Genomic DNA, 49,922 nt, shown 5'->3' on the forward strand with positions numbered 1-49,922 from the left:
CGCATAATATTTTGCATTAGCATCTGGAGTCAAAGCTGGTTTGTCACCTGTTCTGATTTCCTCAATTCTCTTATTTGCTTTATTAATTAAACCTTGTAGAACGTGATTTTTATTGTCCATTCCTTTATCAATCATAATCTGGATTCTGCTTTTTGCAATTTCCAATGATTCGATCAAAGTATCGTCTTCTGAGATACAAATTGAAGCTTTCGCTTTCATTTCTGCAGTCCAGTCTGTAAAGGTAAATGCTTGGTCGGCAGGAAGCGTTCCGATATGAACCTCAATAATTCTACCTTGGAAAACGTTCTCACCGTCGAATTGCTTCAACATCTGAGCTTGAGTTGCGTGAACTACATCACGGAAATCCATGTGCTTTTTCATTTCGCCTTTGAAAGTCACTTTTACAGATTCAGGAATTGGCATTGAAGCCTCGCCTGTTGCCAAAGCTAAAGCTACCGTTCCAGAGTCAGCTCCGAAAGCCACACCTTTAGACATTCTTGTGTGAGAGTCACCTCCGATGATGATTGCCCATTCGTCTACTGTAATATCGTTAAGAACTTTGTGAATAACGTCTGTCATTGCGTGGTATTTACCTTTCGGGTCACGAGCTGTGATTACACCGAAATCATTCATAAATTTCATTAATTTAGGAATATTAGCCTGCGCTTTTTTATCCCAAACTGATGCGGTGTGACAACCTGACTGATACGCTCCGTCTACAATTGGAGAAATCACCGTTGCTGCCATAGATTCTAGTTCTTGAGCGGTCATCAAACCTGTTGTGTCCTGAGAACCAACGATGTTTACTTCAACTCTCACATCAGAACCAGCGTGTAAAACTTTACCTTCTGGAACGCCTACTGCATTTCTGTTGAAGATTTTTTCAACAGCGGTAAGTCCTTGTCCTTCGATAGAAATTTCTTTAGAAGGTGCAAAAACCGTTGGTGCAGTAATTCCTAAAGTTTTTGCAGCAAATGTTTGGATTTTTTTACCAAAAACGATAGCATAAGAACCACCAGCTCTTATAAATTCTAATTTTTGAGGAGTAAATGATTTTGAAATATCTTTCAATTCAGTTTCTCCGTTATATAATTTCTTTTCTTTGGTATTGATGGTCAAAACAGTTCCTGTAGCAACTGAATATTTTTCTTCTAAAATGATATCACCGTTTTCATTTCTAACAGGGTTTCCGTTTTCGTCCACTTTTTTCACCCAGTTTTGAAGGTCGATTCCGATACCACCAGTTACATCAACTGTAGTTAAGAAAATTGGAGAAATTCCATTAGTTCCAGCTACAATTGGAGCAATGTTTACGAAAGGTACGTAAGGACTTGCTTGTTTCCCGGTCCAAAGTGCAACGTTGTTTACCCCAGACATACGTGAAGAACCAACTCCCATTGTTCCTTTTTCTGCAATCAACATCACGCTTGCATCAGGATGTTGAGCTTGTAAAGCTTTTATTTCTTCCTGTTGAGCAGGAGACATCATACATTTTCCGTGTAATTCACGGTCAGAACGTGAGTGAGCTTGATTCCCAGGAGATAATAAATCAGTTGAAATATCACCTTCTGCAGCGATATAAGTCACAACTTTAATTTCTTCTGGAACTTCTGGAAGTTTAGTAAAAAACTCTGCTTTTGCATAGCTTTCCAAAATATCCTTAGCGATTACATTTCCCGTTTCATAAGCTTCTTTTAAACGCGCTGTATCAGCATCATACAAGAAAACCTGAGTTTTAAGAACTTCAGCTGCTTGTTTTGCAGTAGCTTCATCATTTCCTAAAGCCAAATCAAGAAGAACTTCGATAGAAGGACCTCCTTTCATGTGAGATAGCAATTCAAAAGCGTAAGTAGGAGTGATTTCTGCCACTATAGATTCACCAAGGATTATTTCCTTTAAAAACTTAGCTTTTACACCAGCTGCACTAGTTGTGCCCGGTAAAGTGTTAAAGATGAAAAAGTTAAGAGAATCAGCTCTGTACTCATTTGCTGTATCTTTAATTTGCTCAATAATTGCGCTTAGTAATTCTGCACTGTCAATAGGTTTTGGGTGAAGCCCCTGTGCTTTTCTTTCTTCGATTTCCTGGATGTAATCCTGATAAATATTCATAATTTTTGAAGTCTTTTTAAACTTAATAATTAGATGATTTACTGTTCTTTAGTAGTTGAAATTTTTATAATCATCAATCTTTTTATAATGATGCTCAAAAGTAAGAAAATTTAATTTGCAGAGGATATCTTTTTTTAAAATTTTATAGATGAAGCATATTATTTAAATCAATCTTGTAAAATATAAAGTTTAGAATTACATTTGTTTTATGTACAAGGGTGAAAAAAAATGGATTTTTGTAGTTATAATACTGGTTATAACAGGTTATTATTTTTTTCTAAATCCTTATGAACAAGAGTATTTTTTTATTTCTTGTCCTTTTTATAAGATTACGGGTTACCAGTGTTCAGGTTGCGGATCACAAAGAGCATTTCACGAAATTTTGCATCTGAACTTCGAAGAAGCGTTTCGCCAAAATGCACTTGTATTAATCGCAATTCCATATTTTTCATTGATTTTCTTTACCAGTTTTTTTCAAGAAAAATTTGCTAAGTTGAGACAGTTTCTCATCGGCAAGAAAACAATAATCATTTTGTTCTTCATCGCAATTCTTTTCGGGATTTTTAGAAATTTATAAAAATTTTATACATTTGCACTCAAGAAAAAGGGGTGCTGTAAAAAGCTGAGATTATACCCAAAGAACATAGAACAGGTAATGCTGTTTATGGAAACGTCTTTGATGTATTTTTCACACGTGGCATCCTTTTATTCGATTTGTTTAATTTTTTACAACATCAGAATGAAAGGATTTATTATTTTAGGGCTAGGGATGAGCTCTGTTCTCTCTGCGCAAATAGATACGGCGCAAGTAAAAGAAATTCAAGAGGTTAGCTTTACGAAAAGGCTTCCGGTTTCCAAAGAAATTATTAACGTACAAAAAGATCTAGGAGCTAAAAATCTAGGTCAGGATTTGCCTATTTTGCTCAAAAATCAAATGTCAGTAGTCGCGACTTCGGATGCTGGAAACGGAGTGGGTTACACTGGTTTTAGGATTAGAGGAAGCGCTGGAACAAGTATTAATGTAATGCTGAATGGTGTTCCGTACAATGATTCAGAAAGTCAGGGAACTTTTTTTGTGAATATTCCAGACATGGCAAGTTCGGCGTCGCAGATTGTCATCCAGAGAGGAGTAGGAACTTCTAGCAATGGAACAGCAAGTTTCGGAGCAAGTGTGAATATTTTGACCAAAAATCCAGAGGAAAAACCTTATTTTTTGACCAATCAAAGCGCAGGAAGTTTTAATACATTTAAACATTCATTTGAAGCAGGAACAGGTAAATTTTTGAACAATTTACTTTCAGTTTCGGCAAGGTATTCTATCATTAATTCAGATGGTTACATCGATAGAGCTTTTTCTAAGCTAAATTCTTACAATATCAATGCACTCTTTGAAAAAGGAAATACGAAACTGAGATTTTTAAGTTTCGGAGGGAAAGAAAAAACGTATCAAGCCTGGAATGGAATTGATAAAGCTACCTATGAATCTAACCCAAAATTTAATTATTCTGGAGCGATTTATGATGCTAATTGGGAAAATATTATTGGATTTTATGAAAATGAAACCGATAATTACCGACAAAACCATTATCATTTGCTTTGGGAACAAAAACTGGGTAAAATTTGGAATCTAGAAACTACTTTTCACCTTACTCATGGAGAAGGTTACTATGAAAATTATAAGCAAGATGCTAAATTTTCAAAATATGATTTGCCTAATATCGTAGAAAACGGAAACATAATTACCAGAACAGATTTCATTAGAAAAAAATGGTTAGACAATGATTTTTATGGTGTAGTTTCTAGTCTTTATGGGAATTTTGAAAATGTGAATTTGAATTTCGGAGTGGCTGCAAATCAATACTTTGGAAGGCATTTTGGGAATGTGTCGGGAGTGAAGTATACTAATATTTTCGAGCATGAATATTACAGAAATAATGCTCTGAAAAATGAAGTTTCAGGTTTTGCAAAAGCCATTTATAAAATTGAAAAGCTAGAGTTTTTTGGAGATTTACAACTGAGAAATATTGACTATAAAACGTATGTTTTAGATGAAAATGCAGAAGAAGGAGCAGATTTAAGTCAGAAATGGACGTTTTTTAATCCAAAATTCGGGGTGAATTATCAGATAGAAAACGGGAAATTATTTTTCTCTTATGCTCATGCTCACAGAGAACCTAACCGTGATGATTTATTTGCCAATCCTAATACAAAGCCAGAGAAATTACATGATTTTGAGTTCGGTTTAGAAAAAACTTTTGGTGATGTTTCTTTTACTGCAAACGCTTATTACATGAATTATGTGAATCAGTTGGTTCTGAGTGGAGAAATCAATATGGTAGGAGAATTCATTAAAATTAATTCTGGAAAATCTTACAGATTAGGTTTAGAATTGGGAACTTTGGCTAAAGTTTCAGAAAAACTGAACGTATTAGGAAATATTACTCTGAGCCAAAGTAAAAATGTAGATTTCAAAATTGAAGAAAATTCTACAGTGACTAATTTGGGCAATACCGACATTTCTTTTTCTCCTAATATTATTGCCAATGCTATAATTCAGTATAAGCCTATTAAAAATTTACAGTTAAATCTTAATAATCAATATGTTGGGAAGCAATATTTAGATAACACGGAAACCAAATCACTACAACTGAATGATTATTTCTTGACTGATTTTAATGCACAATATGAGTTTAAAATTGCAAAACAAGACGTGAGTTTACAATTTTTACTAAATAATATTTTTGACAAAAAGTATGTAAATAATGGGTTTGTATATGATGGACCTTACTATTATGCACAAGCTGGCAGAAATTTTATGTTAGGGCTAAATGTTAAGCTGTAAAAAAATCATTTAAAGAATAAGTTTTGAAAAGAATAATTGTTTATATTTGTTATAATAACCAAAATAAGTAAAAATGAAAAAACTTTATTCTTTTTTGGCAACCATTTTTGCGGTGGTCGCTTTATACAGTCAAGCATTATTAACAATAGTACAAACTCCTGCGAACTCTGGAATTTATACTATCACCTATAATGACGCAGCAAATGGATGGGCTTTTTATAATCCAGGAGTGGGAAATCCTATTGGAGTTTATTTGTGGTTAAATGGTGCAGATAATTCTACAGGAAGTTCGTTTAATGACAATTTCAGTAATATAACAACTCAATTAACTTGGGATGGAACAAATTACAGCGGAACTGTAAATCTTAATACCCATAACTTTAACAATATGGGTGGTGTATTACCTCCAGGAACTACTGTAAATGAATTACATTTCTTGTTTACTGAGTTTCCAGTGGGGAAAAACACACACCAAACTACTGATAAACTCGCTTCAACTTATGGGTTTACAAGTACGGTTACAAGTTCACTAGGAACTATAGATATTAATAGTTCAAAGTTTAAATCTTTTGTTTCAGAGGGCAGATTGTACACTCCTAAAAAAGGAAATGTAAACATACAAGTGATGGATTTCTCTGGAAGAGTGATTAAAACTTTTACAGCGAATTCTACAGTTAATGGGATCGAACTTAATCTTCCAAAAAAAGGAGATTACATCCTGAAACTCGAAAATGAAATTGTAAAGTTTAAATATTAAAAATATCCTTCATAAATAATTAAAAGACTGCTGTTTAACGGCAGTCTTTTTTTGTGGATTAATAAAATTAATTTATAAATTTGTAATAAATACATAAAATTACACACTATGAGAAAAATCTATTTTTTATTTTTATTTTTATTTTCTTTTATAGGCTTTAATGCACAAGATGCTGGAATTTTTGAATCCTATGCTATTTTAAAAATTAATAATGGTAGTAATGCTTATTATGATTTGCAAGCAGTTACAGGTAATCCAGATTTAAATGGAGCTAATTTAGGAACTTTTACTAATGGGCAAACCCTAGTTTTTGTAGGAGGAGAAAACAAAACTTGGAAAAACGGAGGTGGAGATGTAACTGGTGGTAGAATTCATTACAGAGTTTACACCGGAACTCCTTCTGGAAGTTTCTCCAATGTAAGTTTCGGATTTTTAGAAAATTTAGGAGGAAACGGTGACCAAAAGTGGGGTGCAACCACTGGAACTACTGATGTTTTAGCAGGTTTGCCAAATGGTGTTTACACTTTAGAAGTTTATACTGAGGCATACACTAATGTAGGGACTAAGTATTCTAATAACGGCGGCGCAAACTACAAAGCAACTTTCACAGTGAGCAATACTTTAGCATCTGCAGAAACTGTTAAGAAATCAAAATCATTCGTTTCAGAAGGGAAATTGTATACCAATAAACAAGGTAATCTAAGCGTACAAGTAGTAGATTACTCTGGAAGGGTGATTAAAAATATTTCGGCAAAAGCTTCTACTAATGGTATAGAGCTTAACCTTCCTAAAAAAGGAAATTATATTCTTAAACTTAATGATGAGGTTATTAAATTCGCCTATTAATCAAAAGAAAAAATGTTTTTATACAAGGTTGCTTTTTAGCAACCTTTTTTTGTAACTCAACTCAACAAAAAATATTAAATTTGTGCCAAATGAATTTAGGATTACATCTATACAATTATTTGCAAGAAAAAGGAAGTGCAGAACTTCCTGGTTTTGGCGTTTTTACCCTCAAGAAAAAATCAGCTACTTTAGATGAGCAATCCTCTAAAATCTTGCCACCAACCTATGAAATTTCTTTCGTAGAAAATAAAAATGTTTTCAATGCAGATTTTGCTAAATATATTGTTGAGAAGACAAGCGAAAATTTATTTGTAGTACAGTCTCTAATCAAAGAAGAAGTAACTTCTTGGATAGAAGCATTACAAGCCGAACAAAAAATTACAATAGACGAAATAGGTGAATTTTCACTAGAAGAAAATGTTATAAAACTTTTAGACCAAAAAAAATACACCAATACGCCTAAATTTTTTGGACTCGAAGAAATCAGTTTAGAGCAAATTCAAAACATTGAAAACTCTGAAGACTTACCAGAATCAGATAATCAATACGTTTTTAATAACTCTATTCTTTGGGTTTTCCTATTCATTTTACCAGTAGGAGCCATCATTTATTTGGCGATTAATTATCAAGACCAAATTTTTGGGAAAAAATCTTTTGATGAAGTTACAGTGAAAACTTCTACCCAAAGAATTCCCGAAAAGCCAAAGGTAAATCCTATTGTACCAAAAGATTCATTACAAACTTCAAAAACAGATTCATTAAGAATTTCTAAATAATTTCTATGGAAAAAAATGCGAAAACTCCTGCAGAAACCAGGACTATTATGACCAATATTGTGCTTCCCAATGAAACCAATGCATTAGGAAATATGTTTGGTGGTGAGCTTCTTTCCAGAATGGACAGAGCTGCTGCAATTGCTGCGCAAAGACATAGTGAATCTACTGTTGTTACCGCTTCTGTAAACCATGTTTCTTTTAAATATCCTATTCCAGAAGGTGGTGTGGTAGTGGTAGAAGCTAAAGTTTCTAGAGCGTTTTCTACTTCTATGGAAATTTATTGCGATGTGTGGTTAGATAACCCAATCACTAAAGAAAAAATTCATACTAACGAAGGAATTTATACTTTCGTAGCGGTAGATAAAAACAACCATCCGGTTCCTATTCCTGAGCTTATTCCACAATCTGATGTAGAAAAAGCAAGATTTGATGCAGCGCTTCGTAGAAAAGAACTTTCTTTGATTCTTTCTGGGAAAATGAAAGCTCAAGATTCTATAGAACTTAAAAAGTTATTTGGTTAGAATATTTATTGTAAAGTCGTTGATTCGTTAAGTTGTAAAACTGTGAAATTACAGTTTTAAAGTTTTTAAGAATTTGGCAATAAGCGATTTTACGTTTTGCAAATCAACAATTTTACCATTTCAAAAAAAAATGAAAATTCTCCTTCTCGATAGCAATCATCCATTAATTACCGAGCAACTTCTAGCAAAAGGTTTTGTTTTGGAAGAAGATTTTACTTCGTCTTATGATGAGGTTTTGCAGAAAATCAATCAATATGATGGAATTATCATCAGAAGCAGAATTCCTCTTGATAAAAATTTTCTAGAAAATGCCCAAAATCTCAAATTCATTGCGAGAGTAGGAGCAGGAATGGAAAACATAGACCTAGAAACCGCCAAAAATCTAGGAATTTCTTTGATTAATTCCCCAGAAGGAAATCGAGATGCAGTAGCAGAACATGTAGTGGCGATGTTATTGATTCTCATGAATCGTCTGTTCATTGCTTCAGAAGAAGTGAAAAACGGAATCTGGAAACGTGAGGAAAACAGAGGTGATGAATTATTAGGAAAAACGTTTGGAATTATTGGCTACGGAAACATGGGAAAAGCTACCGCCAAAAGACTTTCTGGTTTTGGCGTGGAAATTATTTTCTATGATATTTTGCCAAATTTAGAAGATGAATTTGCCAAGCAAGTTTCCTTAGAAGAATTACAAGAACGCGTAGATATTCTTAGTTTGCATATTCCTCTAGATGCTTCAACGGAATATTTAGTTGATGAGGGTTTTATCTCGAAAATGAAGAAAAATTTCTATTTGGTTAATACCGCAAGAGGAAAAAATGTGAAAACTTCTGCATTAGTAGATGCTCTAAAATCTGGTAAAGTAAAAGCCGCAGCATTAGATGTTTTAGAATACGAAAAATCTTCCTTCGAAAACTTGGAAACAAATAATGAGGATTTGCAATTTCTTTTAGAGTCAGACCAAGTAATTGTTACACCACACATTGCAGGTTGGACGCATCAAAGCAAAGAAAAACTGGCGCAATTTATCGTAGATAAAATCGTGCAACAATTCTGTTAAAAAAATCTTAATATTACCGCAATCATAAAACACTGCTTCAAAAAAATGTTAAATTGCCACGCCTAAATAATTAATCAGAAGATGAAGCAGAAAATTGTAGTAATTCTTATCCTTTTATTGACCTTGATTTCTTGTAAAAAAGAATTTAATTTTTTTCAACAAGAGAATGAAAATGGTTTGCCTAATTACGGAAATGTTGATGTAGAAAATGTCTTTACTGCAGAAGATTCTAGACTTCAGAATAAACAAAATGTGGTTAATACCATTCAGCAATACTATGATAAAGTTTGGGAAAAAGGGGATTTGAGCGGAGGTTTTCTCGTGGCAAAAGGTGATAAAATTCTCTTCGAAAGCTATAGAGGTTTTGCCAAAGAAAATAATCAAGTTCCCATCAATAAAGATGTTCCGCTTCATATCGCTTCTATTTCTAAATCGCTTACCGCGATGGCAGTTCTTAAATTGGTAGAAGCCAGAAAAATAAATCTTCACGATAAAGTCACCCATTATTTTCCGAAATTCCCATACAAAGAAGTAGAAGTGATTCACTTGCTGAATCACAGAAGTGGACTACCGAAATACGAATATTTCATAGAGAAATTAGGACTTAAACCTAAAAATAAATATTTCACCAACCAAGAAGTTCTCAATTTACTTATTCAGTACAAACCAGATTTGGCAAGAAATACCAACACTGGCTTTATGTATTGCAATACCAATTATGCGCTTCTTGCACTGATTGTAGAAAAAGTTACTGCACATCCTTTTCCTTTGGCGATGCAGAAAATCGTTTTCAAACCATTAGGAATGGAACATACCTATATTTTTCAGCAAAAAGATTCTCTCAGAGCTACTCAATCTTTTTATTATCAAGGAAACAGATTGTATCCTACAGATAAATTAGATGGGATTTATGGTGACAAAAACTGCTACACCACGCCAAGAGATTTATTTAAGTTTTCAAAAGCGATGTACGCCGAAAATTTCTTGAGAAAAAGTCTTAAAGATTCTATTTTTACACCTTACAGTAATGAAAGAAGAGGCGTAAACAATTATGGAATTGGTTTTAGAATGAAAGTTTTTGACAACGGAGAAAAACTTACGTTTCATAATGGTTGGTGGCATGGAAGCAATACCGCTTTTGTTCATTTACAAAAATCTAAAGTCACGATTATTGCTCTTGGGAACAAGTTTTCTAGAAGAGTGTATTCTGCGCTCACGCTTTCTTCATTGTTTGAAGATTTTCCTTTAGAAAGAGAAAAATTGAATAAACTCATGAACAAGGAAATAGACACTACAAAAGAGAATCACGATGCTGCGGCAGAATCTACCGAATAATTAACGCATATTTCTTAATTTTGCTCAAATTTCATCAATGAAAAAAATAATTTTTCTCCTTCTGCTTAATCTGTTGCTTTTTTCGTGTGCTAGAGTTGGCGCACCAAATGGCGGTACTAGAGATTCTTTGGCTCCTAAATTTTTAGGCTCTAATATAGATACTACTCGATTAAATGTTTCTAGAACGGTAAAGGAATTGAGGCTGGATTTTGATGAATATGTAATGCTGAAAGATTTTAATAAAAATTTCAATGTATCGCCACCGATTAAGAAAATTAAAAAAGTCATTCCTTCTAATCTGGCGAATAAATATGTTTTGATACAGTGGGAAGATACGCTTCAAGCGAATACTACCTATAATTTTAATTTTGGAAATGCCATTGTAGACAATAATGAGTCTAATCCTTTGCCTTATTTTAATTTTGCGTTTTCTACTGGAGATAAAATAGATGACCTTTTCGTGAGCGGAACCGTGAAAGATGCCATGACGCTCATCAAAGAAAATCAAACGGCAAAAGACAATAAAATGGTAGTGGGACTCTATAAAGCAGGCGAAAATCTAGACTACAAACAGAAACCCGATTATATTACCAAAGTAGACGAAGAAAATTATTTTGAACTCAATTTTTTACCAAAAGGGGAATTTGTAATTATAGCTTTTGATGACGAAAATCAAAATTCTGTTTACGATGCAGGAAAAGAAAAAGTTTCTTTTTTGAAAGAAAAAATTACCTTAGACAGCACAAGTGTAAGAGGTCTAAAATTGAAACTTTACCCTTCTAAAAAAGTGGTAAAATACAAAGAAAGTAAAGCCATCAATGGTGGTTTGTTAATGACTTTTGAAGGAAATCCGGAAACGGTAGACGTAAAATCCCTTTCAGAAGAACTGAAAGATTTCAAAGTAACGCATGTAAAACGTTCGGATTCTGTGAATATTTGGTTTGATGCAGAGAAGAGTAATTTGGGTGGAACTGTTTCTAAGCAAGTGAAATTAAGTTATTTTACACCTACGATTAGTGATACCATTTCCGTAAGTTATAAAGCGGTGAAAGATGAATTTAAACTTTCTAATGAAGCAGGGAATTTAATCGCGCCAGAAAATAACTTTGTCATTAATACATCGTTGCCCATAGAAAATCTCAACACTTCTTCTTGGAAACTGGAAAGCGATAGCATTGCACAAGATTTCACTGCGAAAATTTCAGAGAAAAATCCGTTTAAAATTCTGGTGAACTCTAGTTTTAAACCTACGAAAAAATATGTTTTAACGATTCCAAAAGAAACCGTTTCTTCTTATTATAGCAGTAATGATAAATCCTTCCAATTTCAATTTGAGATTGATAAGCCAGAAAATTATGGTTCCTTCACCGCTGTGATTAAAAATAAACCTACGGCTAAATTTTGGGTAGAATTGACCAATGAAAAAGGCGAGATTTTATATTCTCAATTCACCAATGAATCTGAAGTTTCCTTTAAAAATTTGAAACCAGCGACTTATATTGCCAGAATTAGAGTAGATAATAATGGAAATGGATTTTGGGACGAAGCAGATTTTGCGCAAAATATCGCTGCTGAAGACGTTTACATTTTTGAAAAAGAAATTAATGTAAGACCACTCTGGGAAATAAAAGAAGATTGGGAACTTACCAATCATTAAAAAGTAAAATTTTAGAATATTTTGAACTTATATATATATTCAAATGAAAAAAGTACTCATCGGAATCGTTGTTTTTTTAATTTTGATACAACTTATTCCTATCGACAGAACCAATAAACCTGTAGACCCGAAACAGAATTTTGTAGAGGTGCTCAAAACTCCGAAAGATGTAACCGAAATGCTGAAAAATGCGTGTTACGATTGTCATAGTAACGAGGTGAAATATCCTAGTTATGCTTACATTGCTCCTATTTCGTGGTCGATTAAGCATCACGTAAATGAAGGCAAAGAAAATGTGAATTTCTCTGAATGGATGACGTATAACAAGGATCAAAAAGACCACATTTTAGATGAAATCATTGAAACGATAGAGCGTAAAGAAATGCCATTTAAAGGTTATGTTCCGATGCATCCAGAAGCTAATCTTACTGATGCTCAAAGAAAAATATTGATTGATTATTTTAAAGGATTACAAAAATCTGGTCAATACTAAAACTAAAAAAGCTCCGAAAGGAGCTTTTTTTATTGATAATTTTCTAAAAATTTTCTCTGCGAATCGAAAGCGATTTCCTCAAGATTGAGTTCTGAAATTTTCACCCAAATGGTTTCTGAAATTTCGTGAGCTTCTAGTTTTTTGATTTCTATTTTTTCTTCCACTTGATATTCAAAGAATAAGTCCAAAGTATTATAGTCTACTTCTTTGTAATGATAAACATTGGGTAGACTTCCCACGAATTTTAAATTTTTGAGGTCTATTTCTATTCCCAATTCTTCTTTTAATTCTCTAGCACAAGTTTCTTCGGCGCTTTCTTTTGGGTCTGTAAAACCGCCCGCCAAATCTAGTTTCCCGATTTTAGGATTTTGATTTCTCTTGGTCAGTAATAATTCATCATCGCATCTTATTAATACTGCAACTGCGGCTGCGATATTTTGATACATCACAAAATCACATTGTGCACAAGAAAATTTCTTTTCTCCATCAAAAATCAGCGTTTCTTGGCCGCACTTTGGGCAATATTTTAAGTGTTTCATTTGTTTCTTGGGTGGTATTTCAGAATTACATCATGCAATTCTTCGGTTTTTAAATGGGTATAAATTTCTGTGGTGGTAATGCTAGAATGTCCCAACATTTCTTGGATAAACCTTAAATCTACACCGTTTTGCAAAAGATGAGTAGCAAAAGAATGACGGAAAGTGTGGGGAGAAATACTTTTTCTGATTCCCGCCTTTTCTACCAATTCTTTGATGATGATAAATACAATCACTCTAGACATAGAAGAACCTCTGCTGTTTAGGAAGATGTGGTCTTCATATTTTTTGCCTATTTTATTGTTTGCTCTTACATTATTAATGTAGTTCAAAATAAGATTGGCAGTGTAGTTAGCAAGCGGAACGTATCTCACTTTTTTACCTTTACCTTCTACTTTTATAAAGTTTTCTTTGAAATTAACATCAGAAATTTTAAGTTCTATTAATTCAGAAACTCTAAGGCCACAACCATACAATACTTCTATGATGCAGTGATTTCTCACGCCTAAATCAGTGCTTAAATCGATGGCTTTAATGATTTTTTCTACATCTTCGAAGCTCAGCGTATCAGGTAAATATAAGCCTAATTTTGGACCTTCAAGAAGTGTGGAAGGATTATCTTCTCTGATTTCTTCTTCGATAAGATATTTAAAAAAAGATTTAATAGAAGATATTCCTCTTGCTTGAGTTCTTTCGCTAATTTTTTCTTTGGTAAGATGAAGGAGAAATTCTTGTAAGTTTTCAAAAGTTATTTTGTCGGGAGTAGTGTTATCTAGTTTTTCCTCTGAGAAAGCTTTTAGTTTCTTCACATCTCGTATGTATGCATCTAAAGTATTGTCAGAGAAATTCCTCTCGAATTTGAGAAAATGTGAAAAATTCTCAATCGTTTCATTCCAAGTCATTTGTGTTTGTTTTTATTGTGTTTTTAAGTGCAGATGAGCATGCAAATATCATGCTAAACTGTCTTATTTGAGATTTTCCTCAGAGATTTGAAGAACTTCTACTTGAGAATTTTCTAAAAATTTTAATCCTTCTGTGTCTGAGTATTGGTCTATATAAACTAGCCTTTTAATGCCAGATTGTAATATAAGTTTGCTGCATTCTTTACACGGCGAAAGTGTAAGGTAAAGAGTAGCACCTTTTGCAGACTGAGTACTAGAAGCTAATTTTAAAATGGCATTTGCTTCTGCATGAAGCACATACCAATGCGTTTTTCCGCCTTCGTCTTCACAACAATTTTCTGCACCAGAAGGAGTTCCGTTATATCCGTCAGAAATAATCATTCTGTCTTTTACAATGAGTGCGCCTACTTTTTTTCTTTCACAGTAAGAAAGTTTTGCCCATTCTTTAGCCATCTTAAGATAGGCCAAGTCAAATTTATTGTGATTCATTTTAAAATTTTTAAAATTAGCTTCTTACTTTTTTCTGAATTTTTTAAAAATTAGGCTTTCTTTTTTCTAAAAATGCAGAAACGCCTTCTTTTTTATCTTCCATTTCGAATAATTCTCCGAAAGATTTAATTTCTAATTCATAACCTTCAGCAGAATCTGATGCATTCACTGCAGCAATGGCTTTAGATATTCCTTGTGGTGAATTTTTAGAAATAAGGGTTGCTAATTCTTTCGTTTTTGGTAATAATTCTTCTACACTAAAAACTTCGTTTACCAAACCCATTTCTTTTGCTCTACTCGCCGAAATCATTTTAGCAGAGAAAATCACTTCATTCGCAAGTCCTTTTCCTACTAATTTTGGTAATCTTTGCGTGCCTCCATAACCAGGAATAAGACCTAAAGTAACTTCTGGTAAACCTAATTTTGCATTTTCTGAAGCATATCTTATGTGACATGCCATCGCAAGTTCTAAACCACCACCTAATGCAAATCCATTTACAGCGGCAATAACAGGTTTTCTTAGATTTTCTATTTTATTGAATAGCGAATTTTGTCCGTTTCTGGCTAATTCCTCTGCTTTGTCTTGACCGAAATCAGAAAACTCTTTAATGTCTGCTCCGGCTACAAATGATTTTTCGCCACTTCCTGTGATGATGATGACTCTGCAATTAGAATCTTGTTCTAGCTGAGATAAAGCTTCGCTCAATTCACTGATAGTAGATCCATTTAAAGCGTTTAAACTCTGTGGTCTATTAATGGTAATGGTAGAAATTTGACCTTCGTTTTCTAGGAGAATATTTTGGAAATTCATGGTAGAGTAGTATTAAATTTACGATTTTTAGGATAAGTGCAAAATAACTAATTTTTGGCCTAAAATACAAAAAAGCCAAACACTTATATGCTTGACTCTTTTAAGTTTGGTATAAGTTTGTTCTTATTTGGCGTGGTTCATAATTCCATCGTCTAGTTTTACTTGAAGTCCTGCCGCAATTCTCATTCCCATTTCTACATTCGCTCTGAAGAAATGACACAATTGTCTGTTGATGATTTCATCTCTTTTCGGGCCGCCAATTTTTTTCATGTGACCAATAATATTATTCACCAAATTAGTTCTGTCTTCTTGGTTCATCGCTTTGGTGTAGAGTAGACCTGGCTGTGTATAATGGTCGTTATCATTTTCATTTCTATCGAAATGCGCTACACGATTGCTGTCTAGTTCCTCTTCAAATTTTTTGTAAGAAGGATCAGGTTTTATGTCGTCAAAACTATTAGGATGGTAGTTCGGTGCGTCTTCATAGTCTCTAGAATCTGCCATAAATCCGTCTCTTTGATAATTATGAGTTGCAAAAGGACATCTGTTAACTTCTAATTGATGTGCATTTACGCCCACTCTGTATCTGTGAGCATCCGGATAAGAAAATAATCTTCCTTGAAGCATTTTATCTGGCGAAAAACTAATTCCATCGATCAAATTACTTGGCGAAAAAGTAGATTGTTCTACATGTGCAAAATAATTTTTTGGAATTTCATTGAGTTCCATTTCACCGACTTCTATTAATGGAAATTCTGCTTGTGGCCAAACTTTAGTAATGTCAAAAGGATTCCATTTAAATTCTCTAGATTCTTCTTCGGTCATTACTTGTATGTACATGGTCCATTTCGGGAAATCACCATTTTCTATAGCATTGCAAAGATCTTCTTGTGCAAAATCTGGATTTTCTCCAGCCATTTTAGTAGCTTCTGTATCGGTGAAGTTTTTAATCCCTTGTTTGGTTTTTAGATGAAATTTCACCCAAATTCTCTCATTTTTATCATTAACCATCGAAAAAGTATGAGAACCAAAACCGTGCATATGTCTATAACCATAAGGAGTTCCTCTGTCGCTCATCAAAATCAAAACTTGATGTAAACTTTCTGGATTTAAGCTCCAAAAATCCCACATCATGGTATGAGATTTCAAGTTGGTTTTTGGGTGTCTTTTTTGAGTATGAATAAAATCTGGGAATTTTTTAGCGTCTTTGATGAAAAATACGGGGGTGTTATTTCCTACCAAATCCCAATTTCCATCTTCTGTATAAAATTTTAGTGCAAAACCTCTAGGATCTCTTGCTGTATCTGCGCTTCCTTTTTCTCCTCCTACAGTAGAAAATCTAGCAAACATTCTACAAGTGTTTCCTACTTTCGAAAATAATTTGGCTCTGGTGTATTTTGTAATATCGTGAGTTACGGTAAATTTTCCGTAAGCGCCTGTTCCTTTTGCATGAACAATTCTTTCTGGGATTCTTTCTCTTACAAAATGCGCTAGATTTTCTTGTAGAATAAAATCTTGCAACAAAACAGGTCCTCTTGCTCCAACCGTTTGAGAATCTTGATGTTCAAAATACGGTATTCCTGATGAATTGGTTAGCTTCTTACTCATGATGGTTGTTTTTTCTGGATAACAAAGTAACAAATAAAAAATAAATTTTGAGAGGAAAAATTGAGAGCAGTTTTATTTATAAAATCAATTAAAAATTAGAATTCAACGCATGACGTCTATCATGTAGAAATATTATTTTTTCTCGCATATCTTCTCTATATTTGTAATAGAATTTATAAATAAGTACCCTACAAATGAATATTCAACAATTAGAATATCTTATCGCAGTAGATAAATATAAACACTTCGGAAAAGCTGCTCAAGCTTGTTTTATTACCCAACCTACTTTAAGTGCAATGATTCAGAAGTTCGAAGATGAGATGGAAGTAAAAATCTTCGATAGAACTACCCATCCTATTAGAACTACAGATATTGGTGCGCAAATTATTGATCAAGCAAAAGTAGTAGTAGATTCTGTAATGGAATTGAAAAACAAAGCAAGCATTTTAAACAATGTTCTTGCTGGGAGAATTAACTTAGGGATTATTCCTACCGTTTCAAGTTTTATTTTGCCAACAGAAATTTTTGATTTTCTTTCTAAAAACCCAAAAATTGAGTTGAATGTAAAAGAAATGACCACTGAAAACATTATTAAAGCACTGAAATCAGGAGAATTAGATGCAGGGATTATTTCTACGCCTTATTCTGATGCAGAAGAGTTTTTCAGCGACTTTTTGTTCAATGAAGAGTTGATGGTATATTCTGCTGATAAAATTGCGAATGATAATAAAGATGAATTCATCTTGCCAGAAGATGTAGATGTGAATAAAGTTTGGCTTTTAGAAGAAGGAAACTGCTTAAGAACACAATTCGAAAATATCTGCAACCTTAAAGAAAACTCTCTGAAGCCTAAAAATCTTGATTTCATGGCGTCTAACATTAATACTTTGGTGCAAATGGTAGATAAAGTAGGCGGTTTAACTGTGTTGCCTGAATTAGCAGTGTCACAGCTTCAGGAAAATCAAAAAGATAAAATTCACCGTTTCAAAAAGCCTTTCCCAAGTAGAGAAATCAGCATGATTTATTACAAACCTACTTACAAACAAAAAATTCTAGACGAATTGGTGAAATCTATTAAAACTTCCCTAGAACCGAAGTTGAATTATACCCAATTCCCACAAGATTTTGTAAAAATAAAACCACAATAATTTTTGTCAAGAAGCTCTTCAAATTTTTGAGGAGCTTTTTTTCTAAGTATTTTGATATTAATAAAATACTCTGTAATTTTGCCCAACAAATTTTAGAGGAAAAATTTGGACTGATTGCAACCTCAATAAAAAATGCTAAAACAGATTTCTTCTTTTTAGTTCTCATAAGGTTTGCCTTCCATTTTTTTCTGTTTTAATCCTTAAAAAGAAAATAATAATATGCCTTATTTATTTACATCTGAATCTGTTTCAGAAGGACATCCAGACAAAGTAGCAGACCAAATTTCTGATGCGCTTATCGATAATTTTTTAGCTCATGATAGAAATTCTAAGGTCGCTTGTGAAACTTTAGTCACTACAGGACAAGTTGTACTAGCAGGAGAAGTAAAATCAGAAGCTTATCTAGATGTACAGACCATCGCTAGAGAAGTCATCAATGGAATAGGTTATACCAAAGGTGAATATATGTTTAATGGTGATTCTTGTGGTGTAATTTCTGCAATTCATGAGCAATCTTCAGACATTAATCAAGGAGTTGATAGAAAATCTGGAGAATCTTTTGAAGAGAAAGCAAATGCTCAAGGAGCAGGAGACCAAGGAATGATGTTCGGTTATGCAACCAATGAAACCGAAAATTATATGCCACTTGCATTAGATTTAGCGCATTCTATTTTAAGAGAACTTTCAGCAATCAGAAGAGAAGGAACAGAGATTAAATATCTTCGTCCAGATGCGAAGTCTCAGGTAACAATTGAATATTCAGATGATCATAAACCACAAAGAATAGACGCTATTGTAGTTTCTACACAGCATGATGATTTTGCAGAAGATGAAGAAATGTTAGCGAAAATTAGAAAAGACATCATAGAAATTTTAATGCCTAGAGTAATCGCTCAGCAAAAGCCAGAAATCCAAGCATTGTTTAATGACCAAATTAAATACCACATTAACCCAACTGGAAAATTTGTAATTGGTGGACCTCACGGTGATACTGGTTTAACTGGTAGAAAAATCATCGTAGATACATACGGCGGAAAAGGAGCTCACGGTGGTGGTGCTTTCTCTGGGAAAGATCCTTCAAAAGTTGATAGAAGTGCTGCTTATGCAACAAGACACATTGCTAAAAATTTAGTTGCTGCAGGAGTTGCAGATGAAGTTTTGGTTCAGGTTTCTTACGCAATTGGTGTTGCAGAACCTTGTGGTTTGTTTATTAATACTTACGGAACTTCTAAAGTAGGAATCAATGATGGAGAATTAGCGAAAAAAGTTCAAGAATTATTTGATTTAAGACCTTACGCAATTGAGCAAAACTTGAAGTTGAGAAATCCTATTTACCAAGAAACAGCAGCTTATGGACACATGGGAAGAGATTACTATGTAGGAAGCAAGACTTTCAATAAAGGTCAAAAAAATGAAATTACACTCGATAATCTAGAATTCTTTACTTGGGAAAAGCTAGACAGAGTAGAAGATATTAAGAAAGTCTTCAACTTATAATCAATAAACCGTTCAGAAATGAACGGTTTTCTTATTTTTACAAAAATTTTCAGAATGCAATTTCTTAAACATATATTTTTTTTCAGTATTTTCTTCATTGGATTTCGTGCGCAATCGCAGGTTACGGTTCATCCGATGGTTTTTGCAGGTTACGAATATCAAAACTCAAACTTTGGAGAAGTTGGAGCAAAATTCATTTTTCTAAAGAACGATAATGTTCTTTACAGAGTTTCTGGTTCTGCTTTGATGGGAAAAGTAAACGGTGAATTTGCGGTTTTGCCTAAATTTCAAGGAGATATTTTATTGAACTTCGAAAAAAACGTAGATATACAGCATTCTTATTATTTTCTTGCAGGTACAGAAATTACACCTCAATTTGTGGCACCAAAAGCTGGAATTTCCCTTTTCGGAATTATAGATTTTACTTGTGGTTACGCATTTCAGCTAGGAAATAGCCAGTTGAATGATAGAGTAATGGAAGGTCTTAATTTAAATTTCACGGTTAATATTCCGTTAGTTGTTTTCAGTAAATCAAAGAAAAATAAATAAGCAAACAACGATTTTTTTGAAAAATTATTTTGAATATTTAACATTTTTTATAAATTTGTCATACAAAACGTAAATCGAATCGCCTATTGAGCAAACTTTACTTCATTTAATAAACTGTAAAAACCAGAAATAGCTAGCTTTTGTTAGTCTGTTTCATAATAATGAAGTTAAAGTTATGGAAACACATACTGATAGTTTGCTGATTTCGAGATATCAAAAAGGTGATGAAAATGCACTTTCTATTCTTATTTCACGACACCAAAAAGAACTTTTCTCGTTTATTTTCTATAAATTGATGGATGAAGAACTCGCTAATGATGTTTTTCAAGATACTTTTATGAAAATCATTGTTTCCCTAAAAGAAGGAAGATATAATGATGATGGTAAATTTATTCTTTGGGCAAAAAGAATTGCGCACAATCTTATTATAGACCATTATCGCCTTAAATCTAAGCACATAAAAGTTTCTGAAACAACTTATGAAAACGAAGAGTTTTCTATTTTTGATTTGCTTAAAGAAACAGAGGAAAATATCGAAGAAAGATTAATTACGAATCAAATTTATGATGACCTGATGAAAATGCTCGTTTTCTTACCCGAAAACCAACAGGAAGTCATCAAATTAAGATTTTTTGATGGATTAAGTTTCAAAGAAATTGCAGAGCAAACCAATACGAGTATCAATACTACACTGGGTAGAGTTCGTTATGCACTGATTAACATGAGAAAAATTATGGAAGAAAATCAAATAATTTTAACGAGGTAATACAATAAAGGCCAAATAGTTCCGTTCTTGTAAAAAACGAATTTTTTAGCCTATGAAAAATAATTACTCTCTTAAAAATCCTGTTTTGAATCCTAAAAAATCAACAGTAAATTTTTTATTAAATTATTCTAAAAGTATAGCTGTTTTAACTTCAAATGAAAAGAAATTTATCATTTCTAAAAATTAAATAAACCGCTTATTTTACTTAAATTTGTGCCCTATGAAAAACATAAGGCACATTTTTTTTGACCTCGATAATACACTTTGGGATCACCGTAAAAATGCAGTTCTTACCTTAGAAGAATTGTTCCAAAGAAAAGAAATTTCCGAAAAATACAACATCCTTTTTCATGAATTTCATGCTAAATATGATGAAATCAATGAAGATTTATGGGTGAAAATTAGAGACGGAATTATTGATAAGGATTTCTTGAGAAAACATAGATTTTATGATACTTTTTTGCATTTCGGGATAGATGACGAACAATTAGCGCAATATTTCGAGAAACATTTCTTAGACGAAATCATCAATTTCAATGAATTGATTCCGCAAACCATCGAAGTTTTAGAATATTTAAAAAAGAAAGGGTATCAACTTCACGTAGTTTCTAACGGTTTCCATGAAGTGACGAACAGAAAAGTAGAAAAATCTGGACTTAAAAAATATTTTGAAACCGTAACGAGTGCAGAAGATGCTCATGCTATGAAGCCAGACGAAAGAATTTTCGAATATTCCTTGAATTTAGCCAATGCTGAAAAATCAGAATCTATCTTCATAGGAGATGACTGGGTTGCAGATGTAAAAGGAGCTCAGAATTTTGGTTTAGATATTATTTTCTTTGATGCGCTAAAAGAAGATAAATCTGAGGAAGGTCTGAAAACCATTCAAAATTTGGAAGAAATTAAAAACTTTCTATAAAATTCCCGCAGATTCAGCAGATTTAAGGTAAAACTTTATAAAAGCTTTTCTAAAATAAAAATGCTTCAATTTTTTTGAAGCATTTTTTATATAATATTTAAATTTTTTTGTCAGCGTAAACTGCGGGAAATTTTTACATTCCTAAGCTTAATCTTACTCTTTTTAAAGTTTCTGCGGCAATCTTTCTGGTTTTTTCTGCACCTTCTTGCAATTTAGCGTCCAGTTCAGAAAGATTGTTCATGTAATAATCGAATTTTTCTCTTTCTGTTTTGAAATTTTCAAGAATTAAATTGAATAATTCTGTTTTAGCATGACCATAACCGTAATTTCCTGCCAAATATTTAGCACGCATTTCTGCGATTTGAGATTCATTAGCGAGTAAAGAATAAATGGCAAAAACTTTACAAGTGTCAGGATTTTTCGGTTCTTCTAGCGGAGTAGAATCTGTTTCGATAGCCATCACTTGTTTTTTTAATTGCTTTTCTGGAAGAAAAATATTGATGATATTTCCTCTAGATTTAGACATTTTATGTCCATCAATTCCCGGAACGTATTTCGTGTTTTCTTGCAATTCAGCTTGTGGAAGTACGAAAATTTCTCCCATTTGATTGTTAAATCTCGCACCTACATCTCTCGCCATTTCCAAATGCTGTAACTGGTCTTTTCCTACAGGAACGATTTCTGCATCATACAATAAAATATCTGCCGCCATCAACATAGGATACGTAAAAAGTCCAGCGTTTACATCTTCTAAACGGTCTGCTTTATCTTTAAAAGAATGCGCTAATTGTAATCTAGAAAAAGGAAAAAAGCAAGATAAATACCAAGAAAGTTCACAAACTTCAGGAATATCACTTTGTCTGTAGAAATAAGTTTTTTCGGTATCTAAACCGCAAGCTAACCAAGCTGCTGCGATTTCGTAAGTGTTTTGTCTCAGTTCTTCTGCATTTTTAATTTGAGTTAAAGAGTGCATGTTTGCGATAAACAAAAACGATTCGTTTTCAGATTTTTTAGATAATTCTATGGCAGGAATGATGGCTCCCAAAAGATTTCCTAAATGTGGAGTTCCTGTTGCTTGTATTCCGGTTAAAATTCTTGACATATTTTTAGGTTGAGGTAAAGGTTAAGATTAAGAGCTGCAAATTTACGGAAAAGAAAAAACTTCAAGAAATTTCTTGAAGTTTAATATTTTTTATTTAATTAAAATTTTTTCTCCACCAAATTTAGGTTCAATCCCTAATGTAAAATCTACAAAAACTTTAACCCTAGCAAAGTATTCTCTTATTTTGGTTTTGAAACCGAAGTATTTATTCACATCTTTTGCATTAAAACCATAGGCTTCAATTCCGTATTTTCTAGCAAGAAAGATTGCTCTTTCGTTGTGGAATTTCTGTGAAATGATGATGAAAGAATTTTGTCCGAAAATTTCTTTAGCTCTCACTACAGAATCTAAAGTTCTAAAACCTGCGAAATCCAGCACGATTTTATCAGCTGGGATTCCTCTTTTTATCAATTCAGCTTGCATATCTTCTGGTTCGCTGTAATTTTTTGTAGAATTATCTCCGCTAATCAAAATATATTGTATTTTTCCCGATTTATAGAGTTGTTCGGTGGCATCTATTCTGTTGAAAAAATAGAGATTTTTACATCCATTTTTTAAAAATTTGCCAGTTCCGAGCAGTAAACCCACTTTTTCGTTGGGTAGTTTTTGAATATCATAAGTAACTAAATCCTTGGTTTCAGATTCTATTTTATAATTTGCCCAAAAGATAAAAAGGACTGAAATTCCGAAGAAAATCAGACCAAAATATATTATTTTTTTTAATTTTTTCATTCTTTACAATTCAAATCCATTAGGAAATGCTTTCCTCTTGAAAATAAGTAAGAAAATAGCACCAATGGTGATGGCAGAATCGGCTACATTAAAGATATAACTGAAAAATTCAAAATGCTTTCCAAAAAGATTGAAAGAAAACATAGGAAAATGAAACATATCTACCACACAACCTTTCATGAAATGTGAATAGCCTTTCCCGAATTCTGTAAATTGAGAAATCCCGTCATAACCAATCCATCTATCAATCGTTGAGTCATAAACCATTCCAGAATCGAAAATTAATCCATAGAACATTCCGTCAATCAAGTTTCCGATGGCTCCTGCAAAAATCATAGACATCGGGATTAATAAGTAATTAGAAGCGCCTTCTTTGAGCCATTTTCTAAAAAGATAAATCATTCCTCCAATTAAGAAAATTCTGATGATGACAAGTGCATATTTGCCAAGTAAACCACCAAATTGCAAACCATAAGCCATTCCAGGATTTTCTACGAAAGTGAATCTCCACCAATCTTGCCCGAAAACTTCAATGCTTTCATTGAGGTTAAAATGAGTTTTTACGTAAATTTTAGACAGTTGGTCGATTAATAAAACGATAAAAGTAACAAGTACGATTTTTTTCATTATAATCCTGGTTTTGGTTTTTCTTTAAAGTTTTTAGTGGCTTTTACCGCTTTTTTAGCTGAAATTTTCTTTTCTACAAAAGGGTTTGTTTTATTATTTCTGGTGTGAAATTTTTCATATTTAATTCCCATTTCTTTCATTACACTTTTCAGTGCATTGAGTTCCATTTGGTTTTTTAGGTGAACGATAAGTGATTCCATTTTTTTCGAGTATTATGTACTATGTATAAAGTACAAAGTATTTTAAATTTCTGTTTTTTGCAAAATTATTTGTTTCTAACTGTAAAAGTGTTTTTTATACATTGTACTTTTTACTTTTTACAATTATTTCTTAGACAGTTCTTCTAATCTTTTTCGGTCTTTTTCGCTTAAATCTGCAATTCCGTTTTCTCCTATTTTGCTCAAGAGTTGGTCAATTTCTTTTTCTCTTTCGCGTTTAGCAGCGTTATATTTATCGTCTATGGTGTAGTTTTTAGTTTGGTCAGGATTTATTTTTTCTTTGATGTCTTTTCTAAAGAAAAAAATAAAAATGACTGCAATGGCAAGGACTAGAAATAAAAGTTCCATAGTTGATGGTATAAAAATATAAAATGCACAAAGTACAATGAATCTTTTTCAAAACACATTATACATTGCACATTATACGTTGTAAAAAGTACAAATTTATCTTTGCATATTTTTCGCTTCAATGCTTAATGTAGCATGAGGAACCGCCATTAATCTTTCTTTTGGGATTAATTTGCCAGTCACTCTACAAACGCCGTAAGTTTTGTTTTCAATTCTTATTAAGGCGTGTTTTAGGTCACGAATGAATTTTTCTTGTCTTCCAGCCAAAATAGAATTTTGCTCTTTGCTTAGCGTTTCTGCTCCTTCTTCGAAAGCTTTGAAGGTAGGAGAAGTGTCATCTGTACCATTATTTTGGTCATTGATGAAACTTTCGTTAATAAGGGCTAAATCTTTTTCAGCCTTTGCTATTTTGTCTTGTATGATTTTCTTAAATTCTTGTAACTCAGCGTCACTATATCTTACTCTTTCTTCTGCCATCTTTGTTATATTTTTTCAATATTAACATTAAATTTAACTTCGTCAATTTCGATTTCTTCAAAATTTGCGAGTGAAATTACAAATTCTATTTTATCTGACAATACTTCTGTACAAATATATTGTTCATTGTTAGTAAGTTCTTTTCTAAACGGACAGTTTTCTTCTAAACTGATTGAAATTCTGTCTGTTAGGTCGAAATCTTTGTCTTTTCTTAAATTCTGAACTCTATTAATGAATTCTCTTGCAATTCCTTCAGATTTTAATTCATCAGTAACGGTTAAATCAAGCGCTACGGTTGTTTTTCCTTCACTGGCTACTGTCCAACCTGGGATATCTTTTGTAGAAATTTCTACATCTTCTAAACCGATTTCGTAACCTGCGATGGTCATTTTTCCTTCTTTTTCAATGGTGGAAATTTGCTCCGAAGTCATATTAGTAATTTCATCTGCAACCGTTTTCATGTCTTTTCCTAGTCTTTGACCTAAAGATTTGAAATTCGGCTTAATTTGTTTTACAATCAAGTGAGAAGCTTCTTCTGCATTAATTAATTGTAATTCTTTTACATTCACTTCTTGTTTGATGAGTTCTGAAACTGCTAAAATTTGCTCTTCGGTTTTCTTGTCTAGAACAGGAATCATCACTTTTTGAAGTGGTTGACGAACCTTCACGTTTTCTTTCTTTCTCAGAGAGAATACCATAGAAGTGATGGTTTGTGCCAAATGCGTTTTTTCCACCAAATTTTGGTCGATTAAGCTTTCATCAACTTTCGGGAAATCAGTTAAGTGAATAGATTCTGCTGCATCTTTTCCTGTAACCGCGTTCAAATCTTGGTACAACTGATCCATAAAGAACGGAGCAATTGGCGCAGAAATTTTCGCCACGGTTTCCAGACAAGTATATAAAGTTTGGTAAGCAGAAATTTTGTCTTCAGAATAATCTCCTTTCCAGAAACGTCTTCTGCACAATCTTACATACCAATTGCTTAAATTATCATTCACGAAATTATTAATCGCTCTTGCTACTTTCGTTGGTTCGTAATCTTCGTAGAATTCGGTAACATCTTTTACCAAAAGATTCAATTCTGATAAAATCCATCTATCAATTTCAGGACGATTTTCTACTTCTTTTTCTTCATATTTAAATCCGTCAACATTCGCATACAAACTAAAGAAAGAATACGTGTTATAAAGTGTTCCGAAGAATTTTCTACGAACTTCATCAATTCCTTCTAAGTCAAATTTTAAATTTTCCCAAGGATTGGCGTTAGAAATCATATACCAACGCGTCGCATCAGGTCCATATTTTTGTAAAGTTTCAAACGGGTCAATTGCATTTCCGAGACGTTTAGACATTTTTTGTCCGTTTTTGTCAAGTACTAAACCGTTAGACATTACATTTTTATAAGCAATAGAATCAAAAACCGTAGTTCCAATTGCGTGAAGCGTATAAAACCAGCCTCTAGTTTGGTCTACTCCTTCTGCAATAAAATCTGCAGGGAAAGCTTTTCCGCTGTCAATCATTTCCTTGTTTTCAAAAGGATAATGCAATTGTGCGTAAGGCATAGAACCAGAATCAAACCAAACATCAATCAAATCAGATTCACGTTTCATTGGTTTTCCGCTGTCTGAAACCAAAGTGATAGCATCAACTATATTTTTATGTAAATCTATTTTCGCATAATTTTCAGCAGACATATTTCCTACTTCAAAATCTTTGAAAGGACTTTCGGTCATAAAACCTGCATCTATAGATTTTTGAATTTCATTCACCAATTCTTCTACAGAACCGATTACTTTTTGCTCTTTCAAATCTTCGCTTCTCCAAATTGGCAAAGGAATTCCCCAATATCTTGAACGAGAAAGATTCCAGTCGTTTACATTTTCTAACCAGTTGGCAAATCTTCCTTCACCAGTTGATTTTGGCTTCCAATTGATGGTTTCATTCAGTTCTACCAAACGATTTCTCACTGAAGTCATTTTTACAAACCAAGAATCCAAAGGATAATACAAAACAGGTTTGTCAGTTCTCCAACAATGCGGATAACTGTGAACATATTTCTCTACTTTGAAGGCTTTATTTTCGGTTTTTAACAAAATTGCCAATTCTACATCCCAAGATTTTTCAGGAGCAGTTCCTTCGTCGTAATATTCGTTTTTGATGTATTTTCCGCTGAAAAGTTCAGGAACATTTTCGCCTTTTAAAAATCTACCAGTTAAGTCAACCAACGGAACCAAATTATCATTTTCATCTTTTACCAACATTGGCGGGATTCCATTTTCTTGAGCAACTCTATTATCATCAGCCCCGAAAGTTGGCGCAATATGCACAATTCCCGTTCCGTCTTCCGTAGTTACAAAATCCCCGATAATTACTCTAAAAGCTTTTTCAGGATTTTCTGCTGGTAAAAACCAAGGAATCAATTGTTCGTAAGTAGTTCCTGCTAAATCTTCTCCAGTAAATTCTGCTAAAACTTGGTAAGGAATGGTTTTGCTTTCAGCGGTGTAGTTTGCGAAATCCTCATCTGTTCCTTCTACAAATTTTTTACCGAATTGTTTTTCCAATAAAGGACGAGCCAAAATAATATTAATCGGCTCAAAAGTATATTGATTGAAGGTTTTTACCAAAACATATTCTATATCTCTACCAACTGCAAGAGCTGTGTTAGAAGGCAAAGTCCAAGGGGTAGTCGTCCAAGCAAGAATACTTAGATTTGAGATTTGAGATTTGAGATTCGAGATTTTTTCTGATGCTTTTTCAGAAAGATTTTTTACAGAAAACTGCGCGACAACCGTAGTGTCAGAAACATCTCTGTAAGTTCCTGGTTGGTTCAGTTCGTGAGAAGATAAACCTGTTCCTGCTTTTGGAGAATACGGTTGAATGGTGTAACCTTTGTACAATAAATCTTTGTTGTACAATTGTTTTAAAAGCCACCAAACTGTTTCCATATATTTTGGTTCGTAGGTAATGTATGGATTGTCCAAATCTACCCAATAACCAATTTTTTCGGTAAGGTCGTTCCAAACGTCTGTATAACGCATTACAGCATTTCTACACGCTTGGTTGTATTCTTCTACGGTAATTTTTTTACCGATGTCCTCTTTGGTAATTCCGAGTTCTTTTTCTACACCTAGTTCCACTGGTAAACCATGCGTGTCCCAACCAGCTTTACGGAAAACTTGCTTTCCGTTTTGCGTTTGATAACGACAAAAAATATCCTTTAATGCTCTCGCCATTACATGGTGGATTCCCGGCATTCCGTTTGCAGAAGGCGGTCCTTCGTAAAAAACGTATTCAGGTTTTCCCTCGCGTGTTTCTACGGATTTTTTAAAGGTTTGATTGGCTTTCCAAAAATTTGCAACGTTATCTGCTACAGCATTTAGGTTAAGTTGCTTGTATTCTGTGAACTTCTTCATTATATCTCGGTTTCTACTGTTAAAATTTAAGTGTGCGAATATAATGAATTTTCGTGAATTTTTTATTAATTTTTGGTTAAAAATATTGGTTTTAAGTGAGTTAAGACGTACTTTCTTTTCGGAAAAGATTCAACAAATAGAAAAATGTAAAACCAAAACTAATCGCTAACAAAGTGGCGAAAATAAAACTTCCCACTACGTATTGTAACAGGTTATGTTTTACCATTTCTAAATTTAGTTCTTGATGAGAAAAATCGGTTTTTCCTTCCACGAAAAACGAGCCGAAAAACATAGAAATCCCTATAATGAATGGAGCTAAAGGTGCTATGCTGATTTGGGAGAACACAAATGACAAAAACTTATTCAACTTAAAAATGGCAGCTAAAGAAAGTGCTAAAACAGTATGAAATCCCCAAAAAGGAGAAACTCCAATAAAAATTCCTAAGGCTATAGAAAGTGCTTTAGTTTTGTTGTCTCCATCACTTTCCAGAATGTTTTCTTTGAAAAGTCTTTTAATGCCTTTCCTACGAAAATATCGATAGAATACTTTCTGACTTTTAATGGAATTTTGAATGAAGTTTTTCAATAAAATAAGATTTGGATTCTACAAAAATAGCAGAATTTAATACAGTTGTACCTTTTGAAAATGTTAAATAAATGCTATTTATTTTTGATGTGATAATAAGCATTGTACACATAACATCCTACACAGAAATTGAAAAACGCCTCTAGACCTGCGCAAATCAGCAAAATTCCGCTTACGATAATACTGTTGATTTCGAGAAGATTAAAAACCAGTAATGTCAATGAAAAAATAAAACCTACTTGTGCTGCAAATTGTTTCGGGGGAAAATAAATGGGTTTTTGTTCAAAATTAAAAATCAAAACTATTTTTTCTGCTAAAAATCCTAAAAAGCTCCATTTTCCGTATCCAGAACCTCTCAAAGCAAAATCTATCAATAGAAAAATAGGAATCCAAACGAAATGAGTTGTGATGTATAAAGTGGTTAAGATAAATACTAAAAATGCGGTTATTCTGATTTTGTTTTCTGTTGGCATGAATGAAATTTTAAATGATTAAATAAAAAAAAGTCCTCATTTCGAGGACTCAGTGATATATGGAGACATTTGTATTTTAAAACGTTACATAATCTAACCCGTCCTCTTTTGTTTTAAAAGAACAACAGCAATTCATTTTTTGAATTTTTGTAAAAGTAGATAATGTGGTTTTCATATTTTGATAGTGCAAAAATAAATCATTGGCAGAATTTCATCAAATTAAATGCCAAGAAAAATCAACTTCTTATTATAGAAAAAATGAATGAAACGAAGATAAAATACTTTATTTGAAGAAAAGATAACCGTAAGAAAATTGTTAAAAATGATTGTTTAAAAAAAAGTTTCTACTTTTGCAAAAATTTTGTGCATGTCAAAAAATCTAGTAATCGTAGAGTCACCAGCAAAAGCGAAGACCATTCAGAAGTATCTCGGGAAAGATTTCGAAGTGAAATCTAGCTTCGGTCATATCCGAGATTTACCCAAAAAAGGAATGGGAATAGACCTTAAAACCTTCACGCCAGATTACGAAGTTTCTGCGGATAAAAAGAAATTGGTAACTGAACTGAAAGCAGCGGTGAAAAAAGCGGAAATCGTTTGGTTGGCTTCCGATGAAGACCGTGAAGGAGAAGCTATTGCTTGGCATTTAGCACAAGAATTAAAACTCAAAGAAGAAAATACTAAGCGTATTGTTTTCCACGAAATTACCAAAAATGCAATCCTGAAAGCGATTGAAAACCCAAGAAAAATTGACCAGAATCTCGTAAATGCTCAACAAGCAAGAAGGGTTCTCGACAGAATTGTAGGTTTTGAAATGTCGCCAGTACTTTGGAAAAAAGTGAAAACAGGACTTTCGGCAGGTAGAGTACAATCTGTTGCAGTAAGATTGGTCGTAGAAAGAGAACAAGAAATTAGAAATTTCAAACCGACTTCTACTTATAAAGTGGAAGGAACTTTCGTAAATGCAGAAAAGCAAGAAATTGCTGCAAAACTGAAAAAAGATTTTGCTCAAGAAAAAGAAGCGGAAGCATTTTTAGAAAAATCTCAAAATGCTGAATTCAAAGTTTTAAATGTAGAGAAAAAGCCAGGAACGCGTTCTGCTTCTGCACCTTTTACTACTTCTACATTACAGCAGGAAGCGTCTAATAGATTAGGATACAATGTAACTTCTACCATGAGAATTGCACAGCGTCTCTACGAAGAAGGGTACATTACTTATATGAGAACAGACTCTGTAAATTTATCTCAAGATGCGATTAGCGCTGCAAAAGATTTCATCGAAAAAGAATTTGGAGCAGAATATTCTTCGCCAAGAAATTACACTACGAAATCTGCATCTGCTCAAGAAGCGCACGAAGCAATTCGTCCGACTGATTTTGGAGTAAAAACCATTGGTGATGCGCAACTCAATAAATTATATCAACTCATTTATAAGAGAACTTTAGCTTCTCAGATGGCAAATGCAAAAATTGAAAAAACCGTAATTGAAATCGGGAATTCTGCTTTGCCAAGTCATTTCGAAGCACAAGGTGAAGTAATTGTTTTCGATGGTTTCCTGAAAGTCTATGGAATTTCGAAAACTGAAGAAGATGATGAGGAAAACAACGAAAAACTATTGCCAAAAGTAAATGTAGGCGAAGTTTTAACCTATAAAAAAATTACAGCTACCGAAAAATTCACTAAACCAGCAGCGAGATATACAGAAGCTGCTTTGGTAAGAAAATTAGAAGAATTGGGAATTGGTAGACCTTCTACTTATGCACCAACGATTCAGACGATTCAGAATAGAGAATATGTAGATAAAAGAGAAATTCTTCCACAAGAAAGAGAAATTGTAAAACTTTCTCTAGGAAAATCTGGACTGAAAAAAGAAGTTTTGACGGAGAAATTCGGGGGAGATAAAAATAAATTCGTTCCTACAGATATTGGCGAAGTGGTGAATGAATTCTTAATCAATAATTTCAATGAAATTTTAGATTATGGTTTTACTGCAAAAGTAGAGCAAGATTTTGATGATATTGCCAATGGTTCAGAAAAATGGAAAGAAACGCTGAAGCATTTCTATGATAATTTCCACCCGAAAATTGAGGATGTAGAAGAACATGCAGACAGAGCTACTGGCGAAAGATTATTAGGTGTAGATCCTAAATCTGGCAAAAATGTTTACGCTAGAATGGGAAGATATGGTGCGATGATTCAAATTGGGGAAAATGATGATGAAGAGAAACCAACTTACGCTTCACTTTTGCCAACGCAGAATATCAATACCATCAGTTTTGAAGAAGCTTTAGAATTATTTAAAATTCCTTTTGATTTAAATGAATTCCAAGGAAAATCAGTTTCTGTTGGCGTAGGAAGATTCGGGTCTTATGTAAAATGGGGAGATGCTTTTATTTCTATTGGAAGAGGAACAGATCCTTTTTCGGTAACTCAAGAGGTTGCAGAAAATTTTATCAAAGAAAAAATAGAAGCAGATGCGCCAATTGCTACTTATAAAGGTGAACCTGTGACGAAAGGAACAGGAAGATTTGGGCCATTTGTAAAATACAAAGATTTATATGTAAATGTTCCTAAGAAATATGATTTTGACAATCTTACTCAAGGAGATATTGAAGAACTTATTTCTGCCAAATTAGAGAAAGAAGCAAATCGTTATATTCAGCAATGGGAAAAAGAAAAAATTTCTATTGAAAACGGAAGATGGGGTCCTTTCATCAAATTCGGAAAAGGAATGTTCAAAATTCCTAAAAAAGAAGATGGAAGTAAATTTGAAGCAGAAGAATTGAAAACCGTCTCTTTGGATGAAGTAAAAAAATGGATTACTGATCAGGATAAAACAGCTTTTGCTGAAAAGAAAAAACCTGCGGCAAAGAAAACAGTTGCTAAAAAACCTGCAACGAAGAAGAAATAATTTTCAAAAGATTATAAAATGAATAGGAGCGGACTTTAGTCCGCTTTTTTTATTGGAAAATTATTTGGCTTTAGCCGAAACTTAAATTTTTAGTTGCAGAAGTTATTTTGTAAGTTTGTAGGAAAGGTTTTTAAAAGAACCGAATCAGAAAACAGTAAACTCAAAAAATGAACATAGAAGACATTATCATCTCACCAAAAAAAATAGAAACTCAACCTTGGCAATTAGGAAGTGTGATTACGAATGAAATTCCAGAAAACGGGATTTTGTTGGTTTTTTGTAGTGATTACAGAGGCGGAAAAGGAAATGCTGTTGCCAAAAATTTTGATACGGTAAGAGAAGAATTTTACAAACTTTCGAAATTTGATTTTGAAATCCCGATTTGTGATTTGGGAGATCTTATTTCCGGGAAATCACTTCAAGATACGCACTATATTTTGCAGGAAATTCTTTCTTCTTGTTTGTATAAAAATACGGTTCCGATTGTTGTAGGTGGCGGAAATGATTTGTCTATTGCGATGATTCATGCGCTTAATTTTCATCAAAAAAACATCAGATATACTCAGATTAATAATAAAATTGACCTTTCCAATGAAGGCGATGAAATTTCAGAACAAAACTTTTTACAGAAAATTTTCAATTCTAAATTGTTGAGCCTTAAAGATTATCATCATCTTGGGTATCAGAAGCATTTGAACGAAATAGATGCGGTGAAATTGATGAAAAGTGTAGAGTTTGATGTGATTAGATTGGCTGAAATGATGGGAAATACCGATAGAATTGAGCCTTTTTTCCGTAGAGCAGATTTGATTACGCTGAATTGTGATGCGGTGGAAAGTTTTGCAGAACCTTTTTCGGTAAATCCTCAAATTAATGGATTGAATAGAAGGGAAATTTGTGCGGTGATGAAAGAAATTGGTTTAGGCGAAAACCTGAAAATGGCAGGAATTTTCAACTTTAATGCAGATGCAGAAAATATCTTGAATCATCAATTGTTGGCACAAATGCTTTGGTATTTGTTGGAAGGAATAGATATTCAAAAAACACATCCGAAAGAACGTCATTACGATACTTTTTGGGTGTTGATAGATGATCAGGAATTTGCTTTCAAAAGAGACAGTTTTACGGGATTGTGGTATTTTGGAAGTGATGAAAATATTCAAAAATGCGTTCCTTGTTCACAGTATGAGTATGATATGGCAAAGAATGGCATGTTAAGTGAAAGGCTTTTGAGAGTGTGAAATCGTGAAACTGTAAAATCGTAAAGTTGTAAAAATTTTTAAACGGTTTTACAAATCAACAACTTTACGAAGAAAAATATGAAAATATCTGTAATCGTTCCGGTTTACAATGTTGAAAATTATCTGGAGAAATGCTTAAATTCTCTGGTGAATCAGACTTTGCAGGAAATAGAATTTCTAGTTGTTAATGACGGAAGTACGGATAATTCTCAAAAAATTATAGAAGTTTTTCAAAGTAAATTTCCTCAAAAAATAAAAGCTTTTGCAAAGGAAAATGGAGGTTTAAGCGATGCGCGAAATTTTGGAATAGATAGAGCAACGGGAGAATTTATCGCTTTTGTAGATTCAGATGATTATGTTTCGGCAACAATGATGGAAGAAATGTATGATTTGGCAAAAAAGCACGAAGCCGAAATTGTAATTTGTAATCTTCAGAAAGTAGATGAAAACGGAAACGTAACTCAAAAACTCACGCAAATCCCGAATTTGCCTGAAAAAATAGATTTGGAAAAGCATTTTTCAGTGTTTTCTGATATTTCTTATTTTGCGTGCAATAAAATTTTCAAACGAGAACTTTTTGAAGGTAAAAGATTTCAAAAAGGGATGCATTTCGAGGATATTGAACTCATTCCACAAATTTTACTTCAATGTAAAAATTTGGCAAAAACAGACGCTTTTCATTATCAATATTTAGAGAGGAGCAATTCTATCTCAAAATCTCATACAGAAAGAGGTTTGGATATTTTGATGGCCGTGAAAAATGTAGAATTTACATTTGAAAATTCTGAATATTCTCACAAGAAAACAGAACTGAAAAACTTCCAAATTTTAGAAGGTGTTTATACTTTTTTGGCGTATCTCGCTTTTGTAAAAGAGGATGTGGTGTACCAAAAAATGTCTTCGGAATTGAAAAAGTTCATTAAGGAAAGAAATATTTCAACTTTTGAAATCTTGAAATATCAAAGATTTGGAAAAAACTATCTGCTTTCGCTTCCTCTGAAAAAACAAGTGTATTACCTGCTGTATTTCTTCGGACTTGAAAAAGTTATTAGAAAAATGATTTGAAAAACACGCAAAGTCGCAAAATGAGTTTTTGAAATTTTACATTTTTAGTTCGCAAAGATTTTAACTTCGTTAAAATAAAATTTAATCCATTTTTGTGTTTTCCTCAAAATTCATTTGTGAGAGCAGAATTATTCCGATAATGATGGGAATGAAAAGTCTGATTTCCCACAAAATCCCCACCATTAAAATCATCAATAAATAAGGCGAACAAAGAAGCAAGAACGCTGAAATTTTGCTAATGTTTTGTTGTGAACTGCTTATTTTTTGAGTCCATCTGATGAAAATAATGAAGAATAGAATTCCTAAAAGGTTATTGGGTTTGGTGAGATTTTGAACTAAATAAATACCTTCACTAACAGTTGCTTCGTCTGTTTTCATGAAAATTCTCACCGAAATATAAGCCAATAAAAAAGCAAAAACTGGTAATGCAATGATTTTGATGAATTGCTGTAATTTTTCTTTTTTCAATATTTCTTTGTTTAGAAATAAAGCGCCTAAAAAAGCAATATTCAAGCTTGAAGTTTCTCTATTTAAGGTTGAAATAAAAATGAGTGCGGAAATAACGATTAGTTGTTGCGGTTTTCTTTCTTCGAAGTATTTCAGCGTGAAAAATAGGGTAATTGCAAATAAAAATAAAGCGGGACTGTCATAAGGTGTTAAAACGTAGCTGGTAATACTAATCAACAATAAAATAAGGGTGTGAATTATAATTTTGACCACTTCTGAAGTTTTAGCAAATGTTTTCAATGTGAAAATTTCGCTTAATGAAAAGGAAGTAAGCACAAGAAAAAAAGCATTGAAAAGGAAAAAACTGTGGTAAAAAGGAGTTCCGTACTGTAATGCATATTCTTTTAGAGTAGGATTTAGGCTCGTGAAAACGGCATTAAATTGTTCAAAAAACCAAACCAATGCATCTCTGGAGATAAATCTAAAATTGTAAACGTTGCTGTAGTAATAATCTGGCAGTTTTTCTAATGTTGAATAAGGAAAATAAGCAGAATTGAAGCCATAGAACACCATCGTCAAAAGGACTATTGGTAGCAATAAATTTATCAGGAGTTTATCAGAGATTTTCTGCATCAGCAAATTATTTGATAACAAATTTAATTTTTTTCGCTGAATAATGGAATTAATAAAGCAATAGTTTACTTAACGATTAAAAAAATTATATATTTGTATATTGTTGAGATAGCTACAGGAAATGGTTTTTTTACACCCTGCATTTACTTTATTATTTATATTTCTATTTTTTGGTTCTTTATTAGAGCTTTTCCAATTTAAGAAAAAGACACCTGTGTTTACTATAATTGCGGGAGTAGCACTCATTATTCTGGGAGGATTTAGATATTATGTAGGAGCAGATTATCCGGCTTACAAAAATTTATTCGTAGGTTTTTCTATTTACACAGACTATTTAGATGTCTTTAATAAAGCAATCTTTAAAAAATCGGCAGAAGAGATAGAGTGGATTTTTGTGTTGATCAATAAAATCATTTTTGATTTAGGAATGCCATTTTACATTGTGACTTTTGTGATGGCGCTTATTACTATAAGTCTTAAACTTTCTACCATTTATAAATTTTCTCCGCTTCCTGCTTTGTCTACGTTGTTTTATTTTATGCCTGTTTTCTTTTTCGAGGATTCTGGACAGATGAGACAAGGGGTAGGAATTGCCATCTGTGTTTACTCTTTTCGGTATATTGTAGAGCGAAACTTAATGATGTTTTTGCTTTGCATTTATTTAGCATTAGGATTTCATAAGACATCTATCGTTTTTTTACCTGCGTTTTGGCTTGTGAAAATTCCTATGAATAGTCAGAGAATTTTGTGGGCATTGGTGATTTGTTTATTGCTTTCACCATTAGAACCGTATAAACTTTTTGGAGACATGTTCACTTCGCTTCTGCCTCAAGATGTTTCAGGAGGTTATGATGCGTATGTTAATGATAGTCAGTTTGGTGGAGATTTAGAATATGGGATTACAGATATTGTAAAAATTTTCTTTATCATTACTTTACTTATTTTTGAAAAAGAAGGTTCCAAGAAAATTGCATACTTTGAATATATGAGAAACTTAGCGGTTTTTGGTTTGTGTATGTATTATCTTTTTAGAGGTACTAGGATTTTTGCAATTAGATTACCGGGAGTTTATATGTTCTTCTTGACTATGTTTGTGATTCCAAGTTTAATTTATGCAGTAGAAGATAGAGCAAAAAAATTCTTAATATCAGGGTATTTATTGTACCTTTCTTTAATGTATTTCAATTTTGCTAAATCTAATGGAGAAGCAGGGAATTTTACACCAAGTAAATATCAGAATATACTTTGGAAATAAAATTTGAACAAATCAAACAATTGATATGGATAAAATAGATGCATTTTTTCAGACAATAAATTTTCCGAGTTTTTATTTAAAGGTGATACTCTCTTTTATCACTTCGCTTCTGATTACGTATTATTCTATTCCTACCATTATAAAAATTTCTAGAAGAAAAAACTTGATGGACGAACCTGGGCAAAGAAGTTCCCACGAAAGAAAAATTCCCAATTTAGGAGGAATAGCTCTATTTTTTGCCATTTCTGTAAGCGCTTCTATTTATGCATATCAATTGTTTGATTTGTATAAATTTTTGTTTGCTTCATTGGTTATTTTGTTATACATCGGGGTGATGGATGATATAGTAGTGATGAGGGCTTATAAAAAATTAGTAGCGCAATTAGTGGTTTCTGCTATGTTGGTCATAGGTTCAGATGTAAGAATAAGGAATCTTTTTGGAGTTTTTGGCGTTTATGAACTCAATTATTTTTTGAGTGTAGTCTTTAGCATTATTACGTTTATTATTTTGGTGAATGCATTTAATTTGATTGATGGAATAGATGGTTTAGCCGGCAGTTATGGATTGATTTGTTTTGGACTTTTGGGGATTAGTTACTACCGATTAGGAGAATATAATTATCCGTTGGTGATTTTGTCTACTACAATCATGGGAAGTATAATTGGATTTTTATCTTATAATTTATCAGACCGGACCAAGAAAATTTTTATGGGAGATACCGGTTCTATGGTCTTGGGTTTTCTATTGACTTTCACTGCAATTTGTTTTATTGATATTTTTATCGCAAAAAGAGGTCCAGGTGTAGTTTACTATCATTTAAATTCAGCGCCGGTGATTGCTGTTGCGATTTTAATTTTGCCAATAATTGATACTTTAAACGTTATCATTATAAGATTAGCAGAAAAGCGTTCACCTTTCGAAGCAGATAAAAATCACATTCATCATAAATTACTGAGAATGGGATTATCTCATAAAAGAGCTACTTTTTATATTATTTCTTACTATCTTTTCATAGTTTTAGTTGCTTATTTTTTGAGACATATAGAAAATAATTCTCTTTTAATTCTTATAATTGGTTTAGGTTTTTTAGGAGCTTATTTGCCTGATATTTTCATGAGGAAAAAAATTAAGAATTAAGTGTTACTTTTGTTAAAAATAAAAATTAATGATGAAGAAATTTAACCTGCTCATTTTATTCATGTTTATTATCGTTACTTCTTGTATCAATGTACAAGATGTAAGGTATTTACAGCCTAATGAAAATCTTGTACTTAATTCTGAAGGACTTATCTCTTATGATAATATGCCCAAATACAGAGTGACGAGACATGATATTCTGAAACTGAATATCATTACTACTTCAAAGGGAGATGCAGCACAGTTTTACTCTAGTATTCATGCTCAGCAAAGTGGAGTGGCTTCTGGTGGTGGTTCTAATAATTCATCAGGTGGTGGTAATGAATCTAGTTTTTATTTCAATGGATTAAGAATAGATGACAATGGGGAAATTTATATTCTAGGAATTGGAAAAATAAAAGCAGAAGGAAGAACTATAGATGAAATTGCAAATGATATTCAAAATAAAGTAAACGAAAACTTTTTGCCAGAAAAATCAGAAGCAAGATTATTTCTAGAAGGAATTAAATACACTTTTCTATATGATATGCAAGGTAAATCTACTCAGAAAACGGTAAAAGATGCTTCTGTGAGTATTTTAGAAGCCATTGCAGAAAATGGAGGTTTAGACAGAAGTGTAGACAGAAAAAATGTAATCATTTATAGAAAATTTCCCGAAGGGATAAAAAAAGCTCAAATTGATTTAACCAGAGAAGATTTACAAAACTCACCTTACTTTTGGTTGCAAAATGGAGATTTGGTAGTCTTTAATACCAGAGCGAAGAGCTTTTATGGTTTTGGCAAAGAGCCTCTACAAACACTTACTACCGGAGTTTCTATTCTTACTACAGCTCTTTCGATTTATTTATTGATAACTAAAATCTAATTGATGATTCCTGAAAAAAACATAAATGAAAGTAAAAATCCAGAAAAAGAAAAAGTAGGAACTTTTGATTTTTTTAATTTAGAACACTTTCTCAGCAGAATAATTAAAAACTGGTATTGGTTTTTAATTTTAGGATTTTTAGGATACGTTACTGCATATATTTACAATAAATACTATGCACAGAGAGTTTATGCTTCTAGTACTACTGTAAGTATTTCTAATAATTCTTCTAGCTATTTTACTCCTAATCAGTCTATTAACTTTATTTGGGGAAATAGTTCTAATCAAGAAGGTTTATTTCTTAAAAAACTTCTTACTTCTAGATCTCACAATGAATATTTAGCCCAAAAACTAGATTTATTTGTAAACTATAGTACCAAAGGTAGACTAAAAACCACTTATGTAGACAAAGATGATTCGCCAGTATTTTTAGTGATAGATAAAAATCATCCGCAGGTTGTAAATAAAGAAATAACGCTTATTCCTAAATCTTCAGGAAAATATGAAGTGATTTTACCAGAAGAATTTTCTGTGAATAATCTCTATGATTATAATGCCGAGGAATTTAGAAGAACTTTAAATTTTAAAAGAGTTCCTAATAAAATTATTGGCGTAAATGAATGGTATGAAACGCCATTCCTTAAATTCAAATTGGTAAAAAATAATCAACCTCTTGAAATAGATTTAGAGAATATTGTAATTAATCTAAGAACCATCGACCAAACGGTAAATGAAATTAAATCTACGCTTTCCATTGAATTTGACGAAGAACTGAGTACCATGATGATTATTTCTAAAAAAGGATATAATCTTAACAGTACGGTGAATTTTCTCAATAGAAGCGTAGAAGAACTCATCGAAAAAAGAAAAAGAGATAAAAGCATCGTAGAAAAAAATACAGTAGAATTTATCAAGGAAAATTTAGATAAAGCCAAAATAAAACTTGATTCTAGTTCTGCCAGATTAAATACCATTAAAGTACAAGAAAAACTAACCGATGAAAAAGGAGATGTTTCTGGTATTTTGCAAAATATCAATACTTTAGAACAAAAAAGAGCGGAAATTCTTACTAAAGTTAATGCGCTAAATGCTGTAAGAAACTCTGTAGGAAAAAATCTTGATAATATTATCAATTTAAATGCAGCCGGTGTAGAAGATGGTACTTTTAACGCTTCTGTTGCAGAGCTTAAAACACTTTACGCAAAAAGAGCAGAACTTTCTACGATTTACACTCCGCAATCAGAACCTATAAAAGAAATTAATCGATTAATTAATGAGGCGAGAGGAAATTCCTACAAACATCTCAATAGATATTATGGAGTTTATGATGCGGAATTGGCTACGCTTAATAATCAGATTGCAAAATATGAAATGGAATTGGGTTCTCTTCCGTATAAACAACAGAAATTTGTAGATGCACAAAGAGGTTTTACCGTAAATGAAACAACTTATAGTACACTTCTAGAAAAACTTTCTGAAGCAGAACTGAGACTTAAAACCAATACCTCTGATATTACAGTTATTGACAAAGCTAAAAATCTAGGACAAGCACCTATTTCTCCTAATATTGCTTTCATTAGAAATATTCTTTTATTAGGATTTTTATTAATTCCTTTATTGATTCTACTCATTTCTGAGTTGTTAGACAATAAAGTAAGAGTAATTAAGGAAGTAATAAATGCCACCAAAATTCCACTTTTAGGAGTTATAGGTAAAAATAATCACGAGAATAATTTAAGTGTTCTAGAAAAACCAAAATCTTCGGTTTCTGAAGCATTTAGAGGAGTAAGAGCTAATCTTAGATTTTTATACAATGAAGACGGTAAAAGTAAAGTTCTCTTGGTAACTTCTTCTGTTGGTGGTGAGGGAAAAACATACGTTTCTATCAATATTGCTTCTGTTTTAGGGTTAAGTGGTAAGAAAACAATCCTGCTCGGAATGGACCTTAGAAAACCGAAAATTTTTGGAGATTTCAAGGTGGATAATAAAATAGGAATTTCTAATTATCTTACTGGCGAAGTAAAAATGGAACAGATCATCAACAAGACTAGAATTCCAGATTTAGATGTAATCACTTCTGGACCTATTCCGCCAAATCCTTCAGAATTATTGATGAGTGAGAGAAATCACCAATTTATAGAAGAATTGAAGAAAATTTATGATTTTGTTATTATAGATTCTCCACCAGTTGGTTTAGTAGCAGATTCTTTTGAATTGATGAAGTATAGTGATGCTAATGTTTATGTAGTAAGACATGAGTATACCGAAAAATACATGCTTAAAATGGTTACCGAAAAGTATCATAACAATGAAATTAAACATCTAGGACTTATTTATAATGATTTCGAGATGGATAAAGGTTACGGATATGGTTACGGCTATGGCTATGGTTACGGATACGGCTATGGTTACGGATATTTTGATGAAGATGCCAATTATGAAGAGCCTACCTTGATTAAATTACGCAATAAACTAAAGAAAATACTGAAGATTAAATAATATCTCTCCCTCTTTTTTTGAGGGAGTTTTTTTAACATAAAACAATATTTAAAACACATTTGGGTTTTAAATAAAAATATTTAAATAAAATTTATACTTTAAGTGGTAATATTTAACTAAACATTAAGATAAGTCTTAATGTAAAAATGTTTTATATTTGCAGATTATTAAGCCGCTGAAGTTGTAAGTAACCCACAGCAAACATGAAGAGAAAAACATTAGTAATCATCGCCTTATTTTTCATCAATCTTTTTGCCCATGCTCAAAGACACGAAATAGGTATACAATTGGGAACAAGTAATCTTACCGGTGATATTGGTAAGACTAAATACATCAATCCTTTTCCTAATAGTGTAAATAATTTATCTAATGAAGGGATACCTTTTTATGGTGCAATCATGTACAGAATGAATTTTAATCCATACCAATCGGTAAGATTTAGACTTGCTTACAACCATATACAGTTTAATGATAAATATGCTCAAGAATTATACAGAGCAAGTAGAGGTTTATACGGAACCAATTCTGTTTACGAAGCTTCTGCCATTTTTGATTATAACTTTTTACCAGTAAACGAAGAGCAAAAAAGTATGCTCAGTCCATATATTTTTGGAGGAATTTCTGGCTTAATGTTTAACACGACTTTAGAAGGAAATAAATTTGGTTTTGCCATTCCTTTTGGAGCAGGTCTTAAATATAAATTTAACTATAACTGGGCATTGTTCGGAGAATTTATGTTCCGCGCTACCAATAGTGACACACTAGATTATAGTGATGAATACAATCTAGGGAATTTAAATTCTAAAGATTGGATGAATTCTATGTCTCTTGGTCTTTCTTATTCATTCGGAAGACCACCATGTTATTGTCAATAAGTAAATAATGATGCAGGAAATTTTAGAAAAAATTGATAAAAATAATCTTCCAAAACATGTAGCCATCATCATGGATGGAAACGGAAGGTGGGCAAAATCCAGAGGAGAAGAAAGAACTTTTGGACACAAGAATGCCATTTCAGCAGTAAGAAACGCTATTTCAGCTTGTGATAAAGTAGGAATAGAATACCTTACCCTTTATACTTTTTCTACAGAAAACTGGAATCGTCCTAATGATGAGGTAAACACATTAATGAGTTTACTTTCTGAAACATTATTAAAAGAAGCTGCAGAACTTTTTTCTAAAGGAATTAGATTGCATGTCATCGGCGAAGTAGAAAAACTTCCCACTCTAGTAAGAGAGCAACTTCTAAATGTAGTAGAGCTTACTAAAGAAAATTCAAAAGGTAATCTTGTTCTTGCATTAAGCTATGGCTCACAAAGAGAAATTTTAAATGCAGTAAAAGAAATTGCCCAAGAAGTAAAAGAGGGAAAAATTTCTCCAGAAGATATAGACGAAACACTATTCGAAAATCATCTTTATACTAAAGATTTACCTCCAGTAGATTTATTAATCAGAACCAGCGGAGAAGTTAGAATTAGTAATTTCTTACTGTGGCAAATTGCATATGCAGAATTACAATTTTTAGATATATTTTGGCCAGATTTTCAGGAAGAACATCTTTACCAATGTATCATAAACTACCAAAACAAAGAAAGAAGGTTTGGTAAAACCAGTGAACAAATCACTAATTAATTTTTTATAGAATATTATAACCAATGAGATATATTTTAATCCCAATTTTTTTATTTTTTGCGTCTGTAGATCTTTCGGCGCAGGTAACTCCTAACCAAGAAACTGCCGCTGCTCAAAATCAGCCTTCTTCTTATATCTTAAAAGACATTGTAGTAGATGGTGTAAAAAAATACACTCCTGCTCAAATTTTGAGATTTACAGGACTCAGCAAAGGAGAAGTAGTAGATATTCCTGGGCAAAAAATCAGCAGCGCTGTTAAAAAACTTTGGGAAACAGAATCATTCTCGGAAGTAGAAGTTTATGTAGAAGATGTAGAAGGACAAAGCGTAATTCTTAAATTCTACTTACAAGACCTTATGGAATTAGGCGAAGTGAAATTCGTAGGAAAAGGAGTAGGAAAATCTAAAAATGAAAAACTCATTAAAGATAATAATCTAAAACCTGGAACTAAAATTACCAATGACTTAATTTCGTCACTTAAAAATAAAATTCCACAAGAATATGTGAAGAAAGGTTTCGCAGATGCTAAAATCACTATTCAAGATAAAATTAATGCAAATGACCCTAACCTTGTAGACTGGACTATAGAAGTTGCTAAAGGGAAAAGAATTAAAATTGCAAAAATAGAATTCGAAGGAAATGACCAAGTTTCTGATGCGAAACTTAGAAAAAAAGGTTTCAAAGAAACAAAACAGAAAAGATTTGGTATCAAAGGAATTCTAAAACCATCAAAATTCATTAAAGATAAATACGAAGAAGACAAAATAAATCTTATCAGTTATTATAACTCTTTAGGATTTAGAGATGCTAGAATTGTTTCTGACTCAGTTTGGAGAAATGATAAAGGATTTAATATCAATGTAAAACTAAACGAAGGAAAGAAATATTACATCGGTGATGTCAATTTCATTGGAAATACTTCTTATTCTACAGAAGTTTTGCAAAAATTATTAGGCTACAGAAAAGGAGAAATCTATGATGCAGTAGGTTTTAACAAAAAAGTAGGTGAAGATGGTGGCAAAGAAGATGATACAGATATCAAATCACTTTATTTGAATAACGGATATTTATTCTCTACTGTTGTTCCGGTAGAAAAAGCAGTAAGAGGAGATTCTATCGATATAGAAATTAGAATTAAAGAAGGAGAAAAAGCAACTTGGAATAGAGTAACTTGGTCTGGTAACACTACTACTCATGACCATGTAATTCTTCGTTCACTTAGAACAAAACCAGGGAATTTATTCTCTAAATTAGATATCAAAAGAACTTATTTTGATTTAGCTGGGATGCAATTCTTTGACCCACAACAAATTGGTCAAGATATCCAACCAAATCAACAAGATAATACGGTAGATGTTCATTGGACTTTAGTAGAAAAAGGTTCATCACAGGTTCAGTTACAAGCTGGTTACGGTGGTAACTCATTTATCGGAACTTTAGGGTTAACTTTCAATAACTTTTCACTAAGAAATTTCTTGAAACTTAAAGATTTCAAACCAGTTCCACAAGGAGATGGACAGATGCTTTCTGTACAAGCGCAAGCTGGTCAGTATTTCAAAAACTACAGTTTATCATTTACAGAACCTTGGTTATTTGGGAACAGACCTACAGCTCTATCAGTAAGCCTTAACCAATCTATGGTTAATTATAAAGATTATACGGGTTCTAGTCAAAAATTAAATATCTTCTCAGCAAGTGCAGGTTTGAATAGACTTTTAAATTGGCCAGATAACTATTTTTCTCTATATACAGGGATTTCATTCCAGAGTTATAATTTCAAGAATTATCCATTCCAGTTTGGTTCTACTACTGTGAGCAATGGTAATGCAAACAACTTCAGTTTCAATGTTGGATTAAGTAGAAATTCTGCAGGTTATGACCCAATTTTCCCAACTACAGGTTCTAATATTGAAGCGAGTATTAAATTCACGCCGCCATACTCTTTATTCCAAAATAAAGATTATTCATCTATGACTCCACAAGAGAAATACAGATGGATGGAATTCTATAAAATTAAGTTTAAAGCAGATGCTTATAACGAAGTAATTGGGAAATTAGTTCTAAGAAGTACCGCAGAAATGGGATTCTTAGACGGATATAATAAAGATTTAGGAGCGCCACCTTTCGAAAGATTCTATGTAGGAGGTACAGGTTTATTTGGTGGTAGATTTGATGGTAGAGAATTGGTTCCGTTAAGAGGTTACGAAAATGCTTCTACAGAAGGAGGTTCATCTACAGATATTACACCAATTGGTGGTGGAACAATCTACAGCAGATATGCAGCAGAATTAAGATATCCTATTTCTATGAATCAAACTGCAAAGATTTTTGCATTAACTTTTGCTGAAGCAGGAAACACTTGGAACAATTATTCTGCATTTAATCCGTTTCAGTTAAAAAGATCAGTAGGAGTGGGGATTAGAGTTTACATGGGTGCATTTGGTTTAATAGGATTTGATTTCGCTTATGGATTTGATAAAACTATTGGTGGCTCAGAACCTTCAGGATGGCAGACTCACTTCTTGATGAACCAGTCATTATAACACACAATCATCATTAATATGAAAAATTTAAAAGTTTTTTTAATATTTTTAATTTTTTTAACGGCTAATTCTGTTACATTTGCACAAAAAATAGGAGTGGTAGATACCAATTATATATTGAGTAAAATGCCACAGTATACAGAAGCACAATCGAGACTAGAAGAACAAATCAAAGCTTGGGAAACAGAATTGCAAACCCTACAAGCAGAATATGATGCAAAAAAAGCCGCTTTTGAAAATGAAAAAGTGCTTTTAGTAGGAGAGCAATTAAAACAAAGAGAGGCAGAAGTAAAAAACCTCGATAAAAAAATTAAAAAATTTATTGCTGAAAAATTCAGCGGAGAAGGAGAAATTAATAAATTTAGAGCCAATTTAGCAAAACCTTTTCAAGACCAAATTTGGAATGCCATCAAAACAGTTACAGAAAAAAATAGTTTGGGCATAGTTCTTGATAAAAGTAGTAATATGAGTGTTATTTTTCTTGATAAAAGATATGATTACACCGACAAAGTTTTAGACCAATTACTTAAAGGTCCTTCTAAAGAAGATACAAAAAGTAAAGACGCTAAAGCAAAAAATAAAAAATAGTAAAATAATAAACAATTTAAATTTTTAGAAAAACATGAAAAAATTAAGCGTATTATTTGCAGCAGTGATGATGTTTATGTCGTTCGGAGTTGCAAAGGCTCAGAAGATAGCTACAGTAGATGTGGCAGCTATTCTTAACATGATGCCAGAAAAAATAAAGGCTGACGAACAATTAAAAGCTTTCTCTACTGCTAAACAAGCAGAATTAGAAAAACTAGCGACTGCTTTCCAAGCAGATGTTCAGAAATATCAACAAGAAGGAGCTAAATTAACTGCTCAACAAAGAGATGCTAAAGAAGCTGAGTTGGGTAAAACTCAACAAAATCTTCAGCAAATGTCTCAGACTGCTCAAAAAGATTTATTAGACAGACAAGACGCTGCTTATGCACCAATCGAAAAAAGATTAAACGATGCTATTACCAGAGCTGCTAAAGCAAACGGTTGGGATTTCATCTTTGATTCTGCAACTAATGGATTAATCTACAAAGCTGGTCCAGATGCTACAGCTGCTGTAAAAAAAGAATTAGGAATCTAATCTATATCCTAAATATTATAAAACCACCTTACCATAAGGTGGTTTTTTTATTTATTTTTGTACCATCATTCTTTATAAGAAAAATAAAGAACATTAATCTTAAATTATGAAAATGGAAAAAGAAGTTTCTAGTGTTGTAAAAATTAGATTCAGCGATTGTGACCCAATTGGTCATCTTAATAATGTAAAATATTTGGAATACATGCTCAATGCTAGAGAAGATCATGTAGAAGAATTTTATGGCTTCACTTACGAAGATTATTTCAGAAGAACAGGTTGTACTTGGGTAGCGGTTCAGAATGAAATTGCCTATTTAAAAGAAGTAAAAGCAAATACCAAAGTTGTAATCAGCAGTAAAACCATCGAAATGTCTGACAGAGTTTCTAAAGTAGAAATTCTAATGAAAGACGAAAACGAAAAAGAAGTTTTCGCAGTACTTTGGATTACGGTTATTTATTTCAATATGAAAACAAGAAGATCTGAAGCTTTACCAGCAGAAACTAAAGAACTTTTTTCTCAGTATTTGGTAGAAATTCCTCATCAAGAGTTTAAAGACAGAGTTCAATATTTTAGAATTTTAAATAAAGGATAAGATGGAGCTAGAAAAAACACCTCTTTTAGATTGTTTTATTTTAAAACCGAAAATCTGGAACGATAATCGCGGTTATTTTTTCGAAAATTATAATGAAAATATTTTCCAAAAACTTTCTGGCAAAGAAGTAGATTTTGTTCAAGATAATCTTGCATTTTCACATTACGGAGCAATCAGAGGTTTGCACATGCAGCTTCCACCTTATGCACAAGCTAAATTAGTTTATTGTGTACAAGGTAGAATTTTAGATGTTGCAGTAGATGTAAGAAAAAATTCTCCCACTTTTGGACAATCTTTCGCTGTAGAACTCACCGAAGAAAACAGATGGCAATTATTTGTGCCAAAAGGTTTTTTACATGGGTATTCTGTACTTTCAGAAACGGCGCTAGTGGGATATAAATGTGATGACTTTTATAATAAAGAATCAGAATGCGGCATTCATCCATTAGATAAAACCGTAAATATTGATTGGAAAATTCCAGCAGAGCAACAATTAATCTCCGAAAAAGATTTAAACGCGATTTCTTTTTTAGAACTTCCTAAAATTATTTTATAATGAAAAAAATTTTAGTTACTGGAGCAAACGGACAATTAGGACAATGTCTTCAGAAAATTTCTTCTCAATTTGAAGAGTTCGAATTTATTTTTACAGATTCAGAAACATTAGATATTACCAATAAAGAAGAAGTAAATGATTTCTTTTGGCAAAATGCTCCTGATTTTTGTATTAATGCTGCGGCTTATACTGCGGTAGATTTAGCAGAGACAGAGCTAGAAAAAGCTTTTTTGGTGAATGCAGATGGTGCAGAAAACTTGGCAGAAGCTTGTGCAGAAAATAATGCGCAGTTTATTCACGTTTCTACAGACTATGTTTTTGATGGCGAAAATAATTTAGCATATACTGAAGAGGACTTTACTAATCCTTTGGGAGTTTATGGCGCATCTAAATTAGCAGGAGATGAGTTGGCTTTAGAAGTAAATCCCTGTTCGGTTATTCTCAGAACTTCTTGGGTGTATTCAGAATTTGGCAAAAATTTTGTAAAAACCATGTTGAATCTTTTCGCAACCAAAGAAGAATTAAATATTGTAGCAGACCAATTTGGTCAGCCAACCAATGCCAATGATTTAGCCGAAGTTATTATGAAAATTATAAAATCAGAAAAAATTACACCTGGGATTTTTAATTTTTCTAATTTGGGCAGAATTTCTTGGTTTGACTTTGCGGAAAAAATTGCAGAACTTTCAGATGCTAATATTAAATTAAACGCAATTGAGACTTCGCAATATCCTACACCAGCAAAAAGACCTAAAAATAGCGTTCTAGATTTAGACAAAATTTCTAAAACCTATGCTATCCAATTAAAACCTTGGGAAGAAAGTTTGGAAGACTGCGTTCAAATATTACAAAATAATTAAAATGAAAAAAATCTTATACATATATATAGTATTATATAGTAGTTTTTGTTTCTCACAGAATATATTCCTTACAGAAGCCAAAGAAATTCATACCAATAATGATAAATTTCTTTATGCTCTCAAGGAAGAACCCAAAACAGATGCTCAATATTTAGGAAAAATAGAAGTTTCAGGATTTTCTAATGATGATACTGCTGTTTTTTCAGAAATTTATAAAAAAGCAAAATCCATCGGTGGCAATTCCTATTATATGAAGCCCGCCGAAAATATAGAAGGTAATTCTACCTTTAATCCACATCACTATATATTATATATATATTATAAGGAAAAACAAACCATTCCTCAAAAAGAAAATACAGTCTACCTTATTAATCCCGAAAAAGAAATCGAAGTAAGGATCAATAATAAAAAAATAAAGTTGCCACAGAGAAGTTTTCTACAGTTAGATTTATCTCAACAAGAGATTACAGATATTTCTGTGGGTAAATTTTTAGGAGCTAGAATAAAACTCCAAGCTAAAAATAACCAGCCCGAACAATATTTTCAGATTTCAGGGAAGAAAATCTCGGTCAATTCACCAGCTTCACCAGGGATAAATTATAAGACAGGAGACATTATAGCCCTCGAAAAATCCTTTGCAGATTTTCTTTTAACTATATATCAGAGATTTTAGGAGCCATTTCCCGCTTTCCACTTCAATCTTTTAGGCAGGTCAAGGCCTCTCTTCAAAAAAGGATTTCCGTTTCAATCGGGGCTATATAGTGATTTCAAAATAAGATTTACAATTTAATATAAGGAATAAGTAAATTTTTCCTATTAGTTTTCAGTAAGTTGTGATTTATGTCATAAAAAACATGTAAATAAATTTGGGGATTGTGTAAAACTTCGTACTTTTGCAATCCGAAACAACGGGAAGCGCAGGAGGTAATTAAGGAAAAAGATACGAAACGAGAACATAAAAATATTTA

At 32.5% G+C, this 49,922-nt stretch carries 47 protein-coding genes (1 of these 47 only partly in view); 31 read left to right on the top strand and 16 right to left on the bottom strand.

The features are described 5' to 3' along the window. Positions 1-2,109, bottom strand: partial view of a bifunctional aconitate hydratase 2/2-methylisocitrate dehydratase gene (locus tag ACT53I_RS12135; protein WP_476079851.1) — the 5' portion only. The gene continues 675 nt to the left of window position 1, outside the view; 2,109 of the gene's 2,784 nt are visible here — the first part of the coding sequence; it begins with the start codon at positions 2,107-2,109; its stop codon lies off the left edge, out of view. A 208-nt stretch (positions 2,110-2,317) separates the two neighbouring features. Here ACT53I_RS12135 and ACT53I_RS12140 point away from each other — a divergent pair, with 208 nt between their 5' ends. The 10 genes from ACT53I_RS12140 (at position 2,318) to ACT53I_RS12185 (ending at position 12,396) form a co-directional block, all read left to right on the top strand. Continuing rightward, a complete protein-coding gene (locus ACT53I_RS12140) occupies positions 2,318-2,686 on the top strand; it encodes a DUF2752 domain-containing protein (RefSeq protein ID WP_476079852.1) in 369 nt (122 codons plus the stop codon). A gap of 162 nt (positions 2,687-2,848) precedes the next feature. Next, positions 2,849-4,951, top strand: a complete 2,103-nt coding sequence (locus ACT53I_RS12145; RefSeq protein ID WP_476079853.1) for a TonB-dependent receptor — start codon at positions 2,849-2,851, stop codon at positions 4,949-4,951. 73 nt (positions 4,952-5,024) lie between these two features. Next, entirely contained in the window at positions 5,025-5,708 is a 684-nt protein-coding gene (locus tag ACT53I_RS12150; protein ID WP_476079854.1) for a T9SS type A sorting domain-containing protein, read from the top strand. Positions 5,709-5,816: 108 nt separating this feature from the next. Beyond that, positions 5,817-6,554 (top strand): T9SS type A sorting domain-containing protein, encoded by a 738-nt coding sequence (locus tag ACT53I_RS12155; protein ID WP_476079855.1) that lies wholly within the window; start codon positions 5,817-5,819, stop codon positions 6,552-6,554. An 89-nt stretch (positions 6,555-6,643) separates the two neighbouring features. Continuing rightward, positions 6,644-7,330 (top strand): hypothetical protein, encoded by a 687-nt coding sequence (locus ACT53I_RS12160; RefSeq protein WP_476079856.1) that lies wholly within the window; start codon positions 6,644-6,646, stop codon positions 7,328-7,330. A gap of 5 nt (positions 7,331-7,335) precedes the next feature. After that, positions 7,336-7,851 carry an acyl-CoA thioesterase gene (locus tag ACT53I_RS12165; RefSeq protein WP_476079857.1) on the top strand — a complete coding sequence of 172 codons (516 nt, stop codon included), beginning with the start codon at positions 7,336-7,338 and terminating at the stop codon, positions 7,849-7,851. 130 nt (positions 7,852-7,981) lie between these two features. Then, positions 7,982-8,911, top strand: coding sequence for a 2-hydroxyacid dehydrogenase (locus ACT53I_RS12170; protein WP_476079858.1), 930 nt, complete (start codon positions 7,982-7,984; stop codon positions 8,909-8,911). Between the two features lie 81 nt (positions 8,912-8,992). Further along, on the top strand, positions 8,993-10,246 hold the full coding sequence (locus ACT53I_RS12175) for a serine hydrolase domain-containing protein (protein WP_476079859.1): 1,254 nt from the start codon (positions 8,993-8,995) through the stop codon (positions 10,244-10,246). Positions 10,247-10,283: 37 nt separating this feature from the next. Next, entirely contained in the window at positions 10,284-11,903 is a 1,620-nt protein-coding gene (locus ACT53I_RS12180; protein WP_476079860.1) for an Ig-like domain-containing domain, read from the top strand. A 43-nt stretch (positions 11,904-11,946) separates the two neighbouring features. Next, a complete protein-coding gene (locus tag ACT53I_RS12185) occupies positions 11,947-12,396 on the top strand; it encodes a heme-binding domain-containing protein (RefSeq protein WP_476079861.1) in 450 nt (149 codons plus the stop codon). 29 nt (positions 12,397-12,425) lie between these two features. Here the strand turns inward: ACT53I_RS12185 and ACT53I_RS12190 are convergent, their stop codons facing one another. The 5 genes from ACT53I_RS12190 to ACT53I_RS12210 form a co-directional block, all read right to left on the bottom strand. Beyond that, on the bottom strand, positions 12,426-12,935 hold the full coding sequence (locus ACT53I_RS12190) for an NUDIX hydrolase (protein ID WP_476079862.1): 510 nt from the start codon (positions 12,933-12,935) through the stop codon (positions 12,426-12,428). Then, positions 12,932-13,834, bottom strand: coding sequence for a site-specific tyrosine recombinase XerD (gene xerD / locus ACT53I_RS12195; RefSeq protein WP_476079863.1), 903 nt, complete (start codon positions 13,832-13,834; stop codon positions 12,932-12,934). Before xerD ends, ACT53I_RS12190 begins: the two co-directional genes overlap by 4 nt. A gap of 63 nt (positions 13,835-13,897) precedes the next feature. After that, a complete protein-coding gene (locus ACT53I_RS12200) occupies positions 13,898-14,323 on the bottom strand; it encodes a deoxycytidylate deaminase (protein WP_371488325.1) in 426 nt (141 codons plus the stop codon). A gap of 43 nt (positions 14,324-14,366) precedes the next feature. Further along, on the bottom strand, positions 14,367-15,134 hold the full coding sequence (locus ACT53I_RS12205; RefSeq protein WP_476079864.1) for an enoyl-CoA hydratase-related protein: 768 nt from the start codon (positions 15,132-15,134) through the stop codon (positions 14,367-14,369). Between the two features lie 123 nt (positions 15,135-15,257). Beyond that, on the bottom strand, positions 15,258-16,742 hold the full coding sequence (locus tag ACT53I_RS12210) for a catalase (RefSeq protein WP_476079865.1): 1,485 nt from the start codon (positions 16,740-16,742) through the stop codon (positions 15,258-15,260). A gap of 194 nt (positions 16,743-16,936) precedes the next feature. Here ACT53I_RS12210 and ACT53I_RS12215 point away from each other — a divergent pair, with 194 nt between their 5' ends. The 5 genes from ACT53I_RS12215 to ACT53I_RS12235 all read left to right on the top strand — a co-directional run bounded on the left by ACT53I_RS12215 (position 16,937) and on the right by ACT53I_RS12235 (position 21,621). Beyond that, positions 16,937-17,890 carry a hydrogen peroxide-inducible genes activator gene (locus ACT53I_RS12215; protein ID WP_069800253.1) on the top strand — a complete coding sequence of 318 codons (954 nt, stop codon included), beginning with the start codon at positions 16,937-16,939 and terminating at the stop codon, positions 17,888-17,890. Positions 17,891-18,109: 219 nt separating this feature from the next. Beyond that, the gene (gene metK, locus ACT53I_RS12220; RefSeq protein WP_476079866.1) at positions 18,110-19,387 is read left to right on the top strand and encodes a methionine adenosyltransferase; all 1,278 of its coding nucleotides are present in this window, start codon (positions 18,110-18,112) and stop codon (positions 19,385-19,387) included. 54 nt (positions 19,388-19,441) lie between these two features. Next, positions 19,442-19,936: a hypothetical protein gene (locus ACT53I_RS12225; protein WP_476079867.1), complete on the top strand. Its 495-nt coding sequence runs from the start codon at positions 19,442-19,444 to the stop codon at positions 19,934-19,936. A 175-nt stretch (positions 19,937-20,111) separates the two neighbouring features. Continuing rightward, the gene (locus ACT53I_RS12230) at positions 20,112-20,702 is read left to right on the top strand and encodes an RNA polymerase sigma factor (RefSeq protein ID WP_213197331.1); all 591 of its coding nucleotides are present in this window, start codon (positions 20,112-20,114) and stop codon (positions 20,700-20,702) included. A 220-nt stretch (positions 20,703-20,922) separates the two neighbouring features. Beyond that, positions 20,923-21,621 carry a YjjG family noncanonical pyrimidine nucleotidase gene (locus tag ACT53I_RS12235; RefSeq protein ID WP_476079868.1) on the top strand — a complete coding sequence of 233 codons (699 nt, stop codon included), beginning with the start codon at positions 20,923-20,925 and terminating at the stop codon, positions 21,619-21,621. Between the two features lie 133 nt (positions 21,622-21,754). Here ACT53I_RS12235 and trpS read toward each other — a convergent pair whose 3' ends face one another. The 9 genes from trpS to ACT53I_RS12280 form a co-directional block, all read right to left on the bottom strand. Continuing rightward, positions 21,755-22,723: a tryptophan--tRNA ligase gene (gene trpS / locus ACT53I_RS12240; RefSeq protein WP_374450796.1), complete on the bottom strand. Its 969-nt coding sequence runs from the start codon at positions 22,721-22,723 to the stop codon at positions 21,755-21,757. Between the two features lie 90 nt (positions 22,724-22,813). Further along, entirely contained in the window at positions 22,814-23,455 is a 642-nt protein-coding gene (locus tag ACT53I_RS12245) for a SanA/YdcF family protein (RefSeq protein ID WP_476079869.1), read from the bottom strand. A gap of 3 nt (positions 23,456-23,458) precedes the next feature. After that, on the bottom strand, positions 23,459-24,082 hold the full coding sequence (locus ACT53I_RS12250) for a lipoprotein signal peptidase (protein WP_069800243.1): 624 nt from the start codon (positions 24,080-24,082) through the stop codon (positions 23,459-23,461). After that, entirely contained in the window at positions 24,082-24,282 is a 201-nt protein-coding gene (locus tag ACT53I_RS12255) for a DUF2683 family protein (protein ID WP_213190439.1), read from the bottom strand. The genes ACT53I_RS12250 and ACT53I_RS12255 overlap by 1 nt, the downstream gene beginning before the upstream one ends. 123 nt (positions 24,283-24,405) lie before the next feature. Continuing rightward, the gene (locus ACT53I_RS12260; protein WP_476079870.1) at positions 24,406-24,648 is read right to left on the bottom strand and encodes a DUF6576 domain-containing protein; all 243 of its coding nucleotides are present in this window, start codon (positions 24,646-24,648) and stop codon (positions 24,406-24,408) included. A gap of 96 nt (positions 24,649-24,744) precedes the next feature. After that, positions 24,745-25,125 (bottom strand): TraR/DksA family transcriptional regulator, encoded by a 381-nt coding sequence (locus ACT53I_RS12265; RefSeq protein WP_069800237.1) that lies wholly within the window; start codon positions 25,123-25,125, stop codon positions 24,745-24,747. Between the two features lie 5 nt (positions 25,126-25,130). After that, entirely contained in the window at positions 25,131-28,538 is a 3,408-nt protein-coding gene (ileS, locus tag ACT53I_RS12270; RefSeq protein WP_476079871.1) for an isoleucine--tRNA ligase, read from the bottom strand. A gap of 100 nt (positions 28,539-28,638) precedes the next feature. Then, positions 28,639-29,124 carry a DUF2062 domain-containing protein gene (locus ACT53I_RS12275; RefSeq protein ID WP_476079872.1) on the bottom strand — a complete coding sequence of 162 codons (486 nt, stop codon included), beginning with the start codon at positions 29,122-29,124 and terminating at the stop codon, positions 28,639-28,641. A 74-nt stretch (positions 29,125-29,198) separates the two neighbouring features. Next, the gene (locus ACT53I_RS12280) at positions 29,199-29,597 is read right to left on the bottom strand and encodes a DUF4395 domain-containing protein (protein ID WP_476079873.1); all 399 of its coding nucleotides are present in this window, start codon (positions 29,595-29,597) and stop codon (positions 29,199-29,201) included. 367 nt (positions 29,598-29,964) lie between these two features. Between ACT53I_RS12280 and topA the strand changes: the two genes are divergently transcribed. The 3 genes from topA to ACT53I_RS12295 all read left to right on the top strand — a co-directional run bounded on the left by topA (position 29,965) and on the right by ACT53I_RS12295 (position 34,811). Further along, entirely contained in the window at positions 29,965-32,505 is a 2,541-nt protein-coding gene (gene topA / locus ACT53I_RS12285) for a type I DNA topoisomerase (protein ID WP_476079874.1), read from the top strand. Between the two features lie 167 nt (positions 32,506-32,672). Continuing rightward, positions 32,673-33,746 carry an arginase family protein gene (locus ACT53I_RS12290; RefSeq protein WP_476079875.1) on the top strand — a complete coding sequence of 358 codons (1,074 nt, stop codon included), beginning with the start codon at positions 32,673-32,675 and terminating at the stop codon, positions 33,744-33,746. 78 nt (positions 33,747-33,824) lie between these two features. Continuing rightward, the gene (locus ACT53I_RS12295; protein WP_476079876.1) at positions 33,825-34,811 is read left to right on the top strand and encodes a glycosyltransferase family 2 protein; all 987 of its coding nucleotides are present in this window, start codon (positions 33,825-33,827) and stop codon (positions 34,809-34,811) included. A gap of 81 nt (positions 34,812-34,892) precedes the next feature. Here the strand turns inward: ACT53I_RS12295 and ACT53I_RS12300 are convergent, their stop codons facing one another. Continuing rightward, complete coding sequence (locus ACT53I_RS12300; RefSeq protein ID WP_476079877.1) at positions 34,893-35,891, bottom strand: hypothetical protein; 999 nt, start codon at positions 35,889-35,891, stop codon at positions 34,893-34,895. 214 nt (positions 35,892-36,105) lie between these two features. On the opposite strand from ACT53I_RS12300, the gene ACT53I_RS12305 reads away from it, so the two are divergent. The 13 genes from ACT53I_RS12305 to ACT53I_RS12365 all read left to right on the top strand — a co-directional run bounded on the left by ACT53I_RS12305 (position 36,106) and on the right by ACT53I_RS12365 (position 49,627). Beyond that, on the top strand, positions 36,106-37,146 hold the full coding sequence (locus tag ACT53I_RS12305) for an EpsG family protein (protein ID WP_476079878.1): 1,041 nt from the start codon (positions 36,106-36,108) through the stop codon (positions 37,144-37,146). Positions 37,147-37,171: 25 nt separating this feature from the next. Continuing rightward, a complete protein-coding gene (locus ACT53I_RS12310; protein WP_476079879.1) occupies positions 37,172-38,284 on the top strand; it encodes a glycosyltransferase family 4 protein in 1,113 nt (370 codons plus the stop codon). A 28-nt stretch (positions 38,285-38,312) separates the two neighbouring features. Next, on the top strand, positions 38,313-39,149 hold the full coding sequence (locus ACT53I_RS12315) for a polysaccharide biosynthesis/export family protein (protein WP_476079880.1): 837 nt from the start codon (positions 38,313-38,315) through the stop codon (positions 39,147-39,149). Positions 39,150-39,152: 3 nt separating this feature from the next. After that, positions 39,153-41,648: an exopolysaccharide transport family protein gene (locus ACT53I_RS12320; RefSeq protein WP_476079881.1), complete on the top strand. Its 2,496-nt coding sequence runs from the start codon at positions 39,153-39,155 to the stop codon at positions 41,646-41,648. 203 nt (positions 41,649-41,851) lie between these two features. After that, complete coding sequence (gene porG / locus ACT53I_RS12325) at positions 41,852-42,523, top strand: type IX secretion system protein PorG (protein WP_476079882.1); 672 nt, start codon at positions 41,852-41,854, stop codon at positions 42,521-42,523. Between the two features lie 10 nt (positions 42,524-42,533). Next, positions 42,534-43,280: an isoprenyl transferase gene (locus tag ACT53I_RS12330; protein ID WP_476079898.1), complete on the top strand. Its 747-nt coding sequence runs from the start codon at positions 42,534-42,536 to the stop codon at positions 43,278-43,280. 23 nt (positions 43,281-43,303) lie between these two features. Continuing rightward, on the top strand, positions 43,304-45,823 hold the full coding sequence (locus ACT53I_RS12335; protein WP_476079883.1) for a BamA/OMP85 family outer membrane protein: 2,520 nt from the start codon (positions 43,304-43,306) through the stop codon (positions 45,821-45,823). Positions 45,824-45,841: 18 nt separating this feature from the next. Further along, the gene (locus ACT53I_RS12340; protein ID WP_476079884.1) at positions 45,842-46,411 is read left to right on the top strand and encodes an OmpH/Skp family outer membrane protein; all 570 of its coding nucleotides are present in this window, start codon (positions 45,842-45,844) and stop codon (positions 46,409-46,411) included. A gap of 34 nt (positions 46,412-46,445) precedes the next feature. Further along, positions 46,446-46,946 carry an OmpH/Skp family outer membrane protein gene (locus tag ACT53I_RS12345; protein ID WP_213197349.1) on the top strand — a complete coding sequence of 167 codons (501 nt, stop codon included), beginning with the start codon at positions 46,446-46,448 and terminating at the stop codon, positions 46,944-46,946. A 112-nt stretch (positions 46,947-47,058) separates the two neighbouring features. Next, complete coding sequence (locus tag ACT53I_RS12350; protein WP_476079899.1) at positions 47,059-47,538, top strand: acyl-CoA thioesterase; 480 nt, start codon at positions 47,059-47,061, stop codon at positions 47,536-47,538. Between the two features lies 1 nt (position 47,539). After that, the gene (gene rfbC / locus ACT53I_RS12355; protein ID WP_476079885.1) at positions 47,540-48,094 is read left to right on the top strand and encodes a dTDP-4-dehydrorhamnose 3,5-epimerase; all 555 of its coding nucleotides are present in this window, start codon (positions 47,540-47,542) and stop codon (positions 48,092-48,094) included. Continuing rightward, positions 48,094-48,954, top strand: a complete 861-nt coding sequence (gene rfbD / locus ACT53I_RS12360) for a dTDP-4-dehydrorhamnose reductase (protein ID WP_476079886.1) — start codon at positions 48,094-48,096, stop codon at positions 48,952-48,954. The genes rfbC and rfbD overlap by 1 nt, the downstream gene beginning before the upstream one ends. A gap of 1 nt (position 48,955) precedes the next feature. Beyond that, on the top strand, positions 48,956-49,627 hold the full coding sequence (locus tag ACT53I_RS12365) for a hypothetical protein (protein ID WP_476079887.1): 672 nt from the start codon (positions 48,956-48,958) through the stop codon (positions 49,625-49,627). The last annotated feature ends 295 nt before the right edge of the window (positions 49,628-49,922 follow it).

It is taken from the genome of Cloacibacterium sp. DMC96 (assembly GCF_056313765.1).

Coding starts and splice junctions, on each gene's coding strand:
- ACT53I_RS12140 (WP_476079852.1), top strand. CDS start 2,318: ATGTACAAGGGTGAAAAAAAATGGATTTTTGTAGTTATAATACTGGTT.
- ACT53I_RS12145 (WP_476079853.1), top strand. CDS start 2,849: ATGAAAGGATTTATTATTTTAGGGCTAGGGATGAGCTCTGTTCTCTCT.
- ACT53I_RS12150 (WP_476079854.1), top strand. CDS start 5,025: ATGAAAAAACTTTATTCTTTTTTGGCAACCATTTTTGCGGTGGTCGCT.
- ACT53I_RS12155 (WP_476079855.1), top strand. CDS start 5,817: ATGAGAAAAATCTATTTTTTATTTTTATTTTTATTTTCTTTTATAGGC.
- ACT53I_RS12160 (WP_476079856.1), top strand. CDS start 6,644: ATGAATTTAGGATTACATCTATACAATTATTTGCAAGAAAAAGGAAGT.
- ACT53I_RS12165 (WP_476079857.1), top strand. CDS start 7,336: ATGGAAAAAAATGCGAAAACTCCTGCAGAAACCAGGACTATTATGACC.
- ACT53I_RS12170 (WP_476079858.1), top strand. CDS start 7,982: ATGAAAATTCTCCTTCTCGATAGCAATCATCCATTAATTACCGAGCAA.
- ACT53I_RS12175 (WP_476079859.1), top strand. CDS start 8,993: ATGAAGCAGAAAATTGTAGTAATTCTTATCCTTTTATTGACCTTGATT.
- ACT53I_RS12180 (WP_476079860.1), top strand. CDS start 10,284: ATGAAAAAAATAATTTTTCTCCTTCTGCTTAATCTGTTGCTTTTTTCG.
- ACT53I_RS12185 (WP_476079861.1), top strand. CDS start 11,947: ATGAAAAAAGTACTCATCGGAATCGTTGTTTTTTTAATTTTGATACAA.
- ACT53I_RS12190 (WP_476079862.1), bottom strand. CDS start 12,935: ATGAAACACTTAAAATATTGCCCAAAGTGCGGCCAAGAAACGCTGATT.
- xerD (WP_476079863.1), bottom strand. CDS start 13,834: ATGACTTGGAATGAAACGATTGAGAATTTTTCACATTTTCTCAAATTC.
- ACT53I_RS12200 (WP_371488325.1), bottom strand. CDS start 14,323: ATGAATCACAATAAATTTGACTTGGCCTATCTTAAGATGGCTAAAGAA.
- ACT53I_RS12205 (WP_476079864.1), bottom strand. CDS start 15,134: ATGAATTTCCAAAATATTCTCCTAGAAAACGAAGGTCAAATTTCTACC.
- ACT53I_RS12210 (WP_476079865.1), bottom strand. CDS start 16,742: ATGAGTAAGAAGCTAACCAATTCATCAGGAATACCGTATTTTGAACAT.
- ACT53I_RS12215 (WP_069800253.1), top strand. CDS start 16,937: ATGAATATTCAACAATTAGAATATCTTATCGCAGTAGATAAATATAAA.
- metK (WP_476079866.1), top strand. CDS start 18,110: ATGCCTTATTTATTTACATCTGAATCTGTTTCAGAAGGACATCCAGAC.
- ACT53I_RS12225 (WP_476079867.1), top strand. CDS start 19,442: ATGCAATTTCTTAAACATATATTTTTTTTCAGTATTTTCTTCATTGGA.
- ACT53I_RS12230 (WP_213197331.1), top strand. CDS start 20,112: ATGGAAACACATACTGATAGTTTGCTGATTTCGAGATATCAAAAAGGT.
- ACT53I_RS12235 (WP_476079868.1), top strand. CDS start 20,923: ATGAAAAACATAAGGCACATTTTTTTTGACCTCGATAATACACTTTGG.
- trpS (WP_374450796.1), bottom strand. CDS start 22,723: ATGTCAAGAATTTTAACCGGAATACAAGCAACAGGAACTCCACATTTA.
- ACT53I_RS12245 (WP_476079869.1), bottom strand. CDS start 23,455: ATGAAAAAATTAAAAAAAATAATATATTTTGGTCTGATTTTCTTCGGA.
- ACT53I_RS12250 (WP_069800243.1), bottom strand. CDS start 24,082: ATGAAAAAAATCGTACTTGTTACTTTTATCGTTTTATTAATCGACCAA.
- ACT53I_RS12255 (WP_213190439.1), bottom strand. CDS start 24,282: ATGGAATCACTTATCGTTCACCTAAAAAACCAAATGGAACTCAATGCA.
- ACT53I_RS12260 (WP_476079870.1), bottom strand. CDS start 24,648: ATGGAACTTTTATTTCTAGTCCTTGCCATTGCAGTCATTTTTATTTTT.
- ACT53I_RS12265 (WP_069800237.1), bottom strand. CDS start 25,125: ATGGCAGAAGAAAGAGTAAGATATAGTGACGCTGAGTTACAAGAATTT.
- ileS (WP_476079871.1), bottom strand. CDS start 28,538: ATGAAGAAGTTCACAGAATACAAGCAACTTAACCTAAATGCTGTAGCA.
- ACT53I_RS12280 (WP_476079873.1), bottom strand. CDS start 29,597: ATGCCAACAGAAAACAAAATCAGAATAACCGCATTTTTAGTATTTATC.
- topA (WP_476079874.1), top strand. CDS start 29,965: ATGTCAAAAAATCTAGTAATCGTAGAGTCACCAGCAAAAGCGAAGACC.
- ACT53I_RS12290 (WP_476079875.1), top strand. CDS start 32,673: ATGAACATAGAAGACATTATCATCTCACCAAAAAAAATAGAAACTCAA.
- ACT53I_RS12295 (WP_476079876.1), top strand. CDS start 33,825: ATGAAAATATCTGTAATCGTTCCGGTTTACAATGTTGAAAATTATCTG.
- ACT53I_RS12300 (WP_476079877.1), bottom strand. CDS start 35,891: ATGCAGAAAATCTCTGATAAACTCCTGATAAATTTATTGCTACCAATA.
- ACT53I_RS12310 (WP_476079879.1), top strand. CDS start 37,172: ATGGATAAAATAGATGCATTTTTTCAGACAATAAATTTTCCGAGTTTT.
- ACT53I_RS12315 (WP_476079880.1), top strand. CDS start 38,313: ATGATGAAGAAATTTAACCTGCTCATTTTATTCATGTTTATTATCGTT.
- ACT53I_RS12320 (WP_476079881.1), top strand. CDS start 39,153: ATGATTCCTGAAAAAAACATAAATGAAAGTAAAAATCCAGAAAAAGAA.
- porG (WP_476079882.1), top strand. CDS start 41,852: ATGAAGAGAAAAACATTAGTAATCATCGCCTTATTTTTCATCAATCTT.
- ACT53I_RS12330 (WP_476079898.1), top strand. CDS start 42,534: ATGCAGGAAATTTTAGAAAAAATTGATAAAAATAATCTTCCAAAACAT.
- ACT53I_RS12335 (WP_476079883.1), top strand. CDS start 43,304: ATGAGATATATTTTAATCCCAATTTTTTTATTTTTTGCGTCTGTAGAT.
- ACT53I_RS12340 (WP_476079884.1), top strand. CDS start 45,842: ATGAAAAATTTAAAAGTTTTTTTAATATTTTTAATTTTTTTAACGGCT.
- ACT53I_RS12345 (WP_213197349.1), top strand. CDS start 46,446: ATGAAAAAATTAAGCGTATTATTTGCAGCAGTGATGATGTTTATGTCG.
- ACT53I_RS12350 (WP_476079899.1), top strand. CDS start 47,059: ATGGAAAAAGAAGTTTCTAGTGTTGTAAAAATTAGATTCAGCGATTGT.
- rfbC (WP_476079885.1), top strand. CDS start 47,540: ATGGAGCTAGAAAAAACACCTCTTTTAGATTGTTTTATTTTAAAACCG.
- rfbD (WP_476079886.1), top strand. CDS start 48,094: ATGAAAAAAATTTTAGTTACTGGAGCAAACGGACAATTAGGACAATGT.
- ACT53I_RS12365 (WP_476079887.1), top strand. CDS start 48,956: ATGAAAAAAATCTTATACATATATATAGTATTATATAGTAGTTTTTGT.